Here is a 57,671-nt window from a genome sequence, read left to right as displayed (position 1 = left end):
GGACCAGAAATTAATCGGGCCTGCGTTGCGAGGCGTTACCGATCGTAGAGAGCTGGACTGGACCAAACGTTTCATTCTTAATTCCCAGGTATTAGTCCAAAGCGGAGATCCTATTGCCGTTGAGTTGTTTGAAGAATACAACAATACCGTCATGCCGCCTATGGACTTTTTAGGTGAGGGGGAACTGATGAACCTGCTGGCCTACATTGAATACGGCGACAAAGCAGAGCCTGAAGCGGCTGCGGCTGCCGGTGATGCTGCTGCTGGTGCAGAGGGCGGTTCAGCTGGAGGCATTCCCAGTGAATACCTGACCATTATTCTGGTAGTTTTGGTAATTGTTCTGATCCTGGTGTTGGTGGTACTAGGCCTGATCGTATCGGTCCTGACCAAGTATATGAACAACAGCGACAAGCTGGATGCGGAGGATAAAGAATTTATCAATCAGAAAACCGACTACCTTGCCATATTGAAAAGTGACGGGTTTATAGTGATTGTAACCACCATAGTGTTGGCTTTTGTGGTTAAAACAGCAGTAGACGGTTTGTATACAGTAGGGGTTCAGCAGGGATATGCACCATCCCAGCCTATCGCTTATTCCCATGAGCTTCACGCCGGACAATACGAGATTCCCTGTCAATATTGCCATACCGGTGTGGAAATCGGAAAATCAGCTAATATCCCATCCGCCAATATTTGTATGAATTGCCACATGCACATACAGAATGTGGGTGGACAGGAGGGCATTTCCCCGGAAATCGCCAAAATATATGCGGCAGTTGACAACGATCAGCCCATTGAGTGGGTTCGGGTGCACAATTTGCCCGACCTGGCATATTTTAACCACTCCCAGCATGTGGCTGTAGGAGGTGTGGAATGTCAGACTTGTCACGGACCCATAGAAGAAATGGAAGTAGTGTATCAACACAGCTCACTGACCATGGGCTGGTGTATCGATTGTCACCGGAATACGGAGATCACCACCCGAGGCAACGAATACTACGATAAACTCGTGCAGTTGCATTCCGAATCCAAAGATGCCTTGAAAGTCAAGGATATTGGAGGTCTGGAATGTGCAAAGTGTCACTATTAAATCTTTACGAACATTCTTTTCTTTAATATACAATGAAAGAAAATAAAAAGACATATTGGAAAGGCTTAGAGCAGTTGACAAACGATCCCGAGTTTGTAAAACACGCCGATCAGGAGTTTCCGGGCTTTACTTCAAAGAAGAATCAAACGGAAGACGGTGGGTCCTCCAGAAGGGATTTTCTAAAAATGATGGGGTTCAGTGTGGCGGCGGCCTCGCTGGCTGCTTGCGAAGCACCGGTGAGAAAGGCTATCCCTTACGTGAACAAGCCCGTTGATATCAACCCTTCCATTCCCAATTACTACGCATCTACTTTTTCTAGTGATGGTAATTATGCATCCATCGTGGTAAAGACAAGGGAAGGACGTCCTATCAAGGTTGATGGAAATTCCCTTTCCCCCATTACCCAAGGTGGCACCAATGCTATCGTGGAGGCATCGGTACTTTCCCTATACGACAAAGCCAGACTAACAGGGCCCCAGATAAATGGGCAGCCTGTTGAATGGCCCGCACTGGATGCAGAGTTGGGCAGTAAGTTGGCCTCTGCCGGCTCTATTAAGATCGTCGCCAATACCATTCTGTCCCCAAGCACCGATAGAGCGATTCGCCAGTTTGCAGAACGTTACGGAGATGTAGAACTGGTTACATACGATCCCATTTCTAATTATGGTATTACACGTGCCAGTGAAGTCTATTATGGCTCCAATATACTTCCATCCTATCACTTCGATAAAGCAAAGGTAATTGTGAGCTTTGGAGCCGACTTTTTGGGGAGTTGGATTTCTTCGATCGAATTTGCCAGGCAATACAGCAAAGGCAGAAAAATATCCAAAGAAAATCCGGAAATGTCCCGGCATTTTCAATTTGAATCTAACTTATCCCTAACTGGGGCAAACGCCGATTACCGTACAACCCTTACCCCTTCCCAAAGTGGATTGGCGGTATTGTCGCTTTATAATATGATTGCCGGAAAGGCAGGTGCCGGTAGTGCTGGCGGTAGCAACCTGGATTTGCCTCACCTTGCCAGGGCTGCGGATGAATTGTGGGCAAACAGAGGAAACACCTTGGTGGTATCGGGTTCAAACGACCCGAATGTTCAGGTAATCATCCATGCGATAAACGAATTATTGGGAAATACAGGAACTACTGTAGATGTAGAAAACCCGGTTTATTTCCGAAAAGGAAATGATCGGCGCATGAACCAATTGGTCAGCGAATTGAATGCCGGTAAGGTAGGAGCGGTTATTTTTTATAACTGTAATCCGGTATACGATTTTGGTGGCGGGCAGTCACTGGCAGAAGGTATCGCAAAAGCCAAAGTATCCGTATCCACGGCAGAGGTGAAAAACGAAACGGCCTCTCTGGTGCAATACCTGACTCCGGATCACCACTACCTTGAATCCTGGAATGATTTTCAGCCTAAAAAAGGCTCGTATAGCTTGGCTCAGCCCACCATTACGCCATTATTTAACACCCGACAGGCACAGGAAAGCTTTTTAAAATGGGCTGGAAATTCCATTTCGTATTACGATTTTATACGCGAAGATTGGCAAGCCCTTTACGAAAGTTTAGGAGAGGGAGCTGATTTTCAATCTTTTTGGGATAAATGCCTTCATGACGGGGTCTACTTGGCAGGAGAAGCCGAAGGAACCGAAGAAGATGCAACCGTTTCCGCTACAGGAGATATCGCTGCGGCGGTTTCTGCTATAGGACAAACGTATCAGGCCCAAGGGTCAGGAGCCGAATTGGCAGTATATGCCAAAGTAGGTATCGGTTCCGGGACCTTTGCCAATAATCCCTGGCTGCATGAAATGCCCGATCCGATTTCCAAAGCAACTTGGGATAATTACCTTACTGTTTCCCAAAAATGGGCCATGGAGAATGGATTGGAGATGAAAGAAGGGGCCACGAAAATGGCCAACGTTTCGGCCAATGGTGTTTCTTTCACCGTGCCTGTGTTGGTACAGCCTGGACAGGCAGAAGGCACTTTTGGCCTGGCCTTAGGATATGGACGTACTGCGGCCGGTAGGGTAGCAGACGGACTTGGAGTAAATGCTTACCCCTTGCTGGACGCCAGTAAAGGTTTTGTTAGCTATGACATAACCGAAGGAGTGAGTGTTAGTCTTACTGAAGAAGCTTATAGCATTGCCCAGACCCAGACCCAACAAACTTTTATGGGAAGGGATTTTGTCATTCAGGAAGCTACCCTGGATGAGTATAAAGAAGATGCCAGTGCAGGAAGGTACCATCCGGAAATTTACAAAGACGGCGAATTCGTGAAGCCTAGTAAAATTTCCCTGTGGTCCGGTCACAAATACAGCATGCATCACTGGGGGCTGGCCATAGACATGAATTCCTGTATCGGTTGTGCAGCCTGTACGGTAGCCTGTAGGGTGGAAAATAACGTGGCTGTCGTCGGTAAGCAAGAGGTGTTGAACCGTAGGGAAATGGCCTGGATTCGTATAGACAGGTACTACAGTTCACCAGAAACGGCCAATTCCTATAAAGAGTTGGAGAAAGCTGCAGACAATCCGGAAGTAACATTTCAGCCCATGATGTGTCAGCATTGCAATAACGCTCCCTGTGAGACGGTTTGTCCGGTAGTAGCTACCACGCATAGTTCTGAGGGTCTGAATCAGATGACTTACAACCGTTGTATCGGTACCAGGTATTGTGCCAATAACTGCCCCTATAAAGTAAGAAGGTTCAACTGGTTTAAGTACCATGACAATAAAGATTTTGCTGGCGTGAACATGGCCCAAAACGATGATTTGGGTAAAATGGTTTTGAATCCGGATGTGACGGTACGAGCCAGAGGGGTGATGGAAAAGTGCTCCATGTGTGTGCAACGTATCCAGGCCGGTAAACTGGCTGCCAAGAGAGAAAAAAGGGAAGTGAAGGATGGCGATATAAATGTGGCCTGTGCCGCTGCCTGTCCTACAGAAGCGCTGGTATTTGGTGACCTGAACGATAACAATTCCAGAGTATCCAAAATGCTTAAGATTGAAGAAAATTCGATTGAAGCGATCAAGGAGGTCAATGAGGAGCGTGCCTATCATGTGCTGGAGGAAATCAATGTCAACCCGAACGTTTGGTATTTTACCAAGATCAGAAATAAGGACAAAAACGAAGCTTAATAAATAAATCGATAAAATATGCAGGTTACTTCACCCGTACGCGATCCGCTGGTCACCGGCGGTAAGACATACAAGGACGTTACCAATGATATTGCCAGGCATGTCGAAGGAAAGCCTACCGTTGGTTGGCTGCTTGGATTGGCAGTGTCCTTAGGTGCACTTTTGATTGGCAGTTTGGCCCTGGTAGCGACACTTTGGGAGGGCATTGGTATGTGGGGATTGAATAAGACTGTAGGCTGGGCCTGGGACATCACCAACTTCGTATGGTGGGTGGGTATTGGTCACGCCGGTACCCTTATTTCTGCGGTATTGCTATTATTTAGGCAAAAATGGAGAACCTCCATTAACCGTGCTGCCGAAGCCATGACCATTTTTGCGGTAATATGTGCCGCGCTGTTTCCCCTGATTCACATGGGCAGACCATGGGTGGGAGCCATTTGGGCGCTGCCGCTTCCAAATACTTATGGATCCCTTTGGGTGAATTTTAATTCTCCGCTGCTTTGGGATGTGTTTGCGATTTCCACTTATTTTTCCGTTTCCCTTGTCTTTTGGTACATCGGTTTGATCCCGGATTTTGCCACTATCCGTGACAGAGCGACGGGCATGCGTAAAACCATCTACGGTGCATTGAGCTTCGGCTGGGATGGTGCTGCAAAAACCTGGATGCACTATGAAAGCGTTTCCTTGATATTAGCCGGTTTGGCCACACCTTTGGTGCTTTCCGTGCACACGATTGTATCCTTTGATTTTGCAACGTCAGTAATTCCCGGTTGGCATACCACTATCTTCCCTCCTTATTTTGTAGCGGGAGCTATTTTCTCCGGATTCGCGATGGTGCTTACCCTGATGATTGTTACCCGGAAAGTGTTCAAACTGGAAGACTACATTACCATAGGTCACATCGAATTGATGAACATCGTAATTATCATCACCGGATCTATTGTAGGGATTGCTTACATCACCGAGTTCTTTATGGCATGGTATTCCGGGGTAGCTGCCGAGCAGTATGCCTTTGTAAACCGGATGTTTGGTCCGTATTGGTGGGCTTACTGGTCCATGATGACTTGTAATGTGATCTCTCCGCAGCTTTTCTGGTTCAAAAAGATCCGGACTTCCATCGTAGCTACCTTTATCCTTTCCCTGGTAGTGAATATCGGAATGTGGTTTGAGCGTTTCGTAATTATCGTGACCTCCCTGCATCGTGATTATCTTCCGTCCTCATGGGTAATGTTTTATCCGACCATCACGGACGTAGGAGTATATCTCTTTACATTTGGCTTCTTTTTTACGGCCTTCCTATTGTTTGCCAAATTTTTCCCAGTGATCAACATGGCAGAAGTAAAGGCAGTTTTGAAATCTTCATCTGAAAAAAAAATTAACTAATCATGGAAAGAGACAAGCATTTTATCCTGGGGATCTTTGATGATGAGGACATTCTGCTGAATGCCGTTAAGGAGATACGTGACACCGGTATTAGAATTCACGAAGTATTCTCTCCCTATCCGGTTCACGGATTGGACGAAGAATTGGGATACAAAAGAAGTCGTTTACCCATTGCTGCCTTTTTGTTTGGTGTTTTGGGAACCACCCTTGCGCTGACCATGCAGTTTTACATGATGAAAATCGACTGGACCATCATTATTGGCGGAAAGGATTTTGCGGCTTTTCCGGATTTTATTCCTGTCACCTTTGAATTGACGGTTCTTTTAGCTGCCTTTGGAATGGTAGGGGTATTTATGATCAGCAGCAATCTCAAGCCCTGGGCTCAGCCTCGTATCTTTGATTTGAGAAGTACCGATGACAAACACGTCATGGCCATAGATATTGCAACGAACGCTTCGGTGGATTTGGAAAAAATCAAAGATGCCTTAAAATCATCGGGAGCAACGGAAGTAAATAGTAAAAGTTTTGACTAAGTAATCGCTATCAAATGAAAATAGTAACATCCATATATAGCTTGGCTGTAGTTGGGATTTCACTTGGAATGACATCCTGTGGTGCAGAAGGAGATTATCCAGGTACCGAATACGCCCCTCAGATGTATCATTCTGTCCCCTACGAGCCATTGAGCCAGATCCCGAATGAAGAAGAAGGCATGTGGCTTTCTAATAGAGAAGATGGTAAGGGAGAATTTTACAACAGTAATCCCATCAATCAACATAAAATGAATATGCGGATGCCTGTTCCCAATACGGTGCCAAGAGATCCACGGGGCATATTGCCCTACCGACTCAGGGTTGCGGATTTGGAAGGTGCGGCGCTGGTGGAAAACCCGATTGAATTAAGTGATCAGGTGCTTGCAGAGGGCGAGGAACTTTATATACAATATTGTTCTTCCTGCCATGGTACCGGGGGAGAAGGCGATGGTAAAGTAGGAATGGTGATTGGTGGTGTTGCCAATTTAAAAGGTGGCGCTTACATTAATTTGCCCGAGGGCCATATTTTTCATGTCATTACCCATGGTAAAGGTAGAATGGGGGCTCATGGTTCCCAGATCACGGCTGACAGAAGGTGGAAAATTGTACACTATGTTAAACAAGAAATTCAGACGCAATAATGGCACAGGCAAAAAATTACAATTTGGATCAGAAATTTGATTTTACCGATTCGGTAAAAAAAGTGATTTTCATTCTGGGTGGCATTGGCGCGTTATTACTGGTTTTAGGAATCCTAGCGGCTGCTCTAGGCGGTGGCCATGGAGAAGAAGGAGGACATGCTTTTCACTGGACCCAGCGACTATTTGCTAATTTATGGATCAATAATGTGTATTTCACAGGAATAGCCATTATTGGTGTTTTCTTCTTTGCCATTCAATATGCTGCTCAGGCGGGCTGGTCTACTGCTTTGTTACGAATCATGCTTTCCTTTGGTTACTGGCTTCCCATAGCAGCTGTTTTGATGTTGGTAACCTTTTTTATTGCCAATCACGATTTGTTTCATTGGACTCATAGTTATGTTTTTGACAAAGCGGATGCAGGATACGACCGGATAATTGATGGAAAAGGAAACTTTTTCTACTGGCCTATGGAAAAAGGAACTTTTCCTATTTTCTATATAGTCCGGATGGTACTGTTTTTTGGTTTTTGGGTATTCTTCTTCAATAAATTAAAGTCTCTTTCATACGAAGAGGACTTACAGGGAGGAACTTCTTATTGGTACACCCTTAGAAAGTGGTCAGCTATCTTTCTTGTTTTCTTTGCGGTATCTTCTTCTATCAGTGCCTGGGATTGGGTGATGTCCATAGACACTCATTGGTTTTCCACACTGTTTGGGTGGTATGTTTTTGCTTCCTGGTTTGTGGCCGGGCTATCTGCCATTACACTGGTGACTGTTTTCCTAAAGGATCAGGGGTACCTGGAGATGGTTAATCAAAACCACATTCACGACTTAGGGAAATTTGTTTTTGCGTTTTCCATTTTCTGGACGTATATATGGTTTTCGCAGTTCCTGTTAATCTATTATGCTAATATTCCAGAGGAGTCGGTTTACTTTATCGAAAGGCTTTCCAGTGACGTGTATGGACCGTATATATTTGTAAATATTGTGCTAAACTTTGTTTTACCCTTTCTTGTTCTTATGACAAGAGATGCAAAAAGGCACAATATCTTCTTAAAATTGGTTTGTACACTCATTATATTAGGACATTGGGTTGATTTCTTTCTGATGGTTCAACCGGGAACACTCGGGCACAATGGGGGTGTTGGATTAATGGAATTAGGGATGTTGCTCGTTTACGGTTCTGCTTTTGCTTTTGTGGCTTTGAGCAATCTCTCAAAACATAATCTGATCGCCAAAAACCATCCCATGTTGGAAGAAAGCTATCATCATCACATTTAATTACATTCCGAAACAGTTATAAATTATGTACGGACTACTTATTTCTATTGGTGTATTACTCCTGATTCTGGTGATCTGGATGGTTTACAGGATTCAGACCCTGATTTCAGTTGCCAAAGGCTCTGATAAAAAGATAGCAACTACCAGTAATAAAGTGAATGCAATTTTGTTCATGGTATTCCTTATCGGAGCAGGTGTGTTGATGTTTTGGTATTCGTTCAAGGAGTTTGACAACTACCAATTACCGATTGCCTCTGAACACGGTATCGTTACCGATAGGCTTTTTTGGATTACCACGGCTGTTACTGGCTTTATTTTTATTCTTACCCATATTTTGCTGTTTTGGTTCAGTTATCATTACCAGTACAAAGAGAACAAAAGAGCTGCTTACTATCCCGACAATAATAAGTTGGAGGTAATCTGGACATTGGTTCCTGCCGTAGTACTGACAGTTTTGGTCGTGTCGGGATGGAAAGCCTGGTCTGATATTACCAGTCCAGCGCCGGAAAATGCGCATGTGGTAGAAATTATGGGATATCAATTTGCATGGGATATTCGATATCCCGGTGCCGACAATCAGCTAGGTGATTATGACTATCGCCTTACTACAGCTACAAATTCTAGAGGCATCGACTTTACCGATAAAAATTCATTTGATGATTTCGCATCTCAAACGGTTGTGATTCCAAAGGGAGAGCCCGTTTTGTTTAAGATAAGAGCAAGGGATGTGTTGCATTCGGTTTTTGCACCGCACATGCGATTGAAAATGGATGCCGTCCCTGGTATGCCAACGCGCTTTTGGTTTGTACCCAATAAAACAACGGCTGAGATGAGGCAGGAGCTAGGAGACGAAGAATTTGACTTTGAAATTGCCTGTACGGAGGTATGTGGAAATGGTCACTTTTCAATGAGAAAGGTGATAGAAGTAGTGGAGCCGGAAGAATACAGGAAATGGATGGCTGAACAGGAACCATTTATCAAAAGGAATCCCGAGTTGGTTGCTGATTTGCCTGCTGAGTTAAAGGAGCTGGCGGATATCTATATAAACGAAGAATAATATTAATTGATAAATTATACATAACATGGCAGTAGCAAACGTTTCAGCGCATGATGTTTCCAATCACGACCATCATGACCATGAGCACAAAGATAACTTCATAACGAAGTACATATTCTCCACTGACCATAAAATGATTGCCAAACAATACCTTATCTCGGGGATGTTCTGGGCATTTATTGGAGGTTTGTTGTCAGTGCTATTCAGACTGCAGCTTGGTTTTCCGGATATGGACTTGTCTTTCCTAAGACCTATATTGGGAGGTTGGATTGATGCTAGCGGCAAATTGGATCCCAATTTCTATCTTGCGCTGGTCACCATGCATGGTACCATTATGGTATTCTTTGTTTTGACGGCAGGATTGAGTGGAACGTTCTCCAATTTTCTGATTCCGTTGCAGATTGGCGCAAGAGACATGGCCTCCGGGTTTATGAATATGCTTTCCTACTGGTTCTTCTTTATTTCAGGAGTCATCATGTTCGCGTCCTTGTTTCTTGAAAAAGGACCCGCCGCTGGTGGATGGGTGGTTTACCCTCCGCTGTCTGCTTTGGAACAGGCTATACCAGGTTCCGGCCTGGGTATGACCTTGTGGCTGATCGCTATGACCTTTTTTATCGCCTCTTCCTTGATGGGGGGTATTAATTATATTACTACTGTAATTAACCTCAGGACTAAAGGCATGTCTTTTTCCAGACTTCCGCTTACAATCTGGGCGTTTTTCCTGACAGCAGTAATTGGCTTGTTATCTTTCCCGGTTTTATTCTCTGCCGCCTTGTTATTGGTGTTTGACCGAAGTTTCGGTACGAGTTTCTACCTTTCTGATATTTACATTGGAGGGGAAGCACTTCCCAATACGGGGGGTAGTGCCGTATTGTACCAGCACTTGTTCTGGTTTTTGGGTCACCCCGAAGTGTACATTGTGTTATTGCCCGCCTTGGGCATTACCTCTGAAGTGATAGCCACTAACTCCAGAAAACCAATCTTTGGATATAAGGCCATGATTATCTCCATGTTGGGGATTACCATTCTATCCTTTGTAGTATGGGCGCATCATATGTTTGTGTCCGGAATGAATCCATTCCTTGGCTCCATCTTTATGTTCCTGACACTAATTATTGCTGTTCCTTCGGCTGTGAAAGTATTTAATTACCTGACGACATTATGGAGAGGTAATCTTCGCTTTACTCCGGGAATGCTGTTTTCAATTGGATTGGTGTCTTTCTTTATATCGGGAGGATTGACAGGTATTTTCCTGGGTAATTCGGCTATTGATATCCAATTGCACGACACCTATTTTGTGGTGGCCCATTTTCACCTGGTGATGGGCGCTGCTTCGTTCTTTGGAATGATGGCGGGTGTTTATCACTGGTTTCCGAAGATGTTTGGTAGAATGATGGATGAGAAATTGGGACACGTTCATTTTTGGTTAACCTTTGTAGGTGTGTATATGGTTTTCTTTCCCATGCACTACATTGGTATTGCTGGATTTCCAAGAAGGTATTACAGCTGGACAAATTTCTCCTTTACTGACATGTATACTGATTTGAACATGTTTGTTTCAGTTGCCTCAATTATCACCTTTGTGGCCCAATTCATATTTATTTTCAATTTCTTCTACAGCATGTACAAGGGAAGAAAGGCTTCTCTCAACCCATGGCAATCCAATACGCTGGAATGGACCACACCGCTTCATCCGAAACATGGAAACTGGCCGGGAGAAATTCCTTCGGTTTACCGATGGCCTTATGATTACAGTAAGCCTGGAGCAAAAGAAGATTTTATCCCGCAAACAGTTCCGTTATCCGCTACTCCGGAATCAAACTTGCCACATGAAAATAAACTGGTACAGTTAGAGAAAGAGATTATGGCGGAAGAAGGTGACGTGCTGGTAGCCAATGAAACAAAAGAATCTTAATAAGGTCCACAGCTTCCGTAGGATCAGTCTGATCACTACGGTGGCTGTGTTCTTTCTTATTCTTGTAGGTGGGATTGTCCGAAGTACAGGAGCGGGAATGGGATGTCCCGACTGGCCTAAGTGTTTTGGGAGTTGGATACCGCCTACTTCAGTGGATCAGCTTCCGGTAAATTACGCTGAAATCTACCTTCAGAAAAGGGTTGAAAAAAATGAACGGTTTGTTTCTTTATTGAATGGTCTGGGATTTTCGTCATTGGCACGACAGATAGAAGAAGATAAGTCTATTTTATCCCACGAACCCTTTAATGCCACTAAAACCTGGATAGAGTATGTCAATAGGTTGATTGGCGTAGCCATAGGGCTTCTAATCATACTGACATTCGTCCAATCTATCCGCTTGCGTAAACTGGATTATAAGATTACGTTTTTGTCGCTACTTGCATTGATTGCGGTGGTGTTTCAAGGATGGTTAGGTTCTATCGTGGTTTCTACCAATTTGTTGCAGTGGATGATCAGCCTGCACATGATTGTTGCATTATTGCTAGTTTGTCTCCTTTTGTATATTTATTTCCGTTCCGGAAATTTGGTTTCGGTGGCTAAAGGAGAACATCGCACAATCTTTGGCGAAAGGAAATGGGTTAGAGGCTGGTTAGGAATCGGGATGGTGCTCATGTTTGTGCAGATTGTATTGGGAACGCAGGTAAGGGAACACATAGATGTAATTGCTAGTGAGTTTGGATACCAGAATAGGGGCTTGTGGATTTCCGAATTGGGAACCACCTTCTATATTCACCGATCCTTTTCATTATTATTGATTGGTTTACACATTTACTTGTTTTATAAGGTAAGTTCGTCAGGAGAAAGGAAAGTGGGATTGGTGAAACGATTTAAATGGCTGGTAGGACTGATGATTGTGGTAGTTGTTTCAGGGGTTGTGATGGCATATTTAGGTATTCCGGCGTTTGTTCAGCCGCTTCATTTATTGCTTGGATCCTTGATAATTGGATTTCAATATTATATTTGGTTGGAACTGGGAGTGGTAACCTATCACTCCGAAGAGAAAGTTTTGGTATGAGTACAATTGATATATCTGAAAAATTGATTTTGGAGGCCTGGAAAGTTCGTTTTCGGGCTTATATGGATTTGCTGAAAGTCAGGCTTTCGGCATTGGTGACTTTCTCTGCTGTTTTTGGTTTTATTTTAGGCCATTCCGGGCAGGTATTTTCCTGGATTACATTTTTTGGGTTGATTGCCGGAGGTTTTTTGGTTAGTGGGGCTTCAGGTGCTGCGAATGAGATTATGGAAAGGGAGTATGATAAGCTCATGAAAAGGACTCAGAACCGTCCGCTTCCCCTGCATTTAATTTCGGTAAGAGAGGCGTATTGGTTTACCATAGTAGCTGCTTTGTTAGGAATACTTTTACTGGCTTTTTTCACCAATTGGCTTACCACCGGATTAGGTGTTTTAAGTATGGTTCTGTACGTGTTTGTGTATACGCCGTTAAAAAGGGTAGGGCCGATTGCAGTATTAGTTGGGGCTATTCCCGGTGCCATGCCTCCGCTTTTAGGCTGGGCTGCCGCTACAGGGGGGATTTCTTATGAAGCTCTGATCATATTTGGGATTCAGTTTGTCTGGCAGTTTCCGCACTTCTGGGCTATTGCCTGGGTAAGTGATGAGGATTACAAAAAAGCAGGTTTCAAATTGTTGCCGTCAGGAGGTCAAAAGGATTTAAATACAGCCATACAAATCATGATTTACACTCTGTTTTTACTGCCACTTGGATTATTGCCCACCTATTTCGGGTTTACAGGTTTGAATTCAGGGATTGTTGCGACGATTTGCGGTGTATTGTTTTTGGCACAGACATTTTCACTAATGAAAGATTGCTCCCGCAAATCGGCCTTGAAAATAATGTTTGGTTCATTTCTTTACTTGCCAATCGTACAAATAGCTTATTTATTGGATAAAATTTAGTAGGAATGGAAGAGAGATTAGCGTTTGTAGAAGGTGCGGAACAGCCCTTATCCATGCACCCGAAGAAATTTGCCTTGTGGCTTTTCATTGTAAGTGTGGTGATGGTTTTTGCTGGCATGACCAGTGCATATATTGTTCGTCAGTCGGAAGGTAATTGGTTGGAATTTGATTTGCCGAATGTGTTTTGGTACACTTCGGGGATTATCGTCCTGAGTAGCTTGAGTATCCACTGGTCCTACCTGGCTGCAAAAAAGGATGATTTTAATTCTTTAAAATTAGGATTGCTAATCACTGCGTTGTTAGGTATTTCTTTTTTGATAGGGCAATGGTATAGCTGGGAGGCCTTGGTGGGACAGGATGTGTATTTTGTCGGTAATCCTGCGGGGTCATTTATGTATGTTTTTACGGGATTGCATGCATTCCATCTCATTAGCGGTGTGATTTTTCTAATTATTGTATTAATTTCGTCCCTAAGAAATAAAATTCATTCTCAAAATCTGGCCCAGTTGGAAATGTGCGTGACGTATTGGCATTTTCTGGGAGGCCTTTGGTTGTATTTGTTCATGTTTTTGCTATTAAATCATTAAAATTTAAGTTAACTTATCGATTATGTCTTCGACTGCTATTGAAATCCAATCCAAAAGAGGCGTTTGGGGTGGAGGAAACGAACCATTGAAAGCTAGCTACGGCAAGCTGATGATGTGGTTCTTCCTGTTATCAGATATTTTTACCTTTACTGCCTTCCTGATTACCTATGGAGCGATACGGGTGAGCTATCCTGCCTATGGTGGCGAAGTGGCTGATTTCGTAAGTTCTAATGAGTACTGGCCTATTCCAGAAATGATTTTTGATGCCATTCCATTTGTTCATGGCGTACATTTACCATTGGTTTTCGTAGGTTTGATGACCTTCATTCTGATATTGAGCTCGGTCACTATGGTACTAGCTGTTGAAGCAGGACACCGGAATGATAAGAAGGACGTGGTAAAGTGGATGCTTTGGACGTTACTCGGAGGGATCACGTTTCTTAGCTGTCAGGCATGGGAATGGTCACACTTTATCCACGGAACCGATGAAGGGGCCATGCTTACCTATGTGAACTCAATGGGTAATGTGGTCAGCGAAACCGTCTATGGTGCCAACCTATTGGTTAATGAATACGGCCCGGCTCCCTTTGCTCAGTTGTTTTTCTTTATTACCGGGTTTCATGGGTTTCACGTTACCATCGGCGTTTTTCTCCTATTCCTGGCCTTCTACCAGGCGGCCGTTGGAGTGTATGAGGATAGAGGGCATTATGAAATGATTGAAAAAATTGGTTTGTATTGGCACTTCGTTGATTTAGTTTGGGTGTTTGTATTTACCTTTTTCTACCTGATATAAAACAATAATCGCTTAGTTGAATTATGGCACAAGAAAATAAAAACGGGTTGGAAGTAATTCCCAGAGACTCGGCAAAAATTAGAAAAATTTGGATGACAGCGTTGATTTTACTGGCGGTCACCGCAGTAGAGTTTTTGCTCGCTTTCACGATGGAAAGAGGAATGGTTTTATACATTATTTTTATCGTATTGACCATTGTCAAAGCTAAATACATCATGATGGAATTCATGCACCTTGGTGACGAAGTGAAACCGTTGTTTTATTCCATAATTGTTCCGTTAATTTTTCTCGTTTGGCTTATAATTGCTCTTTTCAGGGAAGGAACAGATATCTTTTTGATGCGCTGGTAGTGAGGGAATAAGATTGTACATCAATGAATGGTTGGAGTGGAATCTTCAACCATTTTTTTTGTTATGAGATAGTATGAAAATGTTACGCTTTCTTCAGATCATGGTATTGATCTGTGTCTTGATGATCCCGGTGTTGATTATTCTGTTTTTAAGAGGTTTTTCTTCTAACGAATACACCATCCCAATCCTGTACGAACAGGGAGTAGAGGATCCCTATCAGCAATGTGATTACGGAGGTAATACCGGGCAGCATTATATTCCCGAATTTGAATTGACCGATCATCTGAATAGAGGAATTCAGCGGGAGGACATGCGGGGTAAAATCACTATTGTGGATTTCTTTTTTACCAGTTGCCCCAGTATTTGCCCGGTAATGTCCTCCGAGATGGAGCGGGTCCAGGATGCCTTTCGTAAGGAAGATAAAGTGCAAATTTTTTCTATTAGCATTGATCCCACGTATGATACGGCCGAGGTACTTGCGGATTACGCAGAAAGGCATCGGGCCGAAAAAGACAAATGGTTTTTCCTTACAGGTAATAAAGAACAGATCTATGACTTGGCCCGATGTGGTTTTGTTTTGCCAACAATAGACGGGCAGTCGGTTCCGGATGACTTCATTCATAGCGATAAATTTGTTTTAGTAGACGAATTGGGCCGGATCAGGGGATATTATAGCGGAACTGAAAGAGAAAGCGTGGATCGGTTAGTATTAGAAACAAAAATATTGTTATACGATGGAAACAAAAATTGAAGGAAATAGCAGCGGTAGCAGCATGTCTCGGTGGATTACGTTCATTTCCGTTTTAGTGCCAATTCTAGTGGCCGTACTTCTCTTTATGCCATCCAAAATTGATACGGGACAAGATTGGGTTTATTTTTTACCCCATCTGAATGCCGTTATCAATTCAGCAGCTACCATTGCCTTGTTGCTTGGGTTGTTCTTCATCAAGCAAGGAGAAAAGGTATTGCATAAAGCGTCCATGACCACGGCATTCATGTTGGGCGCGCTGTTTCTGGTTAGCTATGTGATTTACCATGCTTCTGCGGAAAGCACTTCTTTTGGTGGAGAGGGTTGGATCAGGGGGCTCTACTATTTCCTATTGATTACGCATATAATCTTAGCTGCTGTAGCGCTGTTTCCCATCTTATGGGCTTATTATTACGGATATACTGGTCAGTATGGCAAGCACCGGGCGGTGGTAAAATATGCCTTTCCTATATGGCTTTATGTTACCGTAACCGGTGTGATTGTCTATTTGTTGATCAGTCCCTATTATTCGCATTGATTTCTTACCTTTAAATCAAGAACTTTGTTGGTGAAATTACCGTTATTTATATGATGAGAACCGGTGTAAAATATCTTTTGGCCTTTTTGTTGATGTTGGTTTTGACATTGCCACAGGTTATGGCCCAATGTGCCATGTGTCGGGCCACTATAGAAAATAACGTAAGCAATGGTGATACCACAGTGGGGGCTGGCTTGAATTTGGGTATTCTTTATTTATTTCTTGCCCCGTACCTTCTATTATCTATTATTGGTTTTTTTTGGTATAAGAAGGCAAGAAGAAAGAAAAAACTAACCTATTAACACCGAAAGTTATTCCAGCTATTTTAGAATGCTTCTAAAGCATATTGCACTGATTTTTTTCTGGCGGGTGGTTTTTTTGAAATATAGAACAGATTTTGCTTGGTAGCTCCTAGCTTTACTGATTGCCCAAATCGCGATGCTAAAAAAAAGAAGGATACTATTAGTAGTTTTTATTTTCCTGTTAGGGATCGTTTTATCCCTGAATTTTTTTCTCTGGAGCGATAAAGATCAGGATGCGACCCTTTATACTTCCCGGCTGGAAGCCCAAATGGCCGAAGTAATACAGGATTTTGACGAAGATTATATTCAACTCATATCAGCCAATCCGCCCAATGATGAGCTTTCTTTTTCCTCTCTTAATATTTCTCACCATCATCCCTTTTATATTTTTACAGAAGGAGGAGCGCTTCAGTATTGGTCGGATATAGAAATGGTACCCCGTTTTGAGAGTCTGAATTTCTCAAAAAAGTACCAGTTGATAGACAATGAACGGGGGATTTATTTCGCCAAACTCTGGCATTTTAATCGAAATAATAAGGGATACTGGCTACTCCATGTATATCCGCTGGTACATAAATTGAACATTGAGAATGAATACCTTCCAGGAGGATTTAATGAGCAAACCTTCGGTAATGACCGGTTTGTTCTTTCTAATAAGCCTAAGGAAGGGTACCAACAGGTTTATGTCGAAGATGAATACCTGTTCTCTATTTTTTTTCGGGTTGGATACGATATGGCTAGCAAGTCCACTAACCACACCCTGCTGGTTTTCTTCTTTTCCCTTTTGGGGCTCGTATTAATTATTGGTGGGGACTTTGTCTATACGCTCTGGACCAAAGGGCAAAAGGTTATTGCTACTTTTTATACTTTTTTGATTTTAGGTTGCATTCGGATATTGATGCTCGCATTTAATTTTCCAAATGATTTTTTCCAAGCAGGCATTTTTGACCCCAGTCTTTATGCGTCTTCCAAACTCAATCCGAGCCTGGGAGATTTGCTGCTAAATGTGATTTGCTACCTGGTCGTTTTGAGTATGGTGATTGCGATATTGGGTAGCAAACGGGTGCTTTTTCGATTTATTCAGTTCAGAAAAAAGTATGCCTACGGAATCCAACTACTGGCGGCATACCTCCTTTCTACCTTTCTGATGTGTCTTTTTTTCTTTCTTTATGTAAACATCGTTGAAAATGCACAGTGGAACCTGAATATTGCCGCCATTCCGACATTTGATTACCTGAAGGCCATAAGCCTTTTCGTCGTCTTTCTGGGAGGAGCCGCTTACCTGTTATTCTCCATCATCGGGTTGAATATGGTATTGTACAAACGTTCAGACCCGGTGTTTTTTCCGTTAAAAGTATTGGTGCTTTTCGCTTTCCCACTGATCGTACTGTTATTTTTTGTAAATTTTATTTGGTTGGTGTCTTTCCTGGCCCATTTGATTTTGTTAATCGCTATTGTCACTTTTCGGTTATATAACAAGATTTTTAAATTGGAATTTAACACCTTTCTGACATTCTTTTTTGCCTGTTTGGTAGGAGCGATTATTACGAGTACTGCATCTTACCAACACTTCCGGAATGATCAAACCAGATCCAAACAGAAATTTGCCACCACCATCATGCTGGACAGGGATGTGATGGGCGAATTTTTGCTGGAAGAGATCATGAACCGCATTGAGGAGGATTTGTTTATCAAAAACAGGATCTCCGACCCATTACTTTCTAAGGATCTTATTGAAAGAAAACTAAAGAAAATCTACCTATCCGGGTATTTTGACCAGTACAATCAAAAAATATCGGTCTTCAATCAAGTCGGTCAGCCGATTCTGGATGGGGTGGAAAGCCCCAGTCTGGATGAGTACAAGAACAAGTACATGAATAGCGATTATGCGACCCAGGTACACAACCTTTATTATGTGAAAACCACAGAAACCAATACTGGAAACCGACTGGTGGCATTTATTAAAATTCACAGGGGGGATAATTTTCTGGGCACCATTGTCATCGAATTGAATCAACAGCGCCTGGAATCGGGAAAAGCCTTTCCCAAATTATTAATGGATAATAAATATGCCTCCAATTATATTGAAACAAATTTTGACTTTGCAATTTTTGACGAAGGGATTTTAGATTACAGTTCAGGGGTCTATAGCTATCGAAGCTCAGCGATGGATGAAATACTAACGGACCCTGATCTTTTCACCGAAGGGATAATTCAAAACAAATACCATCATTTTGGGGTGAAATACAATGAAAAAGTCATTGTCATATCCTCTCCGCAATATCCTGAAAATTATATTTTGGGTGACATGGCCTTTTTCTTTGTCAGTTACCTGATATTAACCTTAATTACTATTTGCATTTTCCTGGCTTTGACTGGAGTTAATCCAATACGCTTTAATTACGCCACCAAACTACAGTTATATCTTAATTTCGCTTTTTTCATCCCCATGCTGATCATCAGTGTCATAGCCGTGGGGTTTTTGAGTCATTCGTATACCCAAGATTTACACAGACAATACTTTCAAAAGGCAGGGATTATTCGGGATAATTTAGACCGTAACCTGGGAGGAAACCAATTTTCTGGTCTGAATCGGGATGAAATCAACGATGAATTGTATTCCCTTGCAAATGCTACGGATGCGGATATCAATCTTTATTTGCCAAATGGGCTGCTTACGGCCACTAACCAACCTGCTATTTTTGATAAGAAAATTCTGACACGATACCTTCATCCCCGTGCTTATGAAGCAGTGATTGAAAAACAGGAAAACAGGCTACTGCAAACCGAAAACGTTGGAAACATGCAGTTTAAGACGGTGTATCTGGCGTTGAAGAATGGTGAAAATCAACAGTTGCAAGCCATCATTGCCATCCCTTTCTTTGAAGCAGAAGAGGAATTAAACGCCATGATTACTGAAGTGTTTAGTAATATTTTGGTGATTTTTGTGCTTATGTTTTTGATTTTTCTAATCATCTCCTATTTCGTGTCGCGACACCTGACGCACCCTTTTAAATTGCTGACTCAAAAACTGAAAGATACCGACCTGGAAAACAACGAATACATGGTTTGGCCCTCAAAAGATGAAATTGGGATGCTGGTAAACGAATACAATAACATGTTGTTTAAATTGGAAGCGAGTAAGAAGGTGTTGGCCTCCAATGAAAAGGAATCTGCATGGCGGGAAATGGCCAAGCAAGTGGCCCATGAAATTAAAAACCCACTTACCCCGATGAAATTGACCTTGCAGCACTTATTGCGCTTGAAAGCGGAAAACAAACTAGATCAAAAAGATGCCTTGGAAAAGCCGATTTTATCCATTATCCACCAGGTGGATACATTAAGTGAAATTGCCAGCTCCTTCTCTACCTTTGCCAAAATGCCGCTTCCCCAAAATCAGGAGCTGGATTTTCGGGCCGTGGTTAACGAATGCGTTTCCTTGTTTTGTACCCGGGAGGACCTGCACCTGGAATTTGATGACGATATTCCGCAGGGCGGTTCGTCTAAAATTATGGGGGATGAAAAGCTCTATGGGCGCGTGATATCCAATCTAATTATTAACGGTATACAAGCAGTACCTGAGGGGAAAAAGCCAGTGATCCAGATCCGTCTTAGATACGAAAAGGAAGGAATGATCCAGTTAGCCATTAAAGATAATGGAAAAGGTATAGACGACGACTTGAAAGAAAAGGTATTTCTTCCCAATTTTAGTACTAAAAGCGATGGATCCGGTCTGGGTCTGGCCATTGCCAAACGTGGCGTGGAGACGGCAGGAGGAAAAATCTGGTTCAGAACTTCAAAGAACTCAGGCACTGTATTTTACTTGCTTTTTCCCCTTATCGGATAAGAGCTCAATTTATCCATCGGAATTTGTTACTTTAGTGGCCGGTAATCGTCAGTGTTATGGGGTTGGTGAAGTTTTTTTTAGCTGTGTTAACGGTGTTTTTTGGGATAGCTGCGATGGCCCAATCCCCACAGGAAACCTGCAAGTGGATTAAACCAAATAGGAATTCCGGCGAAATCATATTGGATTCCATGAGCGTTCGTCCCTTGACCATCCGGGTTGTTGATCCTGGGGGAAAACCAATACCCTACAACTACCAAATCCAGACGGGGAAAATTAATTTTGGAAACGGCAATGAATCGTTGCCCGATTCCCTGTTAGTTTGTTACGATCCGCTGCCTTTTTCATTTCACAAAACGTATCAAAACCGCTCGCTGGCCAACGATTACGATTCCCTGGCCTATTTCAAAGACAGCCCCCCGGATAAAAAACCCATTATGGATTTTAAAGAGGAAGTATTTTCCTCCAATAAGCTCAATCAATCTGGTAGCCTTAGCAGAGGGATATCGTTTGGAAACACCCAAAACGTCTTTGTCAATTCAGCCCTGAATCTTCAGATGGACGGAGAACTGACGGACAATTTACAAATCCGGGCTAGTATTACGGATCAGAATGTCCCTTTTCAGCCGGAGGGAAACACCCAGCAGATTCAGGATTTTGATAATGTGCTGATAGAGCTTTACAATGAGCAATTCAGCCTCGCTGGTGGAGATGTCATCTTGAAGCAGCGGAAGTCGGAATTCCTACGGTATTATAAAAATGTGCAGGGACTTCAGTTTAGCACTGACTATGAGCTGGGGCCCAATTGGAAGGCATCCACGCAGACCGGGGCTGCCATAGCTAAAGGCAAATTTGCTTCGGTGATTCTCGATGTTTTGGAGGGGGTTTCCGGTCCCTATCGCGTGAGAGGGCCCGGTAATGAGCGCTTTGTAATCATCATGGCCAACTCTGAAAAAGTGTTTTTGGATGGTAAACAGCTTAGAAGAGGGTTCAATAACGATTACACCATTGATTACAATCAGGGGGAAATTACGTTTACACCGGATGTTTTGATTACACAGTATTCCAGGGTTCGGGTGGACTTTGAATATTCGGAAAGAAACTTTTCCAGATCCATATTAACAGCCAATCATCAGCAGCAAAATGAAAATGTATTGGTATATTTTAATTATTACAGGGAAAAAGATGATCGGAACCGCCCTCTTTTCATGGAGTTTTCTGATGCCGACAAGGGGCTGCTGGCAACGGCAGGGGACGATCTTTCCGCTGCTACCATTCCCCGGATCGATAGTATTCCTTTTGACCCTAATCGTGTTTTATATAAAAAAGTGATCGAAGTAAATGAGAGCGGAGATCCTTTTAGCTATTATGCCTATAGTACCGATCCGGACGAAGCTTTTTTTGCCATTGGGTTTTCTGAAACTGGTGTGGGAAACGGGCATTACCGAAGAGAAAAGCAATTGGCAAACGGCATCGTTTACGAGTTTGTTCCCCCAGTGAATGGGGTCCCGCAGGGTAATTTTTCGATCCGCAGTCCCTTGCCTGCCCCCAACCAAAAACAAATGGTAACTGCCGGAACAGAAATACGACTGGGCGAGTACGAAAAAGTTTTTTCAGAAGTAGCCCTGTCCAACCAGGATGAAAACCTCTTTTCTCCACTGGATAACGATGATAATAAAGGATACGGCCTGAAGGCGGGATTGATTTCTGAGGGAAGATTGGTTTCTTCCCTGAAAGGTTATCGGTTTAACGGACAAACGATCGTGGAATACAATTCTACCCATTTTTCCTTTATCGATCGGTTGCGGTATATTGAGTTTGACAGAGACTGGGGGCTTAGGTCCGAGGAGAATCCTCCCGATGCATCCGAAAAACTCTTTCAGGCAAAAGTAGAGCTGGCGAAAGACGCGAACAACCGGATCGCCTACAGCCTGGATCTCCGTGAGCGGAGGGGTGTGTTATCAGGAATGCAGCAAAAAGCTGAATTTTACCATAGTTTCAAAAACAGGTGGTTCCTCATTAATGACTTTTTTCGGCTGAGAAGTGATGTTCGATCCCTAAACTCAGATTGGTTGCGTTATCAGGGTGAACTGAAGTACCGCTCCCGTTTTTTGGTGCCGGGCTACCGATTCCAGATTGATCGCAACGAGGTTTCGAGTCCTCAAAACGAACAGGTAATCCGAACGGCGATGAATTTTAAGGAACATGAGGTATCCCTGCATACGAATGACAGTTTGAAATTTCATGCCTATGCTACAGCGAGTGTACGGGAAGATAAAGCCGTTAGCGAGGGTGAGTTGGTTCCGGATACCCGGGCTTTTGTGAATGCCTACGGGCTGAGAGGAACCTTTGGTGCGCACACGCTCAAAGGTTCATTTACCTATCGGGAGTTGGCTTTTCTGAACAGGAAGCAGCAAGAGGAAACCACCGTAATGGGAAAGCTGGATTACCGGAGTTCCTTATTTGACCAGAATCTGAATAACGAATTTATCTACGCGCTGGGAAATGGACGGGAATTGAGAAGGGAATTTGTATTTCTACCTGTGCCTACCGGCGAAGGAACCCACACCTGGCGGGATGATAATGAAGACGGTGTGCAGCAGTTAAATGAGTTTTACCTGGCCATCAACCCGGAAGAAAAAAATTATATCAAACTGTTTGTACCCACCGATGAATACGTTCAGGCATATACCACATTATTTAATTACCGGCTGAATGCGAAATTTCCTTCCGATTGGAAAGAGGAAGGACGATTGAAAAAATGGCTGTCCCGTTTTTCAAATCAAACCAACTGGAATGTGGAAAAGAAGATCACTTCCAGGGATTTTTACCAACGCATCAGTCCTTTACTAGCCAATGCTAACGATACTTCTTTGATATCACTGCGCCAGACTTTCCGTTCTTCTCTGTTTTTTAATCGGTCCTCTGCAGTTTATGGTTTGGATGTGTCCTTTTTCAATTCCCATCAAAAGCAGTTGCTTACCGGAGGATTTGAGGAATTTTCCCAGGATGATTGGCGGGTAAATGCCAGGTATTCGTTAAATTCCCAATGGAATCTGCTGATGTATTGGAACCGGGGTTTCAGAAATTCGGCCTCGGATTTTCTAGATAACCGCGATTACACCATTTACCAGCATACAATGGGGCCAGAAATTAACTTACAGCCCTCTCCTGCGTTCAGGGCGTCTTTCAAATACCGGATGACAAGCAAGGAAAACCTCGCCAATGTGGAATTTGAGGAAAAAGCCAGGATTCATGAAGGCACCTTTAATATCCGGATAGCAAAGGCCATTAAAACCACCCTTAATGCGCAGGTGGCCTACACCTACATCGACTACAACGGGAAGGTAAACAGCCCGACCGGATACGAAATGCTGCAAGCCCTTACTCCGGGAAACAATACCGTATGGAGCATTAATTGGCTTCAAAAAATTGGAGAAGGGCTTCAATTAAATACGATTTATGAAGGAAGAAATTCTCAGGGACTCGAACGATTGGTGCATACCGGTCGCATGCAGGTCTCAGCCTTATTCTGATTAGGCATAGCGCGGGAAAAAATGTAACTTTGTATCGATTATTTGGTTGTCATACTAATAATTAAAACACAAACTAATGTCAAAAAGTATTTTGGTTACGGGTGGTACCAAGGGGATTGGGAAGGCCATTATCCATCGATTTGCAACCGAAGGCTTTACCATATTTACTTGTAGCAGGAACAGCAGCGAACTGAATGCCTTGAAGGAGCAGGTCGAAGGCCTTTACCCGAAAGCCGAAGTGAATGTGATGGAAGCCGATTTATCCCAAAAGGATGAGGCCAAGGCATTTGCTGCCTTCGTAAAAAAATCCACGGTTCCCGATGTTTTGGTCAATAATACCGGTATTTTTATTCCCGGAAGCCTTCACGAGGAGCCAGAAGAGAACTTCGAGAAAACGATGCATACGAATTTATTCAGCACTTACTATCTTACAAGAGCCTTTACGGATGAGTTTATTAAGCGAAAAAGCGGGCACATTTTCTCCATCGGTAGCATCGCGGGCCTCACGGCTTATGCCAATGGCGGAAGCTATGCGGTTTCCAAATGGGCCATGCTGGGATTTACCAAATGTTTGCGCCAGGAGCTCATGCCTCATGGAATTCGGGTAACTTCCGTTTTGCCTGGAGCTACGTATACGGCGAGTTGGGAAGGGGTGGATTTGCCCGAGGATCGGTTTATAAAAGCCAGTGACGTGGCAGAAGCAGTGTGGTCTGCCTATAACCTTTCTCCCCGTTCTGTTGTTGAAGAGATAGTGATCCGGCCACAATTAGGTGATATATAATTATGGAACTGAAAACCATCGAAGAAAAGAACAGCTATTGCAATAGCCTTACCGATTATTCCAGAAGGAAAACCATCCCTGTAAAAGTGGGTGATCTGATTATCGGAGGGGATAATCCCATCGTAGTTCAATCCATGACCACGGTGGATACCATGGATACAAAAGGATCCATCGAGCAATCCATTCGAATGATCGAAAGTGGCTGCGAATTGGTGAGAATCACTGCTCCCAGTATCAAAGAAGCAGAAAACCTAAGAAAAATTAAAGAAGGACTCAGAAAGCGGGGTTACCGTACCCCGATAGTGGCAGACATCCATTTTACCCCAAATGCCGCGGAAGTTGCCGCCCAAATCGTGGAAAAAGTTCGGGTAAATCCAGGTAATTATGCCGACAAAAAGAAATTTGAAACGCTGGAATATACCGATATCACCTACCAGGCCGAACTGGATCGGATTCGGGAGCGGTTTCTGCCCTTGGTGAAAATCTGCAAGGCTAATGGTACTGCCATGCGTATCGGAACTAATCACGGTTCCCTCTCGGATCGAATTATGAGTCGCTACGGGGATACACCGTTAGGTATGGTGGAGTCAGCACTTGAATTTTTACGGATTTGTGAGGATGAAAATTACCATGACATTGTCATTTCCATGAAATCCTCCAATACCCAGGTAATGGTTCAGGCTTACCGCCTGCTGGTTCAAAAGCTGGACGAGGGAGGATTTAAACCCTACCCGCTACATTTGGGAGTCACCGAAGCGGGAGATGGAGAAGATGGACGGGTAAAATCAGCGGTCGGCATTGGTGCCTTGCTGGAAGACGGACTTGGAGATACGGTTCGGGTTTCCCTTACCGAGGATCCGGAGTTTGAGTCCCCGGTAGTCAAAACACTGATCGATCGGTACACACATCGCCCCGAAAAATCAGGCATTCCAAGGCTGGATTCGTATCCCTTGGATCCTTTTAGCTATACCAAAAGAAAAACAGTAGAGGTGGGGAATTTTGGAAGTGGAAATGTGCCCAGGGTAATTACCGATATTTCTAAGGTGAATCTCTTGGAGCCCAAAGAGCTGAAAGGTACCGGCCATTTCTATTTGCCGGAACCGGATAAATGGAAAATGAACGACCAGGGCTGTGATTACCTGTATTCGGGCACCTCTCCAGTCCCCTTTATGCTTCCTAACGGGGTAAAAGAAATTATTGATCACGGCGTCTGGAAATCTCATTCGGACAGAAAAAACAGTTGTCCGGCCATCTCGCTTGATACCCTGAAATCCAGTCAGGAGCTTCACCCCAGTGTAAATTTCCTTTTTTTACCCTGTGAGCATGTGGAGGAAGCAATACCCCTGCTTTCAGATGAAATGCCGGTGGTCGTTGTTTTGTCTACGGATAAAATCCATCAAATGCAGGCGTTGAGACGGGCCTTCGTGTCGCTGATAGAGGCAGGTATTCAGCTGCCCGTGGTGCCCAAGGTAAGCTACACGGATGAAGACACCGAAAAAACAATGCTTTTTGCAGCTACGGATGTGGGGGGCTTGCTAATTGACGGTCTTGGTGATGGCATCATGATCGGGCTGGATCGATTGAAAATAGGACAGCGGCAAGTCTTGCTGGATCAGATTAAATTGCACAATTCCGTCAGTTTTGGTGTTCTCCAGGCAGCCAGAACGCGAATGTCCAAAACCGAATACATTTCTTGCCCCTCTTGCGGGCGAACCTTGTTTGATCTGCAGGAAACGACGGCATTGATTCGGAAAAGAACCGACCACCTAAAAGGTGTCAAAATAGGGATAATGGGTTGCATTGTGAACGGTCCCGGGGAGATGGCGGATGCAGATTACGGCTACGTAGGATCCGGAAAAGGTAAGATCACGTTATATAAGGGTAAAGAAGTTGTCAAACGCTCCGTCCCCTCCGAAAGGGCAGTAGATGAGCTGATAGAAATCATCCGGCAGGATGGACAATGGATTGAACCGGAAACCAGCGACCTCCATCATTAACTACTAAAACCAATAAAATCATGTCCAATAAGTTAAAGGAGTTCTTTGAGGTAGGAGAGGTAGGAAACTATTTCATCCGGGTTTTTAAAAAGCCGGATCCCAACAAGAAAAGCAATTTCAATCTGCGCATGATGCATGGCATCAACAAAATATCCATTGTGGTATTTCTCGCTGCGCTTATTTTCTGGATTTTCAAAAGGATCATGTATTAATGAAAATTGATTTTTTCAGAAGCTATTGTCTCAAGAAGAAAGGCACTACTGAATCCACTCCTTTTGATGAAAACACCCTTTGTTTTCAAGTGGGGGGTAAAATTTTTGCGATCATCGATATCGAGTTGTTTGAAAGTGCAAATCTGAAATGCGATCCGGAAAGAGCAGTGCTACTCCGGGAGCAATACGAAGGGATTCAGCCCGGCTATCACATGAATAAAAAACATTGGAACACCGTTTCCTTTGACGGGTCCATTGCTGACCCCCTAATTTTGGAATTGGTAGATCATTCGTATGAGCTTGTCTATGCGGGCCTTCCCAAAAAGATAAGAGAACTACTTTCCCGATGACATTTTTGAGCATCAATGGCTTGGGCAAAACCTACCCTGGAGAAGTGCATGCCTTGCAGGATGTAACTCTTGAGATAGGTAAAGGAGAACGCTGGGCTATTATTGGTTCCAGCGGCAGTGGAAAAAGCACTCTGCTAAGGTTAATTGCGGGATTGGAAGTTCAGGATACGGGTGAGGTGCACCTGGACGGAGAAAAGATATTAAATTCCCAGGAAAAGCTGGTAGCCGGCTACGATGCCATACAATTGGTAAAACAAGACAATGGGCTCTTCCCTCATTCCACTGTAGCTGAAAATATCACCCGTCCCCTATTACAATACGATAAAGAGTACGCCAGGGAAAGACTGGACAATCTATTGAAGCTGTTTGGCCTGGAAAGAAAGCGGGAAGCTTACCCACGGCAATTGTCCGGAGGAGAACAGCAAAAAGTAGCCATCGCACGCGCCATGAGCCTGGAGCCGGAGGTATTATTGCTGGACGAGCCGTTTAACTCCCTGGACAGTATGCAAAAAAGAGATTTGCTAGACGAACTCAACCTAATTTTTCAGGAATTGGAGCTTACCTTACTGATGGTAACTCATGATATTCAGGATGCCTTATTGCTCACGGAGAAGCTTTGTGTGTTTTCCAGCGGGGGAAAGCTGGTCACCAAGGGAAAAATCAGCGACATTCATCAGGATCCGAAGTCCGCCTACGTTGCAGGTTTTTTTGGGCCACTGAATGCCCTACCAGGGAAAGAAAGCCAATTCCTTCGTCCTGCAGACATTCAGTTGAAAAAAGGAATTGGAAAATTAACCGGAAAAGTACTGATGAACCGGTACTTTCCGGAATTTGATTTACTAAGCATTCAAATCGATGGAGCGGAGCAAGCATGGCAGGTAGCCTTTCCGGAGCGGGGTCTCTCGAAGGGAGATACGGTTCAGTTGACTTGGAATGAAGCCCGGGAGCTTCATTTACCTGAATAAACTAGACCATAAAGCCTTCTTCCCGTTCTTTGCCCGTTGCTTCCCGTACTTCAAAGACTTCCCCTTCAAAATGCAGGTTCATGCCGGTTAGCGGATGATTAAAATCCAACAGCAACTCTTCTCCCAGGTCTTTTACGATTTTAGCCTGCATGGGATACCCGTCTTCATCTACTAGCGGAAGGAAATTTCCCTCCTGCAGCATCTCCTCTTGAAATCCTCTTTCGGTGTTAAACTGCTCTTTGGGAACCGACACGATCAACTCATCGTCCGCTTTTCCATAGGCTTCGGCTACTTCCAGCACAAATTGAAAGGTATCTCCGATGGTTTTTTCTTTTAATTTTTTTTCGAAAGCTTCGGGCAGGCCACTGTTGCCAAAAAGAAAGTAAAACGGATCCGTTTCATCTCTTACCTCCACGCTAAAGGGAGGATCCTCAGAAGCATCATTGGTCACTTTTAATTCGTAAGTAAGCCCTACGACGGTATTTTCATTGATTTTCATACGCATAATTTAAGGGTGCAAAGGTAAGGTATATTGAGCGGAATTAAAATCTATCTCTGCCAACAGGAAAGCCCGGACAAGTTTTTCCAAATGTTTTGCTTATTTTAAGCGTTAATTTTACCTTTAATCCATCCAACACATCCAAATAGCCTATGAAGCAGGTAGCTTTTACCATGAAATTGATTCCGGGAAACGAAGCGGAGTACGAACGGAGACATCGGGAGATCTGGCCGGAATTGGCTTCCCTTTTGCGGGAAGCAGGGATAGCGGAATACCATATTTTTCTCGACCAAAGCAGTCACACCCTTTTTGCTTTCCAAAATTTGAAAGAAGAGAAATCCAAGCCCGACAGCCTTCCGGAAAATGCTATTATGCGCAGGTGGTGGGCCTATATGGCCGATCTGATGGAAACCAACGAAGACCTATCCCCAAAAGTCCAGCCTCTCCAAAAGGTCTTTAGTTTATAAGATGTAAGCGAACCCACTCACTTATGATGAACCGATACAAAACGTTACGATTTAGCCTTTTTTCTCTGGTTTTTTTGGCTTTTCTAATTAGCCTTTCTGGCTGTAGGCAGGAAGAATCGTTTACGCCAATCTTAAAGGCTGGAGAATGGCCGGAAGTGACCCGCAGCTCAAAACCCTGGACACGATGGTGGTGGATGGGCAATGCCTTGGATAAAGAAAACCTGACTGGCTTGCTTCAAGCTTATGAAGCGGCTGGTCTGGGTGGGTTGGAAATTGCCCCGATTTATGGGGCGAAAGGGTTTGAAGATCGTTTTTTAACCTATCTTTCTCCGGAGTGGAAGGAGATGCTTCACCATACAGTGGCTACAGCGGATAGCCTAAACATGGGCATAGACCTGACGCAGGGAACGGGTTGGCCCTTTGGCGGACCGATGGTCAATCCGGAAATGGCTGCCCAGCGAATGGTGATGCAACAGCATACCTATTCTGAGGAAGAAGGATTGGACAGGCCCATCCTACTAGAAAACACCCGCGCGACCCGATTTGAGTACGGGCTGCACACGGTAATGGCTTTTAGCGAAAATGAGACTCCGGTAAACCTTACCAGCCAAATTGACGATTCCGGAAACTTATCCTGGAATGCTTCCGGAAATTGGGACCTGGTGGCGGTATTCAAGGCACAAACTGGTCAGATGGTCAAAAGAGCGGCACCTGGAGGGCAGGGCTTTACCCTGGACCATTATTCCAAAGAATCCGTCAAGAATTACCTCTCGCATTTTGAAGAAGCCTTCAAGGAAAATTTTCCCGGGATAAGGGCGTTTTATAACGATAGTTTTGAAGTGTATGGGGCTGATTTTACGGAGAATTTTTTTCAGTATTTTCTGGAAAAGAGAGGATACGACCTGCGGAATCATTTGCCGGAATTACTGACTGAGGAATCGAATGAATTCAGTAGCCGGTTAAAATCCGATTACCGGGAGACAATTAACGACATGCTTTTGGAGAACTTCACCGGTCAATGGACCGATTGGGCTAATAGCCATGGCAAACTAACTAAAAATCAGGCGCACGGTTCACCCGGAAACCTACTGGACCTGTATGCGCGGGTAGACATTCCCGAGGGTGAAACCTTTGGTTCCAGCTATTTTCCCATTCCTGGTATTCGGAGAGATAGTGCTGATATCCGGAACGTAGATCCGGATCCTATCATGCTTAAGTTTGCCTCTTCTGCTGCTCATTTGACCGGAAATAACCTGGTTTCCACCGAAACCTTTACCTGGTTGGGAGAGCATTTTAAGTCTGCTTTCTCCCAGGCAAAGCCCGAGTTGGAGCAAGCCTTTCTGGCGGGAATCAACCATATGTTTTACCATGGTGTAACCTACTCTCCGCAGGAGGTGGATTTTCCCGGGTGGTTGTTTTATGCTTCGTTAAACCTGAATACCCATAACAGCCTCTGGCCGCATTTTAAGGGTTTCAATAGTTATATACAGCGGGTTCAGTCGGTGTTGCAATCCGGAACGCCCGATAACGAGCTGCTCATGTACTGGCCGGTGTACGATGTGTGGGCAGATCCGGAAGGCTTATCCAAGATGTTGACCGTACATGGTATTGATGAGTGGTTGCATCCCACTCCTTTCTACAAAGGCTCTAAGATGTTGATGGAAAATGGATTCGGTTTGGATTTTGTGTCTGATGCCTTGATTCAGAATTTACAGGTTTCAGATGGTCAACTTTTATCAGCCAATGGAAAGTATAGGTCTCAGGTTTTGGTGGTGCCAAAGCTTACGTATATGCCCGTAACTACTCTGGAAAGCATCCTATCTTTGGCAGAAGAAGGGGCAAAAGTAGTTTTTCAGCAGGTCCCAACAGATGTTCCCGGTTTTAAGGATTTCACTTCCAGAAGGGCATCGTTGGATTCATTATGGGAGACGTTAACATTTGAAGCAACTGCCGCTGCAAAAATAGCAAAACTCGGAAGCGGACAGGTAATCCTATCGGAAAACCTGCTTCAAGCAATGGAATTGGCAGGAATAGAAAGAGAAATGCTCGTGGATGAAGGGCTTCAATATATTCGCCGAAACCTTAATGGGGAGCGGTACTATTACCTGGTCAACCATTCAGCTTCTGCAGTGAATACCCATATTCCACTTAAACACGAAGGGAATGCGGCGGTACTTATGGATCCCGAACAGGGAAAGGTAGGGCTGGCTCAAAGTAGAGTGGAAAATGGGGAATTTGCAGTGAGGATATATCTTGAACCGGGGAAATCCCTGGTTATTCATTTGCTGCAGCAAGGTGTCGAAGACATACCTGAATGGAAATACAGCCATTCTGACCCTGAACTTAAACCGGTAAATGGTCCCTGGATACTAACCTTTAAAGCAGGCGGTCCCACACTTCCGGAGTCGCAGCAACTGGAAGAAATTCAGCCCTGGACCAGCTTGCAGGATGAAGAAGTCCTGCATTTTTCGGGGCAGGCCTTATACGAAACCAATTTTGAACTCAGCCTGATTCAAGGGGCAAAATACGTACTGAACTTGGGTAAGGTATTGGAAAGTGCGCGAGTATGGATCAACGAACAGGAAGTAGGGTTTGCTTTTGGCATACCGTATAAGCTGGACGTCAGCGAACACCTTCAAAATGGGACCAATGAAATCAGGATAGAGGTAGCCAATCTCATGGCCAACCGCATCCGTTACCTGGATCAGCAGGGGATTACCTGGCGAAATTACCATGAAATCAATTTTGTAAACATCGATTACGGTCCCTTTGATGCCTCCGGTTGGGGGGTCATGCCTTCCGGACTTGTTGGTCCGGTCAGCATCGAAATTCACCCTTGATAGAAATAGTAGTTGTATGGATTACCAAATTCAATTAAATAAGATGAAATTGAGCCCACCTGCGACAGACAGGCATGACAATATCGACACACAGTGGGATGATTATAACGCATGCGAGATTCTCCCGATTTAGTATCGGGACAGGCTATCCCGACCTTCGGTGCGGGACAAGTTATGAACGCTGAAAAAAATTATAAACAGATTAAATATTACTATTGAGGAATATTTAATTAATTTTAAATGTACTTAATTTGAGAAGTGAAGGACAATAGCTGCTTAAAATAACCTGAACCCATGATTGAAGTTAAGACCCTTATACGCCTTGATGAGAATTCCCGAATTCCCAAATACCAGCAAATTGTCAACTCCATTATTGAAGATATAGAAGGGTGCCAGTTGCAGGTCGGAGATAAAATTCCTTCCATCAACGAAATAAGTGAAGAACATTACCTTTCCAGGGATACGGTGGAAAAGGCTTACAATCAATTGAAGGAAAAAAAGATTATTCTTTCCGTAAAGGGTAAGGGGTATTACGTAGCCAAGAATATTTCCACATCAAAGGTGAGAATATTGTTTTTACTTAATAAACTCAGTAACTACAAGCTTAAAACCTACAATTCTTTCATAGACAGCATGGGTGCGGATGCTCAGGTGGATTTAAATATTTACCACTGCGATCCCAAGTTGCTAATGAATATTCTAAATGAAAACCGGGGTGGCTACGATTATTACGTACTCATGCCCCATTTCAAAGATGAAAACCGAGGTCATTACAATCTGGATTCCGAGGTAATGAAGTGCCTTAAAAAAATTCCTTCTGATAAATTGATTGTGATGGACAATCAAATCCCTCAACTTGGAGACAAGGTGTCGGCCATTTATCAAGATTTCAAAAACGACATTTACAATGCCCTTTGTGAAGCGATTTTTCAATTGCAGCATTACGAAAAGCTCATGCTGGTATACCCAACCAATACGGTGTATCCCTACCCCAGAGAAATCATGGAAGGCTTTAAAAAATTCTGCAGGGATTTTGATTTTGACTTTGAAATTCTGGAAACCGTTTACGCCGAAATGGAATTGAGGGTTAAGGATGCTTTTATCGTGATCGAGGAAAACGATTTGGTAAACCTGGTAAAGCAAGTGCGCGAACAGGACTTTGAGCTGGGAAAAGATATCGGTATCATTTCTTACAACGACACCCCCCTGAAGGAGCTTTTGGGCATTACTGTCATATCAACAGATTTTAGGCTGATGGGTGAGACCGCGGCATATATGATAAAAAAGAACAAAAAGGAATCCGTAAAAAATGTTTTCAAATTTATAAACCGAGGATCGATTTGAAACTGGCTCAAATCCCGATTTTGTTGAAAGTTCAAATTAAAATCACATTCACCATACCACCGTTTGATTGTTTGCAGGCCGAATTTTATTTCTAACCAACATACAAACAGTGTAAGAGCAGGAAGCTTTTTAATTCCTGAGTAACCAAGTCCTATGGAAAAAAATAGAAGTCTGGTAGACCGGTTAAATTCGGTCAATGAATACGAACAGGAAGCCATCCCCGGTAATAGATTAAAGGGGTGGAGGAGTTTCCTGGGGACCTATGCCGGGGAACATACGGCGGGTACTGAATTTGTAATCGGGCCCTTGTTTGTGGCACATGGTGCCAGTGCCATTGATTTGGTTACAGGATTAATTTTGGGAAATATCCTGGCCGTGTTAAGCTGGGCATTTTTGACGGCAAAAATAGCAGTAAAAACCAGGGTCACACTTTATTATTTGTTGGAAAAAATTGCTGGGAAAAGGTTTACCTTTTTATATAACCTGGTAAATGCGGGGCTGTTTTGCTTTTTAGCCGGATCCATGATAGCTGTTGCTGCAACAGCGGTGGGGATTCCATTTGACATGGCCATGCCTCAATTGACCGATATTTACCCCAATAACCTGGGATGGGTACTTACGGTTTTTGCAGTAGGAACCATCACCACCATCATCGCCATGTTTGGCTTTGATCAGGTGTCTAAATTTGCCATGGTAGCAGCTCCCTGGATGATCATGGTATTCATTGCTGCCGCACTGGCTGTGTTACCCCGTTTGGGAGTGACCGATGCGGGTTCGTTTTGGTCAGTGGCAGAGAGCACCATTTGGACAGGGGTCCCGCTGGAAGGTCAAAGTAAGTTTGGATTCTGGCATATTTTATTCTTTGCCTGGTTTTGTAATATGGCCATGCACATAGGGATGGCAGATCTTTCCTTATTACGCTACGCCAAAAAATGGCAATATGGTTTCTCCTCGGCTACAGGAGTTTTTCTGGGGCATTTTATAGCCTGGATAGCGTCAGGTATATTGTACTCCTTGTTTTTGATTGAGTCCGAAGGGAGTCTTACGTTTGCTCCTGGACCCATAGCCTACAGTGCAGTGGGGGTTGCGGGAGCCATTTGTGTGGTGGTCGCAGGGTGGACTACTGCGAATCCCACGCTGTACAGGGCAGGATTAGCCATTCAATCCATCAATCCACGTTGGAAAACCTGGAAAGTTACCTTATTTGTAGGCTTATTTACCACTATTGCTGCCTGTTTTCCGGCATTAGTTATGATGCTGCTGGAGTTTGTGGCTCTCTATGGACTCATCCTGATGCCTGTTGGGGCCGTCATATTTATCGATGTGTACCTGCTGGAAAAAATGGGACTTAAATCCAACTATGCCCAGGCTAGTGGTAAAAGTCTGAACAGCGCAGTAGCCATCACCTGGTTGGTTACGCTGGCCTTTTGTTTGCTACTAAACCTGATGGTAGGGGTGGAAATCTTCTTCCTTGGATTGCCAGGATGGTTTGTGGCCGTTTTGGTATATGTCATTGCCAGTAAAATCACCCAAAGAAAATGAAAAAACTTATAATAAAACTTCTTTCTTTTATTGGCCTCGGGCTGAATATTGTCCCGGCAATTTTGGTGTTTTCCGCTGAAATGAACCCAGATACTTGTAAACAGCTCATGCTGTTTGGGACAATCCTATGGTTTGTGACGGCACCTTCCTGGATGAACAATGGGCAGGAGGATGCAAGTCAGGAATAAATGGCGAGCATAAGGTGATTTTTTGAAAATAGATAGTAGGTAATCCGGATGAATCAAGATGAGGACCAGCTGATTTTTTACATTCCAAAATAAAAATTTTAATTGTACGTCGATTTCATTAACTTGATTCCTTACCAAAAATAGGGCTTCACCACCATGAAATTCAAGGATTTACGCATCTGGATTTTAATTTTTGGCGGGATGTTGCTGATTGGCGCCTACCTCTACCAACATTCCAAGACCAATCAAAAACAACTGGAATCCCAAGGGATCAAAGCTATTTTCCTGGCTAAGCAAAATTTCGTAGATGCTTTTTACAATTACCACGTGCAGTTGGAAGGCTATTTTAAACGAAATTTCTATACATGGGCCGGTGGAGGAGCCGAGGATGCAGCTGCCCGAATGGTGAAAATGATTGACCGTGCTCCAAAATTTGGTATTAAAACCATTGAAGTGTTTGAGGCCAGGCCCTCCTTTGATCAATCGGTCCTGGACCAACAGGGAATCTCTCTGAGAAAAAAGGATTCCCTTTATTTAATAGAAGTTAATGGGTTTCGTTTTTCGTTGGATGATACGACTAAGTCTGGAAAGTTACCGGAGTTAAACCAAGGGGAACTGATCCGAAAGATTCGCGAAAACCTGGGGATTACCCTGGCACCGGATCCCGGGTCTGGTCGGGCATTTGAAGTGGATCATGTAGTACCTATTCATACCTTGATGGAAAATAATATTCAAAGTATGTTTTTTGATCGCTTGTTTGTTTTGGATAGCTCGGGTACGGCCATTTACCCCAGGGATATGGCGGGACTGCCAGTTATCCCTACGGACACACTGGGGGGCTTGCATTCGGTGGGAGAGCGAAAACTGAACCTGCAGTTATCAGGGACTGACTTCCAGGGGTTTTTGTCACCTGCATTGATAGGGAATAAGGTTTTTTATTTACTGGGGATTAAAGAAAAATCACAATTCGAACGGGTAGCCCTTCGGATAGACTTCAGGCTCCTCAGTACGTTCCTCACCTTGTTGATATTGATTTTTGTGTCCATTCCCATTATCAGTATTTTTAATCTGGGAAACGGAGATATTCTCACCAAAAAGCGAGTGATAGGCTTAGGCCTTTCTTTAATTCTGGTAATGCTGATTTTGGGCTTCTTTTCCTTTTCTCTGGTTCAGAATTACCGAAGTATTTCTCCGGGAGACCAATACGTTCATGATTTGAAAGCGGCTTTTACCCGGCAAATTGATCGCCTGACGTTTAGTCTGGATCGTTTTAGCCAAGACTTAAAGGAAGGGCAGTTAAATTCCAGCACTGGAATGGATTCCCTCAACCCGGATAAAAATGTCAATGAATTTTTAGAATTTGACCCTTCTGGAAATATTCTAACCATGCTTATTCCAGGCACCAATTCGGTTGATGGTCCGATAGATTTCGGGGATTTCCCTTTCGTGTCGATCGCCAACCGGGACTATGTAAAGGAGTTGCCGGCAGATACGGGGAAGCATTTTATCAGTGCTCATTTTTCCAAATCCACTGGAAACCTGGAAGGGGTAATTAGTAAAAGGGCGGCGGAATCCGGGTTCGCCTTGACGTTTCGGTTGGATTCATTGGCCCCCAAAATAAGTAAGAACCAGCGATATTTTGTTTTCAAACCCGATGGGAAAGTTCTTCTGAAAAGCCAAAAGGTAAATATTCCGATCAATTACCTTCAAGAGGGAATTGGAAAAGAAAAATGGGATGAGATCAAAACCCTTATAGCTAATAATCAGCATGCCGATGAAAAGCAGGTTTGGAAAACGCCTATTTATGTAAACGGTCTCGAATACGAAGCACTGTTAAGCAGAATAAACTCCGGGAAATTCGTTTCAGAAAACTGGGTGTTGTACCTCGAGAACCAAAACCTACAGCATGCGCTGCATTCCCTTTCTTCATTAGAGGCATCCACCGTTTTTGTACCTTATTTGTTGGTGTTAGTACTGTTGGCACTGTTAACGCTGCTGACAAGCAAATCGAGTATCTACCTGGCTTACACACCTTTTTCCTTTGAGTGGTACAGCCCATCTTCGGCTAAGCGAAACCGCTTTCTCTTGTTAAATGGTGTTTTGTTTTTGGACTTGGTACTGTTTGTCGCAGTCTATTTGTTTTTGCCTTTGGGCATTTTTAAAATTTACCTGTGGTCAGTCCTTTTTGCCATTCAATCCGGCACCTGTAATTTCTTACTACTCTCCACAACTGAAAAAGATCGGCAATTAAAAAACAGTACTGCTTTCCTCGTCATTTCGGTTTCACTGTGGCTTTTGGCTGCCTATGGGTTGATCCATTTGTCATGGATGCAATCCGAATCCATTTACCTGTATTTTACCTTGTTTTTTCTTTTATTAATGGGCTTGCTTCAGGTACTGTGCTGGCACTTGTCCAGGACAAATAACCTTCCTTCACTTTCACCAGATAGCTGGACTAAAAATACCAGGCTACAGCGTATTCACCAGTGGCTTAGTGATTTCTGGAACAAACTTACCGGTGTGCAGGTGGATAAAAGGGTTTTTGCATTGAATTTTTTATTATGGTTGATGATCATCGGATTTTTGCCGGGTTATTTTATCCACCGGCAGATTTTTAATCAGGAAAAATTTATTTGGGATAATTTGGAACGAAAAGAACTGGTCAAAAAAGAAAAGGTCGATGATTTAAGTGAGTTCTACTTAGGTCTGATAGAAATCCATGAAGAATTTAGGAGGACTTACTTTGGTAGGTTTTCCAATCACGAAGATGAATTGATTCGGAATTTTGTGGCGCCACCTTATGAGGTAATGATAGCAGCTTTTAATTTGCCTCCCAATTTTGATCTGGGAAATTTTTTTTCCGGGAAAAACTTTGGAGAAATAGTGAGAGGAAATCTCCCTATTTTAATGGCGTTGGCCGCGGTGCTTATCTGGCTTTTTCATATGATCATGCGTCTGGGAAATAAAATATACCTGATTGATTACCATTTTACCCACGGCATGCCAGCACTTCCCAAAAAGGCTAAAAAGCAACGAAAGACATTTGTGATCGGAGTAGATGCGGCCCAAAGCCGGCACTGGATCAGCAGCCAATTCGGCATTACAGCCTCGGAAATGCTGGTGGTAAATGCGGAAACTGATTTGGCAAATATGCCGGAATTGGAAAGCTCGCACCAAGCGGTTGTATTCGAAAATATTCATTGCCTGGATGGTGCGGAGGGAGTACTTAAGGCCATGCTGGCCTTTGGAAAATACGATTCAGCTAAGCCTCTCTTTTTATTTGTAACCTCCGGTAAGCCACTTCAGGAAATAGTTCTTCAAGACACTCCCAAGCAGAAGCAGCTGTTGATTACCGAGATTTTTTCAGAATACCTATTTCAATATGTTTCCCTGGATTTTGAAAATCGATCCATTACCCTTCCTTTCTTAGGAGTGGATTGGGAGTTATTGGAAGAAAGAGAACAAGAGACGTTCAAAAGAAAAATGCAAAGCAGGTTATTTAACGATGAAAAAACACAAGAACTAGCGGCTGAAATCGCCAGCAGTCCTCATTCGGAGGTAATTGCCAACCTTATCACCGAAGAATTGTCCGGAGATGATTTGAATGAATGCCTCTCGAAGGAAAGGTACGAAAAATGCATTCTTTCCATTCAACGGTACAACAAAGCTTATTTCATGAATATTTGGGCGGAATTAAGCCTGAAGGAACGAAAGATGGTATACAACTACGCTACCGAAGGCTTTATTAATTTTTTCAATAAAGAAACGATGACTGCTTTGATTCAGAAAGGAATTATTAGGATGAATGCCGATAGAGACCGTCTGGTCCTGTTTTCTAATAGTTTCAGAAATTTTGTTTGCCTTTTTGCCAGCGAGCAGGATGTGGTACGGTTTAAACAAGACGAAAGAAAATCAGGTAACGCCAAAATGATACAGGCAGCCGTCTTCAGCTTTGTGTTACTCAGTGTCGCTCTGATTAGCTTTTACGACCCTACCATCCTTAACGAAACGTCCGCGTATATAAGTGGCGTATTGGGCTTAGTGGGCACCCTCTACAGTCTGTTGGCAAAAGGATTTACCAAAGCTCCAGCTATAGAAAACCAATAACCTTCTATTTCGATTGTGGTATTGTTATTGATCTAATCCGGGAAAAGAGCAAAATCCTCCATATTGTATTTGGTTAAAAATTTCACAAAAAGTATATTCTTCTGAACTATTGGTTTGACGATACTATTTGTCATAAAAAAATACAAAATTGATTGCGTTGTTTTATCCTATTCTATACATTTGATGACGCGATACTTATTTATTGACCTTAAACACCACAATATGGGATAAAACTCTACGTTATCTAAATATCAGTTTTATGAGTAAAAGGGTAGGACCTAAAGACAGTGAGTTAATCTCACAATATAGGAATGGAAGCGAAGTTGCATTCGAAAGATTAGTAGACAAGTACAAAACCAAAGTTTACACCACCATTCTGATGATAGTGAAGGAGCAGGGAGTAGCTGAGGATTTATTGCAGGACGTATTTGTAAAAGTCGTCCAGACACTCAACTCTGATCGGTATAACGAAGAGGGGAAATTCCAACCTTGGCTGATGCGAATTGCCCATAATTTGGCAATAGACCATTTCAGGAAGATGAAGCGACATCCCACAGTAGTGATGGAAGACGGGTCAAATGTTTTTAACACCTTGCACTTTGCAGAAGAAAATGTAGAGGAATTAAAGGTTAAAGACGAGACCTACGCCTTGGTTAGACAATTGATCGACGAGCTTCCTGAAAGCCAGAAGCAGGTATTGATTATGCGACACTACATGGACCTGAGTTTTCAGGAGATTGCTGAACAGACAGGTGTAAGTATTAATACAGCCTTGGGCAGAATGCGTTATGCTCTTATTAATTTAAGGAAAAAACTCAAACAAATAAATATCGCCTATGACCAAATCTTTTACCCAAAGTGACCTGATACGATACGTCTATCAGGAAATGACAGAGGAGGAGAGTGAAGAAATGGTGCAAGCCCTGAGACACCAGCCCTTTTTAATGCAGGAGTACATGGACTTGCTGGAAACCGTTCAAAATTTAGATCAGCTCCTAACGGAACCCTCCGAAATAATTGTTAATGCCATTAAGAAAAAGGCCCGGTTCAGAGGACTGGAAAAAGTGTAACACCAACCAAAAAAATGCATTTTCCTACCGCTATAGCTTAGCGGTAGGATTTTTTTTGTATTATCGTTTTCTTCGGACAGTATGTGTAATTACTTGTCTGCCGAAAATAATTTGAAAGATAGCGAACATGTTAAAAAAGGATAGGTACCGGGCTTTTGTCGACCATTTCACTGAAAACATGCCCGTGGCTGAAACAGAGCTCCAGTACGAGACGCCTTTTCAGTTGCTGCTGGCGGTGGTTTTGAGTGCTCAATGTACCGATAAGCGGATAAATATGGTTACGCCGGCCCTTTTCAGAGACTTCCCCACCCCGGCTCACCTGGCCGCAAGCGATTTTGATCAGCTATTCCCCTATATTCGATCTGTTTCTTACCCCAATAATAAAACCCGACACTTGCTGGGCCTGGGAAAAATGCTCGTGGAAGATTTTAATGGGGAAGTTCCGGAAACGGTACAAGATCTGGTTAAACTTCCTGGTGTGGGGAGAAAAACGGCCAATGTGATTACCAGCGTCATTTGGAATCAACCCAACATGGCGGTTGATACCCACGTATTCCGAGTTTCCAAAAGGTTGGGACTGGTCCCGCAAAGTGCCAAAACCCCATTGGAAGTAGAAAAACACCTCATTCGCCACTTACCAAAAGAAGTGGTCCATAAAGCCCATCATTGGCTGATCCTCCATGGGCGGTACATTTGTCTGGCAAGAAAACCCAAATGTCAGGAATGTTCTATTACCCACCTTTGCCGGTATTTTGAAAAATTTGGTGATACGCTGGATTTGCAGTCAGGCACGGTTTCCAAACCCATAAAAAAATAGCATGTGTGGCGTACACCTATTGGTGAATTCCACCGGGAAGGGCGGGGAATCCATACAGGCCATGATGGAAGCTTGTCAGCATCGCGGCCCGGATCATTCTTCCTGGATGGAAGTATCCAAAGGAATATACCTTGCTGCAAACCGGCTGAAGATACTGGATCTCAGGGATCAGGCCAATCAGCCCGTGGTTAATGAGGAGGAAGAGGCCTATCTGTCCTGGAACGGCTTCCTGTACAACTACCAGGAACTCAAAAACCAGTTGCTAATGGAAGGGGTAGTATTCAAAAGTACTTCGGATGGGGAGGTGCTCCTGATGTGGTTGATTCGAAAAGGTAGGGAAGGAGTGCAGCAGCTCCAAGGCATGTATGCTTTTGCTTTTGTCCACACAAAGAAAAACCAGGTAATCCTTGGCAGAGATCCACTGGGCGTTAAATCCTTGTATTTTACGCAGCAAAAGGGAATTTTGGGCTGCTCCTCAGAAATTCGATGCCTGCTCCGGGCCGACCTCGTTCCAAAAAAGCTACATCAAGAGCAATTTTTACCCTATTTTTACCTCCGTCACGTACTGCCCGGAGATACTTTTATAAGAGGCATTCAGGAACTCCTTCCCGGAGAATTGAAAACCTGGAACCTGAAGGGGGAACCCCTTGATGCCCGGGAAATCCCCTTGGGAGTGCCCGCTCCCAAACCGGCATTGACCGAAAAAGGCTTTGAGGAAATCATGACGGATGCCGTTTTGAAACATTTTCATGCGGATGTGCCGCTGGGCTTGATATTGAGCGGTGGTGCGGACAGTACCTTATTATACCATCTGTGGTATCGGCAGACGGGCCAGGTTTTACCGACTTTTACCATTGGTTTTCAAGATGCCTATCGGAAAAAATTCAGAGATGCAGACTTTGCTGCAAAATTAGTATCTTCTAGGAAGGCCTTCCATCAGGAGGTTATCATTTCCCCGGAATGGTTTTTGGAGACTTGGCCGGCCTATATCCGGGACCTGGACCAGCCGGTGGGCGATAGCGCAAGTTACCTTACCTGGGCCCTGGCTAGAAAAGCGAAGGAATCGGTGAAAATCCTGGCAAGCGGGGCTGGTGCTGACGAGTTGTTTGGCGGGTATAATCGTCATTTGGCCTATAAAAGGTACCTTCAAAATCCGATATTTTGGAATGGGGTCGCTGCCAAATTCAAAAGAATTCCTTTAGTAGGAAATACCTTTCAACGGTTTCTGTCAGGCATTCATCCGTCCCCTCAAAGAACCTTTATGAACTTTGCATCCCTTTCCGTACTGCCGGATTCGTTGGCTAATGCTCTCGAAGGCAGGTATTCCCTTGGTGAGCAGCTTTTTAAAAATGCCCTGGAATGGGATCGAACGCTTTATTTGGTCCACGATTTGTTGAAAATTCATGACAATGCCTGTATGGCACATGGAATTGAAGGAAGGGTGCCTTTTCTGGATTGGAAGGTGGTGGATTGGAGCCTCCGGTTGGGCGAAAAGGAAGCAAGAAATGCCGCACCAAAATTCTGGGTAAAGTCACTGCTGAAACGCGAAGGGTTGACCGGCTTTGCCCGGCGAAAGAAATTTGGCTTCGGCCTACCGATAAAGGAGTGGCTTGTGGAACATGCAGCATTTAGGAATAAGGTTCTATCCTCTGTAATTGATTTAGGTATTCAGTATCAGGAAATGGTGCCGGAGGAATGGAGACCTCTGGTTCAGCGTCCGGAAAGGTATATTTCCAGCCATTTTTTATTGCTGTTCAATCTTTTTGTATTATCAGACTGGATTAAGGAAAACCAATTATGAGAATTCTTTATATCCATCAATATTATTGCACTCCCGAACAGGGTGGGGCCATTCGGTCCTTCCATTTGGCTCAGGGAATGGCTGCGGCTGGTTTGGAGGTGGAAGTGGTTTCTGCTCACAATGAACCAACCTATCAAACCCGCTGGGATGGAAAGGTAAAAGTGCATCTTTTGCCCGTGTATTATGACAATACCTTTAACAACTGGCGACGTATTTGGTCTTTTTACCTATTTGTAAAAGAAGCAAAAAAGCTGATTTCCAAACTGAAGTTGCCGGATGTATTCTTCATCAGCTCCACTCCCCTTTCTACGGGGCTAATAGGTATTTGGGCTAAAAAAAAATGGCGAGTACCCTTTGTATTTGAAGTTCGTGACCTCTGGCCAAAAGCCCCTCTGGAAATTAAAAATATCCGCAGCCCTTTGTTGAAAAAGGCCTTATACCGGATGGAGTATTTGATCTACCGAAGTGCCTGGAAAATTGTGGCACTTTCTCCGGGAATGCAACGGTATATACAGCAACGTGTTCCCAGCAAACCGGTCCTGCAAATTCCTAACTTTGCAGATGTAGATTTTTTTCATTGGGCCCCGGACAAGTACCGCAACAGGCGTTTTGAAAAGCAGCCGCTGACGCTTTTATATGCGGGAGCGGTTGGAGAAGTCAACGGTCTGGATAAGTACCTTGACCTGGCGGAAGCGGCAGAAAAAAGTGGAAAAAATTGGTTGTTCAGACTCATGGGGAAAGGAAAGTACTTGCCTTTGCTGAAAAAGGAGGTCGCAAATCGGAAGCTTTCCCTAGTCGAATTTATTCCCTTTGGAAATAAAAATGAAGTGAAAGATCAAATGAGAAAAGCTGATTTGGCCTACATTTCCTTTTTGCCCTTTCCCGTTTTGGAAGTCAGTAGTCCCAATAAGTTTTTTGATGCCCTGGCCATGGGAATGCCTGTCATTGTTAACTTCAAGGGGTGGATCAAAGACCTGATATTGAATCATGAAATCGGCCTTTATCAGGAAGATCCTCATGGAAGTGAATTACTTCCAGCGCTGGAAAAACTTGAAAACAACCCGGACTTATTAGAAAAGATGGGAAGAAAAGCTCGAGTATTAGCCGAAACTGAATTTAATAAGGAGGCAGCAGTGGACCATATTCTGGATATTCTGGAAATTCAGAATAGCAGGTAGGATCCCAATCTATCTTGGTTTGTATCCCGATAAGTTGAAAATTTCTCGCGCATCATCTTGCTGCATGACCTCGCGTAAACTTAAGTCATTGTTGATCCGGTAGTCGTCCACGATATTCCAGCCCAGCCACCTTCCGATCCTTCCGGGAGCATCAGGGCTGATTTCATCCGTAAAAGGGGCCTCTCCTGTATATCGTCTGACTTCAAAAGGGTTGGTGTCAAAAAGCAGCTCATTTTCGATAAAATGCCCCCAAATCATTTCTTCATTGGCATAACTACCAAGGATTTCTTTGGATTCGTAGCCTATGATGTATTCGTCAGGAGTGCAGGGGAGTACTGATTTTGTAAAATGATAGGATTTGCCGTAGAAAATCATTTCCGCCAAAAGCGTACGGTCACTCAAATCAGTGTGGTTGAATTGAGAGGAAATGGCGGTGACGATGGTTGGAACCAAATGGTCCACGTTGTACCTTTTCGCAATGTACTGTGGCAAATCGATGGGTTGAAACCGATGGTCCGCTGGGAGAAAATAGTCCAATCCGATCACGATGATCTCTTCCTCCACAATCAGGTCTGTACCAAAGCCGGTGACGAAAGTGTATACCTTGGGGATCTTGAATTCGGGATAGTGATACTTAATCCCTCGAAAAGCATTTTCCAACTCTTTTTTGATCGTGTTTAGGTTTTCAAAGTGGACTTCTACTTCCCGGTACAATTCCTGCATACCCGTATCCTGGTGAATGAGAAGTAATTCCTCTCTCATTTGCACCGGGTTTTCAAACCCCATATTGTCAAACATGACCGAAGAAAACTCCGGGTATTTTTCCAGGTTATAAATCAGCTTTTCCTCCGTGAGGTCTTCAAAAAACAGCTCCTCCATCCTGGTTATTTCTACCTCCATGGGGATTTCCAAATAAGCAGAAGGAAGGGTGCAAGGTTCGTTCGATTTCGAGCAGCTAGTAAAACTCAATGAAATCAGCACGGCATATATCGCGAATGTGAATCTGTTCATAAATACAAAGATAAGCTTTTGATACCAAGTAGTTGAATTTACACCAAGAACTGCTGTTTGTAAATTAAAACGGGCGATGGTGTTAACTATTTGTCTATACATTTAAATGAATTAACAAATTTGGGTGTTTAACTTACAAGATAATGCCGTTGATTTTTTTGAACAAAACTATCTGGCGATCTGTCGGTTAGGTGCATGTTTTTAACTTATAACTAAACCAATATTTATTATGGAATTCAAAATAAAAAATAGTCGGAAATTAATGAGTTTGCTTCTAGCTGCAGGCTTACTTTTTTCTTTTGGTTGTTCGGAAGATGACCCTGCCCCTATGCCTCCGGAAGAGGAGAGTATAATTGACATCGCATCCGGTAATAATCAATTTTCTACACTAGTGGCTGCGATTCAAAGGGCTGACCTGGTGGATGAGTTAAGTGCTGCCGGTCCATTTACCGTCTTTGCCCCCACCAACCAAGCATTTACCAACGCCGGAATTACCGATGTGAGTGATGTTCCGGTAGAAGAGCTCCGTGACATTTTACTTTACCATGTGGTTAGTGGACAAGTTTTGGAGAATCAGGTGAGTACGGGAGAAGTGCCAACCTTACTTGAGGGAGCTAATCTCAATGTAGTTGTGAGTGGTGGAACCATCACTATTAATGAAGATGTCACAGTGACTACAGGAGATCTTGGAGCTTCTAATGGGGTAATACACGTAATTAGTGGAGTTCTGATGCCAGAAGAAGAAAGCAATTCTATCGCTGATATTGTAATGGCTGATGATGATTTTTCAATATTACTTGCCGCAGTGTTAGCAGCAGATTTGGATGAGGCTCTGCTTGAACAAGGACCTTTTACCGTTTTTGCCCCTACCGATGAAGCGATGACCGCCTTTCTTACCGACAACGGTCTCACCGCTGAGGAATTGCTTCAATCTCCTGATCTGGCCTCGATATTAAGCTACCACGTTGTGGAAGGTGAAGTGCCAGCCTCTGCTGTAGAAGCGGGAAGCGTTACCAGTTTTGGAGGTCCTCCGTTTTTTGTAAGCATAGATCCCGACGATAACGTTTGGATTAACGGAAATGCACAGGTAGTCTCTACGGATATTGAAGCGGATAATGGGATCATTCACGTATTGGATTATGTGATCACTCCTCCTACGGAATCGATCGCGGAGATAGCGGTAGGATATACGCAAGCTGAAACTCCTGAATTTACGCAACTTGTAGGGGCACTTTCAAGAGCAGAGTTAGTGGATGCGGTGAGTGGTGGTTTTGACGATAACCTTACCGTCTTTGCACCTACGGATGCCGCTTTTGAAGCACTTTATGAAGATTTGGGAGTGGATGGTTACGAGGACATTCCTTTGGAAACATTAACTTCGGTGCTGACTTACCATGTGGTGCCTGCCAGAGCGTTTTCGCAAGATCTGAGAGAAGGGGCTACACTTCCTACTTTACTTGAGGGAGAGGATTTATCGGTCAACCTGGCAGATTTGGAAATTAATTCTTCCGGACTTGTTCCTGAACTGTTAAATATTCATGCCACCAACGGAGTGATTCACGTAGTCGATCAGGTAATAGTACCATAAATTGGATATTGGGTTTTTTGTGAAAAAAACAGGCATCAGATGATGTCTGTTTTTTTTTGCCCAAAGCCTAGTAAGAATTGGCCCTCTCGCCCATGGGGCATATAAAAAATCAATTTTTCAAAGAAAAGAGACAAGACTTTTAAACATTAGCTTTAATCTCCAAACATCGGTTCCAAAAAGAAAGGAATACTTATCTTTACGGTTGCTTTACGGATTTTTTGAAATCCAAACCTAAAAACCCGACCTGAAATGGCAGTGGGTGACCTGGCGAAGCTGTATATAAACATTAAAATCAGTAGCATGATTTCTTTAAGGCATTTGAATCTGAAACGGTTATTTTTTATTGGAATGACAGTTCTATTCTCGTTTATGGCGGAAGCCCAATCATTACAGGACATATCTTCACTGGATGTAGACGATTTATCGGATCAGCAATTGCAGGAATTGATGAGCAGGGCTTCGGAGGCAGGTCTGTCGGAAGCTGAATTACTTCAAATGGCCCAAATAAGAGGGGTGCCTGCTGCCGAAATCGACAAGTTGAAAGAAAGGCTGGAGGGAATGGTTTTTGGCTTGCAGGGTGGGGCACGTTCAGACTCTGGAATTGGCAAAAGGGAAAGCAGACGGCAGATGGGGTTCAACGAGATCACTCGCGGTATTATACCTCCAGAAGGGGAGCTAGGTGAAAATGAGATTGAAGAGCAGCCCTATTTTGGAATGGATCTTTTTTACAGTAAAAACAGAAGGTTGACCTTTGAGCCAAATTTAAATATGGCTACACCTAGAACCTATATTTTAGGGCCGGGGGATGAGGTGTATATCGACATTTACGGGCAGTCGGAGAAATATTACGAGGCATCCGTGAGCCCGGAAGGTCAAATTATACTGGAAAATATTGGCCCTATAAATGTATCAGGCCTTTCTTTGGAAGAGGCCACTCAGGTAATTAAAAGTAGGCTTTCTGCCTATTACACCGGGCTGCGGGGGAATAATCCCAACACCTTTTTACAATTAAACCTGGGAAATGTCAGGACAGTAAAGGTGAATCTGGTTGGAGAGGTCAGGTTGCCGGGTACCTTCACGCTTAGTGCTTTCAGTACGGTTTTCAACGCACTTTATGCGGCGGGAGGCCCCAATCAAAACGGTAGCATGAGAAGGGTTCGGCTAATCCGCAACAACAAAGAAATAGCAGAAATTGATATTTATGATTTTTTGACTAAGGGCGACCCCAATATAAACCACTTGTTGCAAGATCAGGATATTATTCTGGTCCCCCCCTATTTGGGGAGAGTGACAGTAGAGGGGGCGGTTAAACGGCCTAAAATTTTCGAGGTGAAGGAAGGCGAGACTTTTGCAGATGTACTTTCCTTTGCGGGAGGATTTACCGATCACGCGTTTAAAGAAAAAGTAAATGTAACTCGCATCACGGATACGCAAAAAGCAGTATCCGATATCTACCAGGATCAATTCAGCCTTTTTTTGGTAAAAGGCGGGGATCATTACCAGGTAGGGGAAGTGCTGGACAGGTATACCAATAGGATCCAAATAAGAGGGGCTGTTTACCGGCCGGGGAATTATGCCTACCAGGAGGGGCTTACCCTGACCGAATTGGTACAAAAGGCAGAGGGGCTTCGGGGAGAAGCGTACCAGAGCAGAATAAGTATTTTGAGAACCAACGAGGACTTGAGTACCCGGATGCTACAGGTAAATCTGGAAGAAATAATCAATGGCTCCCTGCCAGATATTCCACTAAAAAGAGAAGACCTGGTACGGATTCCTTCCATTTACGAATTAGCTGAGGAGGTATATGTCAAGATATCGGGCGAAGTGCTGTATCCGGGAACCTATCCCTACTCTAGCGAAATGACACCCGAAGACCTTATTTTAATGGCGGGGGGGTTGAAAGAAGCAGCGTCGGTAGAAAATGTGGAACTTGCCAGAAGAGCAACCGATCAGCAAGGGCGTGAGTTTTCTCAAATCATACCTGTTTCGGTTCAACAAAACCTTGGTTTGTCAGCCGATCCGGTTGAATTAGAGCCTTTTGATCACCTAACTGTGAGAAGAAAAACCAATTTTGGTCTGGATAGAATGGCCAGCATAGAGGGCCAGGTCAATTCACCAGGAACCTTTGCCATAAAGCATGCAGAAGAAAGAATTTCAGACTTGATAAACAGAGCGGGAGGGTTAACGGCTTTTGCCTATGCCGAAGGTGCCAGGCTTATCCGGAGAACGGAGTTTTATAAAACAGAGTCCGAGACCATCCAAAAAGAGCGAAGCCTGCTAAACCTACTGGAGCGGATGAACCGGGAAGAATTGGTGCCTACGGAGTCTCAGCAACAATTGATTGACCGGATTAGCAACTACCTATTTGAAAACAAGGATTCCTCACAGATGGAAATGGAAGCCCGTGTCATTCAGGCAAGGGAAAATCTGCTAAGTGAAATTTCTGATTCCAGAGAGGGAGTAGCTCCCATAAAAATCAAAGAAACGGAAGCAATCGCCATTGATCTGGAAGCCATTCTTGCCAATCCGGGATCCAAATACGATTTAATTCTGGAGGACGGGGATATTTTAAGTGTACCCAGACAATTGCAGACGGTTCGGTTACGGGGTGATGTGATTTATCCCACCACGGTCAGGCACGAAGATTTCAGAAGTTTGTCCTATTACATCAATAGGGCAGGGGGATTTGATACCCGTGCAAAAAAGAGGAGCACCTATGTGGTCTATGCAAATGGGGAAGTAGCCAGGACCAAAAATTTTATTTTGTTTAATGTGTATCCAAACGTTGCGCCTGGATCAGAAATCATTGTACCAACCAAAGGCCCAAGGATTCCTATCAGACCAGGTGACCTGGTAGGGATCACAACAGGTCTGGCTACACTTGCTCTGGTAATCACCCAACTACTAAATTGATGAATCAGCAAAACAAACACATACTTGACGATAAAATCACCTTCAAAGAGCTTATTGAAAGGCTTTTTAGTTGGATAAACATTTTATTACATAAGTGGAGGGTTTTGGGTGCTTTTGTGATCGTGGGGATTCTATTAGGAATTGCTGCGTCACTACTTAAAAAGCCGGTTTATCATGCCGATACTACTTTTGTACTCGAACAATCAGATATGGGAGGGTTGGGAAATATTTCAGGAATTGCTTCCATGTTAGGACTTAACCTGGGATCCATCGGATCAGAGAGTGGTTTGTTTAAAGGAGATAATATTTTGGAATTGTATCGTTCGGATGCCATGCTTTCTCAGGCCTTGCTCGATTCCTTTGAAGGCGCTGGCGAGGCACAGTTACTGATAAACCGATATATAGGGTTTCATGACCTTGATGAGAAGTGGAAAAGCGAAGTGGATTTTGAGGTCTTGGATTTTTCTCTGCCAAGGGAAAAATTTTCCATCCAACAGGATAGTGTGCTGCGTGAAGTGGTAAAAGAAATCCGGAAGGAAAGCCTGGTCGTGGACAAACCTGATCGGAAGTTGAATATTATCAAAGTGACGGTCGCATCGAAAGATCAGGAATTTGCGAAAAGCTTTAATGAGCAATTGGTGGAAACGGTAAATGATTTTTACCTTAAAACCAAAACGAAAAAGACGGCAGAAAATCAGTCTGTTTTGCAGCAACAAGCCGATAGCGTTCGAACCGTCCTGGATGAGAAAATAAAGCAATTGGCACGGTTTCAGGATAATGTTCCCAACCCGAACCCACTGTTACAGGAAGGACTTGTTGCCTCCAAAAGTCTGCAGGTTGATATTCAGGCCGCCGCCGCCGTTTACGAAGAAATAGTCACTAACCTGGAAATTGCCAAAATTAATCACCGAAACAATACACCACTGATCCAGATTATTGATCAACCGCGATTTCCATTGGAACGAACCGAAATTAAATTAGCCACCGGAATCGTGCTGGGTGCTTTCCTCTTTTTTCTTTTGGGCCTGGTTTGGGTGTACCTCCAGACCCTGTACTTTCGGCATCTGCAGCAATAAGTTGCCCGGTTTTCTATGTTAGAAAGAATTTCCAGGCTCCCCTTTTTCCATTTATTACAAAATAAATCTATCAGGAACTTTGTTTTCCTTTTCCTGATCCAATCCTCCAATATCCTCATTTCCCTCTTGGCGATGCCGGTCCTTATTCGTGCCATTGGGGTCGCGGAATTTGGACTGGTAAACCTTTCCTTTTCAGTAATTTTATTATTCAATGTGCTGGTAAGTTATGGTTACAATCTGAGTGGCCCCAGGAGCATTGCCTTAGCTGAGGATAATCCGGAAGCATTAAGCCAAACCTTTTCGGAAATAATTTGGAGCAAAAGTCTGTTAGCTGCAATCGCCCTGCTTTTCATTCTCACCCTGGGAATGGGCTTTGGCTTTTTTAAGGATTACCTGTTTATTTTAAGTTGGTCTACCATTTTATTATTTAGCGAGGCCACCACTACCATTTGGTTTTTTCAGGGAAAAGAAAGCCTGCACTGGGCCTCCCTGGCTAATGTTTTTGGTAAGCTATTGTATCTAGGACTTATACTGGTGTTGGTTAATGATCCGTCTGGAAGTTACCTGGCCAACTTTCTTCTGGGGGCAACCGCCATTCTCACTAATCTCGTTCTATTGGGATACATTCATTTTGGTCTGAAAATCCGCCTGCGCTGGCCGGATATCCGAAGCATCTGGCCATCCTGGAAAAAGAACCTGCTCTTATTTTTTTCCGGAATGACTTCCCACCTGGCTGTTAATGGAGGAGTGATCATTTTGAGTTTTTTCGCTTCAGCTCAGGTATTGGGGCTTTATGGGATGGCAGAGCGGGTGGCCATGGTGTTGCGAATTGCCCCTACCCTGATTACCCAGGCCGCTTATCCCAGAGCCAGTATTTTATTTTATCAGGATTCTGAAAAATGCTACCGGTTTCTACGGAAGGTCCAATGGGCCTCCCTGGCAGTGGGACTTGCGATTGGTGGAGTAGTGCACCTGTTCGCGTCCGACATCATTCAACTGGTATCCGGCAAAAACCTGGAAGAAGCGGTTGCTATTTTAAAAATCCTGGCTTTTTTGCCGTTGCTGGCTGGGCTTAATATTGTCAATATGTTGATTATCCTGGTAACGGACGAAAAGAAAACGCTTTTTCATTCGACCTGGGGATTTTGTGTATACATGCTGGGAGCATCCCTTTTGCTAACTCATTATTATGGAGGGACAGGATTGGCAGTGGCATTGCTGTCTACAGAACTGGCGGCTTACCTGTTTACATCGGCCTTATTATGGAAATCAAAGGCTCCTATTTTAACTGAATACTACCGTGGATTCTTCTCTCGCCATTCTTATTCTTAACTGGAATGGATGGGCCTATACCCGCGCCTGCCTGAATTCGCTGGAACGATCTGGTTTTCCTGCAGAAGATGTTATTGTGGTGGACAATGGATCAAATGACGGTTCTGAGCAGAAACTCAAACAGCAGTTTCCTCGGGTGCAACTTATTTTACACCCGGTCAATGCGGGTTTTACAGGAGGAAATAACCTGGGAATCAAGGCAGCTTTGAGTCAGGGATATGCGTATATCATGTTGCTAAATAACGACACCGAAGTGAGTACGGATTTTTGGAAACCGCTACTAGAAGAAATGCAAGGCAACCCGGAAACCGCAGCAGTGCAACCGCTAATTTATTTTTTAGATCCAAAAACCAAAATATGGAATGCGGGAGGGAAGTATCGGTCCTGGCTTGGTATCTCTCAGACAATTCGGCACACCAGTGGTAAGGACGCCTACCTGACAGATTGGATTACCGGCTGTGCTATTTTAGTCAGGGCATCGGTATTGGAAAAAATTGGGCTCCTGGATGAGCGCTATTTTGCTTACTTTGAGGACGTAGACTGGTCTTTACGGATGAAAAAAGCGGGATATGCCTTGAAAGTGGTTCCTGAATCGCATATCTACCATGAAGCAGGAGCAGCATCTAAGAGTAAAAAGGAGAGTGCAGAGGGATTTCTGAATCCTCGGGTTCACTTCCTGAATGTCCGGAATCAACTCTTTCAACTAAGAAAATATAGCAGGTTCCCCGGAAATTGGTTGGCATGGCCTTTTCATTTGTTTAAGTTCGGATTTTTCCTTTTTTATTTCACCCTAAAAGGCAGAAAGTCAAAACGAAAAGCAGTCATCGACGGAATGCTTGCCGGATTTAAAACGCCGATAATGATAGGAAAATGATTGGTATACTTTTGTTTTTTCTGGTAGTGGTGTACGTGCTGGCTTTGCTGGTAGTCAGCGTAAAGAAGATCGTTTTTCAGGGAAAGTGGGAGTTTGTCATTGTTTTTATGATTCTTTACCTCCCTTTTTACATATCCATTTTGAGCATTGTATACCAGGCTACAGGGTCTGAACTCGCTGTAGCCTTTTTTCAGTTCATCAAAGAATTACTGTTGCTGCTTGCTCTGGCGGCGTTTTTTTTGTTCCAAAAAGATATATGGACGTATCCATTTCGGTTAAATGTAGTGGACTATATACTCCTGTCTTTTTTTGGATTGGCTACCCTGTATTTGTTTTTGCCAATGGGCGAGGCCACGTTCGTCAATAAATTGCTGTATTTAAAAAACACCTTATTGATCGGGGCCTTTTACTTTCTCGGCAGGAATACCCGATTGGCAGGGGATCAATTAGACCGGATATTCGGCTGGGTAATGGTGATCGCCATAGCTGCTTTTTGCTTAAATATATTAGAAAAAGGGATGGGAGTCCATTTTCAGCAGCTGACTGGGTATGCGTTGTTTAATTTTGCCATTAACGGCATTGAGCCTTCCGGCAATTACGGGCTTTCCTGGACCTTTGAAACACAGACTACGGGAATGCGACTCGCTTCTTTTTTCTCTGATCCCCTTGAAATGGCCAGCTCCAGCTTATTGGCTTTCGCAACGGGATTAATCTGGTTCTTGACCCGGAAAAGAGATGAAAGCTGGTTTTACCTGCTCGTTATGCTAGCAGCGGTAGGAAGTTTGTTTTTTTCCGCATCCAGGGCAGCTTTTGGAGCATTTTTTGTGATGCTTTTTTTTATTGCCTTTGTTTTCCGATTATATCGATTGTTGCAGATTGGAGCGATGATGCTTCTGGGATTTGCGCTTTACGTGCTTTATTTTGCCTCGGAAGAGTTTTATTATTTTGTCTACGACACCCTGACTTTCCAGAATGCTTCCAGCCTGGGCCATTTGGTAGAGTGGTTTCTAGCCCTGGATGCAATGGTGGCCAATCCGGAGGGATTGGGGTTGGCCATGAGTGGTAATACCGGCAGTGTGGAAGATGAGGTTCGGGTAGGCGGGGAGAATCAATTTCTCATTTACGGAGTGCAATTAGGGGTGCTGGGCATGCTATTATACATCGCCGCCTTGGGGTTTGGTATTCACAAATCCTTACAGGTTTTTCGGCATACCTCCGACACCTCAGATGCTAGAGTAGCCTTTATAGCTGCCAGTACCAAATTCGGTTTACTGCTACCTTTGTTTACGGCAAATGCCGAACTATATGCCTATGTATCTTTGGTTTCCTGGTGGGCCATGGGTTATTCTCTTTCGGTGTATAATCAGTTGTTACCATCCATAAATAAGTCCGTTATTACTACGCAATCATGAAGGAAAAGCCAATGGTGGTACTGGTGGATGTATTTTTTCTTCACCTGGCGCAGACCGGGATCAAAACATACATTGATAGTCTGATTAGCCAAATTGAAAATTATCCGGGAAAAAGTTACCAATTCATTGTCTACCCCTCAGCCAAAAAAATCAGAAGCAGGAATTATTTTAAGGGGAAGACGGCACGATGGAAAAATTGGTTGTTTCAGTTTCGGTATTTTTTCCACAAACTTATCGTGCTACCCTGGTTGAGCTACCGCTATCAAGCGGATTTGGTCTTTTGTCCGGATATACTTGCCCCGCTTTGGTCCCGTGGAAAACGGGTAGCGGTGATTCACGATGCATTTTTTTGGGAAAGCCCGGAGCATTACCATCCTTTATGGCGAAAAATTTACCTGTTCTTCGTGAAGGCTAGCCTTCAGCGGGGAACGCGGGTGCTCACCGTGAGCTTTTATGCCAAAAGCAGGATCGAACGATTTCTAAAAACACCTCACCCCATAAGGGCCATACCCACTGGGTTGAATGTGAGGATTCCGAAGAAACCGGTTTCGGGAAATTCCCCGCTGGATTCCCCCTACTTTTTGCATGTAGGAGTGATGGAAAAAAGAAAAAATCTGGAGTTCCTGGTGCAGGCGTTTGCTTTGTTTAGAGAACAGAGCGATGAAGATTACAATCTGGTGCTGGTAGGGCAGCGCGGTCCCAGGCTTACATTGGATGCCTACGATGAAGTGGTGGACGAGATTCGGCGATTGGGATTACAGAAACAGGTAGTTTTGCCCGGATACCTAAGCAATGAGGAGCTGGAAAGGTATTATCATTTTGCTACGGCATACGTATTTCCTTCAAAAAATGAAGGCTTTGGCCTTCCGGTATTGGAGGCCTTTTCATACGGTTTACCGGTAGTTATCGGACCGCAGGGAGCCCTTATGGAAGTTGGAGGATCTGCTGTGATATGTAGTGATTCCTTCAATCCGGTTGATTTAGCCAAGACGATGATAACAGTGGCAAGCGACCCGAATCTGCGGGCCAATTTGATTGCTCGGGGGCGTAAGCGGTTGCTGGCATTTACAGGAGAGAAGTTTTTTCTATCTTTGCAGGCATATTTTAAAGAAATCGTGGATGGCAACTAGATTGGGTAGCGTCATTTCTAATATCACCAAAATGGACTTTTCGGACCGTTTTGGTCCGGGATGGGATCGGGCTTCGGTTTTTTGGGTGCTCGTAAGAATGGTTTGCTGCTGGTGCCGAGGGTATTGGCTAAGGTGGCAAATGAAAAGTTTTCGAGGAATGGTTTTAATTGGAAAAGGGGTAACCGTTCGTCAGGCCGGGTATTTGAGTGCAGGTCGGAATTTTGTAGCTCAGGATCATTGCGAAATCAATTGCCTTTCCACAAAAGGGATTGTATTTGGTGATAAGGTCACAGTGGGAAGTTATGCGATTATTCGCCCTACCAATCTTTATGGGGGAGAGCCCGGTTTGGGACTCAAAGTTGGAGACAATTCGAGTATTGGCCCTTATGCCTATATCGGCTGTTCCGGATACATAGAAATCGGAAACAATGTAATGATGTCGCCGAGGGTAAGTATTTATTCTGAAAATCATGTTTTTGAGGATGTGTCCAAACCCATGATTACGCAAGGGGTCCGCCGATCTTTTGTCAAAATAGAAGATGATTGCTGGATTGCTTCGAATGCCGTGATTTTAGCAGGAGTTACCATTGGAAAAGGATCCGTGGTGGCAGCAGGTAGTATCGTGACTAAAGATGTTCCTTCTTACAGCGTGGTTGGTGGTAATCCAGCCAAAATAATCAAAACCCGAAAAGAACCTCTGACCAATAAAAGAAAATTATAAACAGGTGAAATCCGAATCTATCAGAAATTGGAAAGAATGGGGAAAAAAAGACCCCTACTACGGGGTCTTGTCGGAGGAAAAATTTCGCATGCATCACCTTTCCGACCAGTCTCTGGGTGAGTTTTTTGAAACTGGAGAATTTTTCGTTTCAGAAAGCCGAAAGAGGGTACTGCAATGCTTTGGTGAGGATATTTCGGAGGGAAATGTGTTGGATTTCGGCTGTGGTGTTGGTAGGCTGTCCATCCCTTTTGCAAAAATGACTGAAAAGGAAGTCTGGGGTATAGATATTTCAGAGGATATAATTGCAAGAGCCAATGACCATAAGCAGGCACTAGGGCTGGATCACCTGAAATTCACCACTTACAATGGGAAAGAATTGAAAGATCTTCCTTCCTTTGATTTCGTCAATTCGTACATCGTATTTCAGCACATAGAACCTAAGCTGGGGATGAAATTAATGCGCCAGTTGCTTGAGCATACCCGGGATGGGGGTATATTTCAGGTACAGGTAACGTTTGGCCACCGTTTGCCATGGAGCGCGTATGCAAATTTTTTTTTAAGGACCAAGTTTCAGCCTTACAACTTTCTGTACTCGTCTTTAAAGCACCGTAAATTCTGCCAGGAGCCGGTCATGCAGATGAATCACTATTCACCCGAAAAGTTGTTCAGGCTGTTTTCGGATTATTCAAAACAGGTACATGTGGAGTTAACTGACCATGGAGGTCACCTGGGGGCATTTTACCTGGTTCAAAAAACCACTTCGCTCTAAAGCTGCGTATATGGCATTGGAAAAAACAAAGGTGTTGATGTTGCATGGTTCGTCGGATTTGTATGGAGCAAGTAAAATCTTTTTGTTGACGGCTAGCCTCTTGCAGAAGGAGGGGGCGACTATAGTGGTAGTATTGTCTGAGGAAGGGATTCTGGCAGAGGAGTTGCGCAAGCAGGGGATTCGGGTGGAATTGATCAAATTGGGAATTGTCCGCAGAAAATATTTTAACGTGCCAGGTTTATTAAACCGGTTGAAAGTAATGGCGGCTGCTTACAGGAGACTCGCCTCCCTGGCCGAAGAAGTCGGTATCACGCACCTGTATTCCAATACCGCTGCTGTATGGGTTGGCGCGGCCCTTGCCAAACGGAAGGGCTATGTTCATATTTGGCATTTGCATGAAATCATTCTTCGACCCGTTTGGTTTTCGAAATTGATGGGTAAAATGGTACAGCATGCCTCGGACAAGGTCATCGTGGTATCGGGAGCTGTGAAATTACACTGGGAAAGGTATATTGAAAGGAATAAACTCCATTTGGTGTATAATGGGATAGATTATAATCCTTATCTTTGGAACAGGACAGATTTGAGGGAAGAATTGGGTATTCCCGGTGATGCCTGTGTAATCGGAATGGTGGGCAGGGTAAACAGTTGGAAAGGGCAAACATACTTTTTAGAAATTTCAGAAGAATTAAATAAAAAGTTTTTAAATTTACATTTTGTTTTGGTCGGAGATGCATTTCCGGGTGAAGAACGCTTATTTGAAGGGTTAGAACAAAAGATATTGGAAAAGGAGTTTAAACATAGCATACATAATCTGGGTTTTAAAAAGAACATTTCGCCGGCACTAGCCACCATGGATATTTTTATACTTCCTTCTATTTTACCGGATCCTTTTCCTACGGTGATTTTAGAAGCAATGGCTTCTGCGAAGCCGGTGGTGGCTACAGCGCAGGGAGGTGCTATGGAAATGATTTCCAATGGG

The 57,671-nt window shown here is 43.8% G+C and carries 45 protein-coding genes (2 of these 45 cut by a window edge); 43 read left to right on the top strand and 2 right to left on the bottom strand.

Translation table 11 applies throughout. The features are described from left to right. The 22 genes from GKS34_RS06970 to GKS34_RS06865 all read left to right on the top strand — a co-directional run. A protein-coding gene (locus GKS34_RS06970; protein WP_163384085.1) for a c-type cytochrome crosses the window boundary here: on the top strand, positions 1-1,090 show its 3' portion. It extends 179 nt beyond the left edge of the window; only the last 1,090 of its 1,269 coding nucleotides appear in the window; the start codon falls outside the window, past its left edge; the stop codon is at positions 1,088-1,090. 32 nt (positions 1,091-1,122) lie between these two features. Then, entirely contained in the window at positions 1,123-4,224 is a 3,102-nt protein-coding gene (locus tag GKS34_RS06965) for a TAT-variant-translocated molybdopterin oxidoreductase (protein WP_163384084.1), read from the top strand. Positions 4,225-4,242: 18 nt separating this feature from the next. Beyond that, positions 4,243-5,607: an NrfD/PsrC family molybdoenzyme membrane anchor subunit gene (gene nrfD / locus GKS34_RS06960; RefSeq protein ID WP_163384083.1), complete on the top strand. Its 1,365-nt coding sequence runs from the start codon at positions 4,243-4,245 to the stop codon at positions 5,605-5,607. A gap of 2 nt (positions 5,608-5,609) precedes the next feature. Continuing rightward, on the top strand, positions 5,610-6,140 hold the full coding sequence (locus GKS34_RS06955; RefSeq protein WP_163384082.1) for a DUF3341 domain-containing protein: 531 nt from the start codon (positions 5,610-5,612) through the stop codon (positions 6,138-6,140). 14 nt (positions 6,141-6,154) lie between these two features. Then, complete coding sequence (locus GKS34_RS06950; protein WP_163384081.1) at positions 6,155-6,781, top strand: c-type cytochrome; 627 nt, start codon at positions 6,155-6,157, stop codon at positions 6,779-6,781. After that, on the top strand, positions 6,781-8,061 hold the full coding sequence (locus tag GKS34_RS06945) for a quinol:cytochrome C oxidoreductase (protein WP_163384080.1): 1,281 nt from the start codon (positions 6,781-6,783) through the stop codon (positions 8,059-8,061). Before GKS34_RS06950 ends, GKS34_RS06945 begins: the two co-directional genes overlap by 1 nt. Before the next feature lie 25 nt (positions 8,062-8,086). Then, on the top strand, positions 8,087-9,118 hold the full coding sequence (locus GKS34_RS06940; RefSeq protein ID WP_163384079.1) for a cytochrome c oxidase subunit II: 1,032 nt from the start codon (positions 8,087-8,089) through the stop codon (positions 9,116-9,118). A gap of 25 nt (positions 9,119-9,143) precedes the next feature. Then, a complete protein-coding gene (locus tag GKS34_RS06935; protein ID WP_163384078.1) occupies positions 9,144-11,033 on the top strand; it encodes a cytochrome c oxidase subunit I in 1,890 nt (629 codons plus the stop codon). Further along, positions 11,014-12,108: a COX15/CtaA family protein gene (locus tag GKS34_RS06930; protein WP_163384077.1), complete on the top strand. Its 1,095-nt coding sequence runs from the start codon at positions 11,014-11,016 to the stop codon at positions 12,106-12,108. The genes GKS34_RS06935 and GKS34_RS06930 overlap by 20 nt, the downstream gene beginning before the upstream one ends. Continuing rightward, positions 12,105-13,007: a heme o synthase gene (gene cyoE / locus GKS34_RS06925; RefSeq protein ID WP_163384076.1), complete on the top strand. Its 903-nt coding sequence runs from the start codon at positions 12,105-12,107 to the stop codon at positions 13,005-13,007. The genes GKS34_RS06930 and cyoE overlap by 4 nt, the downstream gene beginning before the upstream one ends. A 5-nt stretch (positions 13,008-13,012) precedes the next feature. Further along, positions 13,013-13,594, top strand: a complete 582-nt coding sequence (locus GKS34_RS06920) for a cytochrome c oxidase subunit 3 (protein ID WP_163384075.1) — start codon at positions 13,013-13,015, stop codon at positions 13,592-13,594. A 22-nt stretch (positions 13,595-13,616) separates the two neighbouring features. Further along, complete coding sequence (locus tag GKS34_RS06915; RefSeq protein WP_163384074.1) at positions 13,617-14,387, top strand: cytochrome c oxidase subunit 3; 771 nt, start codon at positions 13,617-13,619, stop codon at positions 14,385-14,387. Between the two features lie 23 nt (positions 14,388-14,410). Beyond that, positions 14,411-14,737, top strand: coding sequence for a cytochrome C oxidase subunit IV family protein (locus GKS34_RS06910; protein ID WP_435380115.1), 327 nt, complete (start codon positions 14,411-14,413; stop codon positions 14,735-14,737). A gap of 73 nt (positions 14,738-14,810) precedes the next feature. Beyond that, positions 14,811-15,488 carry an SCO family protein gene (locus GKS34_RS06905; RefSeq protein ID WP_163384073.1) on the top strand — a complete coding sequence of 226 codons (678 nt, stop codon included), beginning with the start codon at positions 14,811-14,813 and terminating at the stop codon, positions 15,486-15,488. Then, positions 15,472-16,023 (top strand): DUF420 domain-containing protein, encoded by a 552-nt coding sequence (locus GKS34_RS06900; RefSeq protein WP_163384072.1) that lies wholly within the window; start codon positions 15,472-15,474, stop codon positions 16,021-16,023. The genes GKS34_RS06905 and GKS34_RS06900 overlap by 17 nt, the downstream gene beginning before the upstream one ends. Positions 16,024-16,461: 438 nt before the next feature. After that, complete coding sequence (locus GKS34_RS06895; protein ID WP_163384071.1) at positions 16,462-20,172, top strand: sensor histidine kinase; 3,711 nt, start codon at positions 16,462-16,464, stop codon at positions 20,170-20,172. Positions 20,173-20,228: 56 nt separating this feature from the next. After that, entirely contained in the window at positions 20,229-23,705 is a 3,477-nt protein-coding gene (locus GKS34_RS06890; protein WP_163384070.1) for a DUF8818 domain-containing protein, read from the top strand. Between the two features lie 76 nt (positions 23,706-23,781). Continuing rightward, the gene (locus GKS34_RS06885; RefSeq protein WP_163384069.1) at positions 23,782-24,486 is read left to right on the top strand and encodes an SDR family oxidoreductase; all 705 of its coding nucleotides are present in this window, start codon (positions 23,782-23,784) and stop codon (positions 24,484-24,486) included. A gap of 2 nt (positions 24,487-24,488) precedes the next feature. Further along, on the top strand, positions 24,489-26,483 hold the full coding sequence (gene ispG, locus GKS34_RS06880; RefSeq protein ID WP_163384068.1) for a (E)-4-hydroxy-3-methylbut-2-enyl-diphosphate synthase: 1,995 nt from the start codon (positions 24,489-24,491) through the stop codon (positions 26,481-26,483). A 20-nt stretch (positions 26,484-26,503) separates the two neighbouring features. Beyond that, the gene (locus tag GKS34_RS06875; protein WP_394351321.1) at positions 26,504-26,695 is read left to right on the top strand and encodes a DUF6728 family protein; all 192 of its coding nucleotides are present in this window, start codon (positions 26,504-26,506) and stop codon (positions 26,693-26,695) included. Next, positions 26,695-27,045, top strand: coding sequence for an MmcQ/YjbR family DNA-binding protein (locus GKS34_RS06870; protein WP_163384067.1), 351 nt, complete (start codon positions 26,695-26,697; stop codon positions 27,043-27,045). Before GKS34_RS06875 ends, GKS34_RS06870 begins: the two co-directional genes overlap by 1 nt. Then, positions 27,042-28,010: an ABC transporter ATP-binding protein gene (locus GKS34_RS06865; RefSeq protein WP_163384066.1), complete on the top strand. Its 969-nt coding sequence runs from the start codon at positions 27,042-27,044 to the stop codon at positions 28,008-28,010. The genes GKS34_RS06870 and GKS34_RS06865 overlap by 4 nt, the downstream gene beginning before the upstream one ends. Before the next feature lies 1 nt (position 28,011). On the opposite strand, the gene GKS34_RS06860 is transcribed toward GKS34_RS06865, so the two are convergent. Next, positions 28,012-28,509: an FKBP-type peptidyl-prolyl cis-trans isomerase gene (locus GKS34_RS06860; protein WP_163384065.1), complete on the bottom strand. Its 498-nt coding sequence runs from the start codon at positions 28,507-28,509 to the stop codon at positions 28,012-28,014. 152 nt (positions 28,510-28,661) lie between these two features. Between GKS34_RS06860 and rhaM the strand changes: the two genes are divergently transcribed. From rhaM to GKS34_RS06805, 11 genes are all read left to right on the top strand, one after another. Then, positions 28,662-28,976: an L-rhamnose mutarotase gene (gene rhaM, locus GKS34_RS06855; RefSeq protein WP_163384064.1), complete on the top strand. Its 315-nt coding sequence runs from the start codon at positions 28,662-28,664 to the stop codon at positions 28,974-28,976. Between the two features lie 23 nt (positions 28,977-28,999). After that, on the top strand, positions 29,000-31,816 hold the full coding sequence (locus tag GKS34_RS06850; RefSeq protein WP_240459218.1) for a glycosyl hydrolase: 2,817 nt from the start codon (positions 29,000-29,002) through the stop codon (positions 31,814-31,816). A gap of 294 nt (positions 31,817-32,110) precedes the next feature. Continuing rightward, positions 32,111-33,160 (top strand): GntR family transcriptional regulator, encoded by a 1,050-nt coding sequence (locus GKS34_RS06845; protein WP_163384063.1) that lies wholly within the window; start codon positions 32,111-32,113, stop codon positions 33,158-33,160. A 153-nt stretch (positions 33,161-33,313) separates the two neighbouring features. Continuing rightward, positions 33,314-34,702 (top strand): purine-cytosine permease family protein, encoded by a 1,389-nt coding sequence (locus GKS34_RS06840; RefSeq protein ID WP_163384062.1) that lies wholly within the window; start codon positions 33,314-33,316, stop codon positions 34,700-34,702. Beyond that, entirely contained in the window at positions 34,699-34,890 is a 192-nt protein-coding gene (locus GKS34_RS06835; RefSeq protein ID WP_163384061.1) for a hypothetical protein, read from the top strand. Before GKS34_RS06840 ends, GKS34_RS06835 begins: the two co-directional genes overlap by 4 nt. 156 nt (positions 34,891-35,046) lie before the next feature. Beyond that, positions 35,047-38,997 (top strand): hypothetical protein, encoded by a 3,951-nt coding sequence (locus GKS34_RS06830; RefSeq protein WP_163384060.1) that lies wholly within the window; start codon positions 35,047-35,049, stop codon positions 38,995-38,997. A gap of 259 nt (positions 38,998-39,256) precedes the next feature. Beyond that, positions 39,257-39,859 carry an RNA polymerase sigma factor gene (locus GKS34_RS06825; protein ID WP_162341327.1) on the top strand — a complete coding sequence of 201 codons (603 nt, stop codon included), beginning with the start codon at positions 39,257-39,259 and terminating at the stop codon, positions 39,857-39,859. Beyond that, the gene (locus GKS34_RS06820) at positions 39,834-40,067 is read left to right on the top strand and encodes a hypothetical protein (protein WP_163384059.1); all 234 of its coding nucleotides are present in this window, start codon (positions 39,834-39,836) and stop codon (positions 40,065-40,067) included. Before GKS34_RS06825 ends, GKS34_RS06820 begins: the two co-directional genes overlap by 26 nt. Before the next feature lie 127 nt (positions 40,068-40,194). Then, positions 40,195-40,884 (top strand): endonuclease III, encoded by a 690-nt coding sequence (nth, locus tag GKS34_RS06815; protein ID WP_163384058.1) that lies wholly within the window; start codon positions 40,195-40,197, stop codon positions 40,882-40,884. Position 40,885: 1 nt separating this feature from the next. Further along, positions 40,886-42,685 (top strand): asparagine synthase (glutamine-hydrolyzing), encoded by a 1,800-nt coding sequence (asnB, locus tag GKS34_RS06810; protein WP_163384057.1) that lies wholly within the window; start codon positions 40,886-40,888, stop codon positions 42,683-42,685. Further along, positions 42,682-43,863 (top strand): glycosyltransferase family 4 protein, encoded by a 1,182-nt coding sequence (locus GKS34_RS06805; protein ID WP_163384056.1) that lies wholly within the window; start codon positions 42,682-42,684, stop codon positions 43,861-43,863. Before asnB ends, GKS34_RS06805 begins: the two co-directional genes overlap by 4 nt. A 9-nt stretch (positions 43,864-43,872) precedes the next feature. Here the strand turns inward: GKS34_RS06805 and gldB are convergent, their stop codons facing one another. Further along, complete coding sequence (gene gldB / locus GKS34_RS06800) at positions 43,873-44,874, bottom strand: gliding motility lipoprotein GldB (RefSeq protein WP_163384055.1); 1,002 nt, start codon at positions 44,872-44,874, stop codon at positions 43,873-43,875. A gap of 229 nt (positions 44,875-45,103) precedes the next feature. On the opposite strand from gldB, the gene GKS34_RS06795 reads away from it, so the two are divergent. The 10 genes from GKS34_RS06795 to GKS34_RS06750 all read left to right on the top strand — a co-directional run. Further along, the gene (locus tag GKS34_RS06795; protein WP_163384054.1) at positions 45,104-46,462 is read left to right on the top strand and encodes a fasciclin domain-containing protein; all 1,359 of its coding nucleotides are present in this window, start codon (positions 45,104-45,106) and stop codon (positions 46,460-46,462) included. A 348-nt stretch (positions 46,463-46,810) separates the two neighbouring features. After that, positions 46,811-49,375, top strand: coding sequence for an SLBB domain-containing protein (locus GKS34_RS06790; RefSeq protein WP_240459217.1), 2,565 nt, complete (start codon positions 46,811-46,813; stop codon positions 49,373-49,375). Further along, positions 49,375-50,451, top strand: coding sequence for a GumC domain-containing protein (locus tag GKS34_RS06785; protein WP_163384053.1), 1,077 nt, complete (start codon positions 49,375-49,377; stop codon positions 50,449-50,451). The genes GKS34_RS06790 and GKS34_RS06785 overlap by 1 nt, the downstream gene beginning before the upstream one ends. Positions 50,452-50,466: 15 nt before the next feature. Then, a complete protein-coding gene (locus tag GKS34_RS06780) occupies positions 50,467-51,783 on the top strand; it encodes an oligosaccharide flippase family protein (protein ID WP_163384052.1) in 1,317 nt (438 codons plus the stop codon). Beyond that, positions 51,752-52,657, top strand: coding sequence for a glycosyltransferase family 2 protein (locus GKS34_RS06775; RefSeq protein ID WP_163384051.1), 906 nt, complete (start codon positions 51,752-51,754; stop codon positions 52,655-52,657). The genes GKS34_RS06780 and GKS34_RS06775 overlap by 32 nt, the downstream gene beginning before the upstream one ends. Further along, positions 52,654-54,069: an O-antigen ligase domain-containing protein gene (locus GKS34_RS06770; protein WP_163384050.1), complete on the top strand. Its 1,416-nt coding sequence runs from the start codon at positions 52,654-52,656 to the stop codon at positions 54,067-54,069. Before GKS34_RS06775 ends, GKS34_RS06770 begins: the two co-directional genes overlap by 4 nt. Further along, positions 54,066-55,199 carry a glycosyltransferase family 4 protein gene (locus tag GKS34_RS06765; protein WP_163384049.1) on the top strand — a complete coding sequence of 378 codons (1,134 nt, stop codon included), beginning with the start codon at positions 54,066-54,068 and terminating at the stop codon, positions 55,197-55,199. The genes GKS34_RS06770 and GKS34_RS06765 overlap by 4 nt, the downstream gene beginning before the upstream one ends. Next, the gene (locus GKS34_RS06760) at positions 55,189-55,920 is read left to right on the top strand and encodes an acyltransferase (RefSeq protein WP_163384048.1); all 732 of its coding nucleotides are present in this window, start codon (positions 55,189-55,191) and stop codon (positions 55,918-55,920) included. Before GKS34_RS06765 ends, GKS34_RS06760 begins: the two co-directional genes overlap by 11 nt. 4 nt (positions 55,921-55,924) lie before the next feature. Next, positions 55,925-56,689, top strand: coding sequence for a class I SAM-dependent methyltransferase (locus tag GKS34_RS06755; protein ID WP_163384047.1), 765 nt, complete (start codon positions 55,925-55,927; stop codon positions 56,687-56,689). A 10-nt stretch (positions 56,690-56,699) separates the two neighbouring features. Further along, positions 56,700-57,671, top strand: partial view of a glycosyltransferase family 4 protein gene (locus GKS34_RS06750; RefSeq protein WP_163384046.1) — the 5' portion only. It continues 174 nt past the right edge of the window; only the first 972 of its 1,146 coding nucleotides appear in the window; the start codon lies at positions 56,700-56,702; its stop codon lies beyond the right edge, outside the window.

This window comes from Cyclobacterium jeungdonense, from assembly GCF_010994275.1.
Taxonomy (GTDB): Bacteria; Bacteroidota; Bacteroidia; order Cytophagales; family Cyclobacteriaceae; genus Cyclobacterium; species Cyclobacterium jeungdonense.
Note: the sequence above shows the minus strand (reverse complement) of the source record. Positions and strands in the feature narration are given on the sequence as shown.

What these genes read in the sequence shown, in the direction of transcription:
- GKS34_RS06965 (WP_163384084.1), top strand. Translation starts at nt 1,123, where the DNA reads ATGAAAGAAAATAAAAAGACATATTGGAAAGGCTTAGAGCAGTTGACA.
- nrfD (WP_163384083.1), top strand. Translation starts at nt 4,243, where the DNA reads ATGCAGGTTACTTCACCCGTACGCGATCCGCTGGTCACCGGCGGTAAG.
- GKS34_RS06955 (WP_163384082.1), top strand. Translation starts at nt 5,610, where the DNA reads ATGGAAAGAGACAAGCATTTTATCCTGGGGATCTTTGATGATGAGGAC.
- GKS34_RS06950 (WP_163384081.1), top strand. Translation starts at nt 6,155, where the DNA reads ATGAAAATAGTAACATCCATATATAGCTTGGCTGTAGTTGGGATTTCA.
- GKS34_RS06945 (WP_163384080.1), top strand. Translation starts at nt 6,781, where the DNA reads ATGGCACAGGCAAAAAATTACAATTTGGATCAGAAATTTGATTTTACC.
- GKS34_RS06940 (WP_163384079.1), top strand. Translation starts at nt 8,087, where the DNA reads ATGTACGGACTACTTATTTCTATTGGTGTATTACTCCTGATTCTGGTG.
- GKS34_RS06935 (WP_163384078.1), top strand. Translation starts at nt 9,144, where the DNA reads ATGGCAGTAGCAAACGTTTCAGCGCATGATGTTTCCAATCACGACCAT.
- GKS34_RS06930 (WP_163384077.1), top strand. Translation starts at nt 11,014, where the DNA reads ATGAAACAAAAGAATCTTAATAAGGTCCACAGCTTCCGTAGGATCAGT.
- cyoE (WP_163384076.1), top strand. Translation starts at nt 12,105, where the DNA reads ATGAGTACAATTGATATATCTGAAAAATTGATTTTGGAGGCCTGGAAA.
- GKS34_RS06920 (WP_163384075.1), top strand. Translation starts at nt 13,013, where the DNA reads ATGGAAGAGAGATTAGCGTTTGTAGAAGGTGCGGAACAGCCCTTATCC.
- GKS34_RS06915 (WP_163384074.1), top strand. Translation starts at nt 13,617, where the DNA reads ATGTCTTCGACTGCTATTGAAATCCAATCCAAAAGAGGCGTTTGGGGT.
- GKS34_RS06910 (WP_435380115.1), top strand. Translation starts at nt 14,411, where the DNA reads ATGGCACAAGAAAATAAAAACGGGTTGGAAGTAATTCCCAGAGACTCG.
- GKS34_RS06905 (WP_163384073.1), top strand. Translation starts at nt 14,811, where the DNA reads ATGAAAATGTTACGCTTTCTTCAGATCATGGTATTGATCTGTGTCTTG.
- GKS34_RS06900 (WP_163384072.1), top strand. Translation starts at nt 15,472, where the DNA reads ATGGAAACAAAAATTGAAGGAAATAGCAGCGGTAGCAGCATGTCTCGG.
- GKS34_RS06895 (WP_163384071.1), top strand. Translation starts at nt 16,462, where the DNA reads ATGCTAAAAAAAAGAAGGATACTATTAGTAGTTTTTATTTTCCTGTTA.
- GKS34_RS06890 (WP_163384070.1), top strand. Translation starts at nt 20,229, where the DNA reads ATGGGGTTGGTGAAGTTTTTTTTAGCTGTGTTAACGGTGTTTTTTGGG.
- GKS34_RS06885 (WP_163384069.1), top strand. Translation starts at nt 23,782, where the DNA reads ATGTCAAAAAGTATTTTGGTTACGGGTGGTACCAAGGGGATTGGGAAG.
- ispG (WP_163384068.1), top strand. Translation starts at nt 24,489, where the DNA reads ATGGAACTGAAAACCATCGAAGAAAAGAACAGCTATTGCAATAGCCTT.
- GKS34_RS06875 (WP_394351321.1), top strand. Translation starts at nt 26,504, where the DNA reads ATGTCCAATAAGTTAAAGGAGTTCTTTGAGGTAGGAGAGGTAGGAAAC.
- GKS34_RS06870 (WP_163384067.1), top strand. Translation starts at nt 26,695, where the DNA reads ATGAAAATTGATTTTTTCAGAAGCTATTGTCTCAAGAAGAAAGGCACT.
- GKS34_RS06865 (WP_163384066.1), top strand. Translation starts at nt 27,042, where the DNA reads ATGACATTTTTGAGCATCAATGGCTTGGGCAAAACCTACCCTGGAGAA.
- GKS34_RS06860 (WP_163384065.1), bottom strand. Translation starts at nt 28,509, where the DNA reads ATGAAAATCAATGAAAATACCGTCGTAGGGCTTACTTACGAATTAAAA.
- rhaM (WP_163384064.1), top strand. Translation starts at nt 28,662, where the DNA reads ATGAAGCAGGTAGCTTTTACCATGAAATTGATTCCGGGAAACGAAGCG.
- GKS34_RS06850 (WP_240459218.1), top strand. Translation starts at nt 29,000, where the DNA reads ATGATGAACCGATACAAAACGTTACGATTTAGCCTTTTTTCTCTGGTT.
- GKS34_RS06845 (WP_163384063.1), top strand. Translation starts at nt 32,111, where the DNA reads ATGATTGAAGTTAAGACCCTTATACGCCTTGATGAGAATTCCCGAATT.
- GKS34_RS06840 (WP_163384062.1), top strand. Translation starts at nt 33,314, where the DNA reads ATGGAAAAAAATAGAAGTCTGGTAGACCGGTTAAATTCGGTCAATGAA.
- GKS34_RS06835 (WP_163384061.1), top strand. Translation starts at nt 34,699, where the DNA reads ATGAAAAAACTTATAATAAAACTTCTTTCTTTTATTGGCCTCGGGCTG.
- GKS34_RS06830 (WP_163384060.1), top strand. Translation starts at nt 35,047, where the DNA reads ATGAAATTCAAGGATTTACGCATCTGGATTTTAATTTTTGGCGGGATG.
- GKS34_RS06825 (WP_162341327.1), top strand. Translation starts at nt 39,257, where the DNA reads ATGAGTAAAAGGGTAGGACCTAAAGACAGTGAGTTAATCTCACAATAT.
- GKS34_RS06820 (WP_163384059.1), top strand. Translation starts at nt 39,834, where the DNA reads ATGACCAAATCTTTTACCCAAAGTGACCTGATACGATACGTCTATCAG.
- nth (WP_163384058.1), top strand. Translation starts at nt 40,195, where the DNA reads ATGTTAAAAAAGGATAGGTACCGGGCTTTTGTCGACCATTTCACTGAA.
- asnB (WP_163384057.1), top strand. Translation starts at nt 40,886, where the DNA reads ATGTGTGGCGTACACCTATTGGTGAATTCCACCGGGAAGGGCGGGGAA.
- GKS34_RS06805 (WP_163384056.1), top strand. Translation starts at nt 42,682, where the DNA reads ATGAGAATTCTTTATATCCATCAATATTATTGCACTCCCGAACAGGGT.
- gldB (WP_163384055.1), bottom strand. Translation starts at nt 44,874, where the DNA reads ATGAACAGATTCACATTCGCGATATATGCCGTGCTGATTTCATTGAGT.
- GKS34_RS06795 (WP_163384054.1), top strand. Translation starts at nt 45,104, where the DNA reads ATGGAATTCAAAATAAAAAATAGTCGGAAATTAATGAGTTTGCTTCTA.
- GKS34_RS06790 (WP_240459217.1), top strand. Translation starts at nt 46,811, where the DNA reads ATGACAGTTCTATTCTCGTTTATGGCGGAAGCCCAATCATTACAGGAC.
- GKS34_RS06785 (WP_163384053.1), top strand. Translation starts at nt 49,375, where the DNA reads ATGAATCAGCAAAACAAACACATACTTGACGATAAAATCACCTTCAAA.
- GKS34_RS06780 (WP_163384052.1), top strand. Translation starts at nt 50,467, where the DNA reads ATGTTAGAAAGAATTTCCAGGCTCCCCTTTTTCCATTTATTACAAAAT.
- GKS34_RS06770 (WP_163384050.1), top strand. Translation starts at nt 52,654, where the DNA reads ATGATTGGTATACTTTTGTTTTTTCTGGTAGTGGTGTACGTGCTGGCT.
- GKS34_RS06765 (WP_163384049.1), top strand. Translation starts at nt 54,066, where the DNA reads ATGAAGGAAAAGCCAATGGTGGTACTGGTGGATGTATTTTTTCTTCAC.
- GKS34_RS06760 (WP_163384048.1), top strand. Translation starts at nt 55,189, where the DNA reads ATGGCAACTAGATTGGGTAGCGTCATTTCTAATATCACCAAAATGGAC.